Annotated in this window: 47 protein-coding genes and 1 pseudogene (1 of these 48 cut by a window edge); 24 read left to right on the forward strand and 24 right to left on the reverse strand. The window is 60.1% G+C overall.

Annotation, left to right across the window (positions count from 1 at the left end):
• From ACESTR_RS05745 to ACESTR_RS05765, 5 genes and pseudogenes are all read right to left on the reverse strand, one after another.
• Positions 1-258: pseudogene (locus ACESTR_RS05745) on the reverse strand (hypothetical protein); the annotation flags it as partial.
• Positions 259-271: 13 nt separating this feature from the next.
• Positions 272-895 carry a lactate utilization protein gene (locus tag ACESTR_RS05750; RefSeq protein WP_009596599.1) on the reverse strand — a complete coding sequence of 208 codons (624 nt, stop codon included), beginning with the start codon at positions 893-895 and terminating at the stop codon, positions 272-274.
• A 1-nt stretch (position 896) separates the two neighbouring features.
• Positions 897-2,213 (reverse strand): RIP metalloprotease RseP, encoded by a 1,317-nt coding sequence (gene rseP / locus ACESTR_RS05755; protein WP_009596564.1) that lies wholly within the window; start codon positions 2,211-2,213, stop codon positions 897-899.
• A gap of 13 nt (positions 2,214-2,226) precedes the next feature.
• Entirely contained in the window at positions 2,227-3,378 is a 1,152-nt protein-coding gene (gene dxr / locus ACESTR_RS05760; RefSeq protein WP_014776287.1) for a 1-deoxy-D-xylulose-5-phosphate reductoisomerase, read from the reverse strand.
• 6 nt (positions 3,379-3,384) lie between these two features.
• Positions 3,385-4,257: a murein hydrolase activator EnvC family protein gene (locus tag ACESTR_RS05765; protein WP_279183380.1), complete on the reverse strand. Its 873-nt coding sequence runs from the start codon at positions 4,255-4,257 to the stop codon at positions 3,385-3,387.
• A gap of 119 nt (positions 4,258-4,376) precedes the next feature.
• On the opposite strand from ACESTR_RS05765, the gene ACESTR_RS05770 reads away from it, so the two are divergent.
• Positions 4,377-5,288, forward strand: coding sequence for an NDP-sugar synthase (locus ACESTR_RS05770; RefSeq protein ID WP_009596562.1), 912 nt, complete (start codon positions 4,377-4,379; stop codon positions 5,286-5,288).
• A gap of 350 nt (positions 5,289-5,638) precedes the next feature.
• Here ACESTR_RS05770 and ACESTR_RS05775 read toward each other — a convergent pair whose 3' ends face one another.
• From ACESTR_RS05775 to ACESTR_RS05785, 3 genes are read right to left on the reverse strand one after another with little or no spacing between them, the layout of a single operon-like run.
• Positions 5,639-6,028, reverse strand: a complete 390-nt coding sequence (locus ACESTR_RS05775) for a hypothetical protein (protein ID WP_009596573.1) — start codon at positions 6,026-6,028, stop codon at positions 5,639-5,641.
• Between the two features lies 1 nt (position 6,029).
• Positions 6,030-8,489, reverse strand: coding sequence for a GumC family protein (locus ACESTR_RS05780; RefSeq protein WP_009596550.1), 2,460 nt, complete (start codon positions 8,487-8,489; stop codon positions 6,030-6,032).
• Between the two features lie 8 nt (positions 8,490-8,497).
• Positions 8,498-9,295, reverse strand: a complete 798-nt coding sequence (locus tag ACESTR_RS05785) for a polysaccharide biosynthesis/export family protein (protein WP_039939626.1) — start codon at positions 9,293-9,295, stop codon at positions 8,498-8,500.
• Between the two features lie 170 nt (positions 9,296-9,465).
• Between ACESTR_RS05785 and ACESTR_RS05790 the strand changes: the two genes are divergently transcribed.
• The 4 genes from ACESTR_RS05790 (at position 9,466) to ACESTR_RS05805 (ending at position 13,679) form a co-directional block, all read left to right on the forward strand.
• Positions 9,466-10,749 (forward strand): alpha-amylase family glycosyl hydrolase, encoded by a 1,284-nt coding sequence (locus tag ACESTR_RS05790; protein WP_009596567.1) that lies wholly within the window; start codon positions 9,466-9,468, stop codon positions 10,747-10,749.
• A gap of 124 nt (positions 10,750-10,873) precedes the next feature.
• Positions 10,874-11,788: a TPM domain-containing protein gene (locus tag ACESTR_RS05795; RefSeq protein ID WP_039939648.1), complete on the forward strand. Its 915-nt coding sequence runs from the start codon at positions 10,874-10,876 to the stop codon at positions 11,786-11,788.
• A gap of 398 nt (positions 11,789-12,186) precedes the next feature.
• Positions 12,187-12,762 carry a LemA family protein gene (locus ACESTR_RS05800; protein ID WP_009596617.1) on the forward strand — a complete coding sequence of 192 codons (576 nt, stop codon included), beginning with the start codon at positions 12,187-12,189 and terminating at the stop codon, positions 12,760-12,762.
• Positions 12,763-12,767: 5 nt separating this feature from the next.
• Complete coding sequence (locus ACESTR_RS05805; protein ID WP_009596571.1) at positions 12,768-13,679, forward strand: DMT family transporter; 912 nt, start codon at positions 12,768-12,770, stop codon at positions 13,677-13,679.
• A gap of 39 nt (positions 13,680-13,718) precedes the next feature.
• On the opposite strand, the gene ACESTR_RS05810 is transcribed toward ACESTR_RS05805, so the two are convergent.
• From ACESTR_RS05810 to ACESTR_RS05820, 3 genes are all read right to left on the reverse strand, one after another.
• On the reverse strand, positions 13,719-14,588 hold the full coding sequence (locus tag ACESTR_RS05810; RefSeq protein WP_009596586.1) for a DUF4396 domain-containing protein: 870 nt from the start codon (positions 14,586-14,588) through the stop codon (positions 13,719-13,721).
• 117 nt (positions 14,589-14,705) lie between these two features.
• Positions 14,706-17,078: an outer membrane beta-barrel protein gene (locus tag ACESTR_RS05815; protein ID WP_278713787.1), complete on the reverse strand. Its 2,373-nt coding sequence runs from the start codon at positions 17,076-17,078 to the stop codon at positions 14,706-14,708.
• Positions 17,079-17,256: 178 nt separating this feature from the next.
• The gene (locus tag ACESTR_RS05820) at positions 17,257-18,144 is read right to left on the reverse strand and encodes a MerR family transcriptional regulator (protein ID WP_278713786.1); all 888 of its coding nucleotides are present in this window, start codon (positions 18,142-18,144) and stop codon (positions 17,257-17,259) included.
• Positions 18,145-18,399: 255 nt separating this feature from the next.
• Between ACESTR_RS05820 and ACESTR_RS05825 the strand changes: the two genes are divergently transcribed.
• From ACESTR_RS05825 to ACESTR_RS05855, 7 genes are all read left to right on the forward strand, one after another.
• Complete coding sequence (locus ACESTR_RS05825; protein ID WP_195290684.1) at positions 18,400-19,128, forward strand: lysophospholipid acyltransferase family protein; 729 nt, start codon at positions 18,400-18,402, stop codon at positions 19,126-19,128.
• Between the two features lie 3 nt (positions 19,129-19,131).
• Complete coding sequence (locus tag ACESTR_RS05830) at positions 19,132-21,006, forward strand: DNA topoisomerase IV subunit B (protein WP_195290686.1); 1,875 nt, start codon at positions 19,132-19,134, stop codon at positions 21,004-21,006.
• A 6-nt stretch (positions 21,007-21,012) separates the two neighbouring features.
• Positions 21,013-24,114, forward strand: coding sequence for a DNA gyrase/topoisomerase IV subunit A (locus ACESTR_RS05835; RefSeq protein ID WP_278713785.1), 3,102 nt, complete (start codon positions 21,013-21,015; stop codon positions 24,112-24,114).
• Positions 24,115-24,123: 9 nt separating this feature from the next.
• Entirely contained in the window at positions 24,124-24,648 is a 525-nt protein-coding gene (locus tag ACESTR_RS05840; protein WP_022044582.1) for a shikimate kinase, read from the forward strand.
• 60 nt (positions 24,649-24,708) lie between these two features.
• Positions 24,709-25,482: a glutamate racemase gene (murI, locus tag ACESTR_RS05845; RefSeq protein ID WP_009596574.1), complete on the forward strand. Its 774-nt coding sequence runs from the start codon at positions 24,709-24,711 to the stop codon at positions 25,480-25,482.
• 91 nt (positions 25,483-25,573) lie between these two features.
• Positions 25,574-28,540, forward strand: coding sequence for an FtsK/SpoIIIE family DNA translocase (locus ACESTR_RS05850; protein ID WP_227042374.1), 2,967 nt, complete (start codon positions 25,574-25,576; stop codon positions 28,538-28,540).
• Positions 28,541-28,815: 275 nt separating this feature from the next.
• Positions 28,816-29,523 carry a hypothetical protein gene (locus tag ACESTR_RS05855; RefSeq protein WP_227042373.1) on the forward strand — a complete coding sequence of 236 codons (708 nt, stop codon included), beginning with the start codon at positions 28,816-28,818 and terminating at the stop codon, positions 29,521-29,523.
• 129 nt (positions 29,524-29,652) lie between these two features.
• Here ACESTR_RS05855 and ACESTR_RS05860 read toward each other — a convergent pair whose 3' ends face one another.
• The gene (locus ACESTR_RS05860; RefSeq protein ID WP_039939620.1) at positions 29,653-30,432 is read right to left on the reverse strand and encodes a formate/nitrite transporter family protein; all 780 of its coding nucleotides are present in this window, start codon (positions 30,430-30,432) and stop codon (positions 29,653-29,655) included.
• Positions 30,433-30,782: 350 nt separating this feature from the next.
• On the opposite strand from ACESTR_RS05860, the gene gyrA reads away from it, so the two are divergent.
• Positions 30,783-33,338, forward strand: a complete 2,556-nt coding sequence (gyrA, locus tag ACESTR_RS05865; protein ID WP_009596570.1) for a DNA gyrase subunit A — start codon at positions 30,783-30,785, stop codon at positions 33,336-33,338.
• Positions 33,339-33,376: 38 nt separating this feature from the next.
• The gene (locus ACESTR_RS05870; protein ID WP_373178984.1) at positions 33,377-34,723 is read left to right on the forward strand and encodes a tetratricopeptide repeat protein; all 1,347 of its coding nucleotides are present in this window, start codon (positions 33,377-33,379) and stop codon (positions 34,721-34,723) included.
• A 160-nt stretch (positions 34,724-34,883) separates the two neighbouring features.
• On the opposite strand, the gene ACESTR_RS05875 is transcribed toward ACESTR_RS05870, so the two are convergent.
• Genes ACESTR_RS05875 through ACESTR_RS05885 form a run of 3 tightly spaced genes read right to left on the reverse strand, consistent with a single transcriptional unit; the run spans position 34,884 to position 36,954 of the window.
• Positions 34,884-35,111, reverse strand: coding sequence for an AAA family ATPase (locus tag ACESTR_RS05875; protein ID WP_278713782.1), 228 nt, complete (start codon positions 35,109-35,111; stop codon positions 34,884-34,886).
• Positions 35,090-35,623: an AAA family ATPase gene (locus ACESTR_RS05880; RefSeq protein WP_278713781.1), complete on the reverse strand. Its 534-nt coding sequence runs from the start codon at positions 35,621-35,623 to the stop codon at positions 35,090-35,092. Before ACESTR_RS05880 ends, ACESTR_RS05875 begins: the two co-directional genes overlap by 22 nt.
• Positions 35,624-35,628: 5 nt before the next feature.
• The gene (locus ACESTR_RS05885; protein WP_278713779.1) at positions 35,629-36,954 is read right to left on the reverse strand and encodes an MATE family efflux transporter; all 1,326 of its coding nucleotides are present in this window, start codon (positions 36,952-36,954) and stop codon (positions 35,629-35,631) included.
• A 177-nt stretch (positions 36,955-37,131) separates the two neighbouring features.
• Between ACESTR_RS05885 and ACESTR_RS05890 the strand changes: the two genes are divergently transcribed.
• Positions 37,132-38,403, forward strand: a complete 1,272-nt coding sequence (locus tag ACESTR_RS05890) for a pseudouridine synthase (protein WP_009596563.1) — start codon at positions 37,132-37,134, stop codon at positions 38,401-38,403.
• Between the two features lie 37 nt (positions 38,404-38,440).
• On the opposite strand, the gene ACESTR_RS05895 is transcribed toward ACESTR_RS05890, so the two are convergent.
• The 4 genes from ACESTR_RS05895 to ligA form a co-directional block, all read right to left on the reverse strand.
• Positions 38,441-39,931 (reverse strand): clostripain-related cysteine peptidase, encoded by a 1,491-nt coding sequence (locus ACESTR_RS05895; protein ID WP_373178986.1) that lies wholly within the window; start codon positions 39,929-39,931, stop codon positions 38,441-38,443.
• A complete protein-coding gene (locus ACESTR_RS05900) occupies positions 39,892-40,629 on the reverse strand; it encodes a DUF4919 domain-containing protein (protein ID WP_009596581.1) in 738 nt (245 codons plus the stop codon). The genes ACESTR_RS05895 and ACESTR_RS05900 overlap by 40 nt, the downstream gene beginning before the upstream one ends.
• 39 nt (positions 40,630-40,668) lie before the next feature.
• Positions 40,669-41,559, reverse strand: coding sequence for a 4-hydroxy-tetrahydrodipicolinate synthase (dapA, locus tag ACESTR_RS05905; protein ID WP_022043680.1), 891 nt, complete (start codon positions 41,557-41,559; stop codon positions 40,669-40,671).
• A 463-nt stretch (positions 41,560-42,022) separates the two neighbouring features.
• Positions 42,023-44,050, reverse strand: a complete 2,028-nt coding sequence (gene ligA / locus ACESTR_RS05910; RefSeq protein WP_130062777.1) for an NAD-dependent DNA ligase LigA — start codon at positions 44,048-44,050, stop codon at positions 42,023-42,025.
• 139 nt (positions 44,051-44,189) lie between these two features.
• Here ligA and ACESTR_RS05915 point away from each other — a divergent pair, with 139 nt between their 5' ends.
• The 6 genes from ACESTR_RS05915 (at position 44,190) to ACESTR_RS05940 (ending at position 50,980) form a co-directional block, all read left to right on the forward strand.
• Complete coding sequence (locus ACESTR_RS05915; protein ID WP_014776306.1) at positions 44,190-44,522, forward strand: hypothetical protein; 333 nt, start codon at positions 44,190-44,192, stop codon at positions 44,520-44,522.
• 5 nt (positions 44,523-44,527) lie between these two features.
• The gene (locus tag ACESTR_RS05920) at positions 44,528-45,136 is read left to right on the forward strand and encodes a leucine-rich repeat domain-containing protein (protein ID WP_009596616.1); all 609 of its coding nucleotides are present in this window, start codon (positions 44,528-44,530) and stop codon (positions 45,134-45,136) included.
• Positions 45,137-45,911: 775 nt separating this feature from the next.
• Positions 45,912-47,177, forward strand: a complete 1,266-nt coding sequence (locus tag ACESTR_RS05925) for an adenylosuccinate synthase (RefSeq protein ID WP_130062778.1) — start codon at positions 45,912-45,914, stop codon at positions 47,175-47,177.
• A gap of 160 nt (positions 47,178-47,337) precedes the next feature.
• A complete protein-coding gene (locus tag ACESTR_RS05930; RefSeq protein ID WP_130062779.1) occupies positions 47,338-48,216 on the forward strand; it encodes an electron transfer flavoprotein subunit beta/FixA family protein in 879 nt (292 codons plus the stop codon).
• Between the two features lie 17 nt (positions 48,217-48,233).
• Positions 48,234-49,253 carry an electron transfer flavoprotein subunit alpha/FixB family protein gene (locus ACESTR_RS05935; RefSeq protein WP_009596603.1) on the forward strand — a complete coding sequence of 340 codons (1,020 nt, stop codon included), beginning with the start codon at positions 48,234-48,236 and terminating at the stop codon, positions 49,251-49,253.
• The gene (locus ACESTR_RS05940) at positions 49,253-50,980 is read left to right on the forward strand and encodes an acyl-CoA dehydrogenase family protein (protein WP_237958612.1); all 1,728 of its coding nucleotides are present in this window, start codon (positions 49,253-49,255) and stop codon (positions 50,978-50,980) included. The genes ACESTR_RS05935 and ACESTR_RS05940 overlap by 1 nt, the downstream gene beginning before the upstream one ends.
• Positions 50,981-51,106: 126 nt before the next feature.
• On the opposite strand, the gene ACESTR_RS05945 is transcribed toward ACESTR_RS05940, so the two are convergent.
• The 3 genes from ACESTR_RS05945 to gadC form a co-directional block, all read right to left on the reverse strand.
• Complete coding sequence (locus ACESTR_RS05945; RefSeq protein WP_370867707.1) at positions 51,107-51,361, reverse strand: helix-turn-helix domain-containing protein; 255 nt, start codon at positions 51,359-51,361, stop codon at positions 51,107-51,109.
• Positions 51,362-51,983: 622 nt separating this feature from the next.
• On the reverse strand, positions 51,984-52,967 hold the full coding sequence (gene glsA, locus ACESTR_RS05950; protein WP_014776313.1) for a glutaminase A: 984 nt from the start codon (positions 52,965-52,967) through the stop codon (positions 51,984-51,986).
• Between the two features lie 20 nt (positions 52,968-52,987).
• Entirely contained in the window at positions 52,988-54,535 is a 1,548-nt protein-coding gene (gene gadC / locus ACESTR_RS05955) for a putative glutamine/gamma-aminobutyrate antiporter GadC (RefSeq protein ID WP_014776314.1), read from the reverse strand.
• Between the two features lie 143 nt (positions 54,536-54,678).
• Between gadC and ACESTR_RS05960 the strand changes: the two genes are divergently transcribed.
• Entirely contained in the window at positions 54,679-55,602 is a 924-nt protein-coding gene (locus tag ACESTR_RS05960) for a DUF5106 domain-containing protein (RefSeq protein WP_009596533.1), read from the forward strand.
• 120 nt (positions 55,603-55,722) lie between these two features.
• Complete coding sequence (locus ACESTR_RS05965; protein ID WP_009596576.1) at positions 55,723-56,277, forward strand: NADH peroxidase; 555 nt, start codon at positions 55,723-55,725, stop codon at positions 56,275-56,277.
• 282 nt (positions 56,278-56,559) lie between these two features.
• On the opposite strand, the gene ACESTR_RS05970 is transcribed toward ACESTR_RS05965, so the two are convergent.
• Both ACESTR_RS05970 and ACESTR_RS05975 read right to left on the reverse strand, forming a co-directional pair.
• Positions 56,560-56,889, reverse strand: a complete 330-nt coding sequence (locus ACESTR_RS05970; RefSeq protein ID WP_195559256.1) for a hypothetical protein — start codon at positions 56,887-56,889, stop codon at positions 56,560-56,562.
• A 13-nt stretch (positions 56,890-56,902) separates the two neighbouring features.
• Positions 56,903-57,115: a YtxH domain-containing protein gene (locus tag ACESTR_RS05975; RefSeq protein WP_014776316.1), complete on the reverse strand. Its 213-nt coding sequence runs from the start codon at positions 57,113-57,115 to the stop codon at positions 56,903-56,905.
• A gap of 69 nt (positions 57,116-57,184) precedes the next feature.
• Between ACESTR_RS05975 and ACESTR_RS05980 the strand changes: the two genes are divergently transcribed.
• Positions 57,185-57,671, forward strand: the 5' portion of a protein-coding gene (locus ACESTR_RS05980; RefSeq protein ID WP_373178991.1) for an SLOG family protein. 173 nt of this gene lie beyond the right edge of the window; the window shows 487 of its 660 coding nt (coding positions 1-487); it begins with the start codon at positions 57,185-57,187; its stop codon lies off the right edge, out of view.

Below are 57,671 nucleotides of genomic sequence, written 5' to 3' on the forward strand. Positions count from 1 at the left end.
TTCCGGATCGGGATTTTCCGGATCGGGATTTTCCGGATCGGGATTTTCCGGATCGGGATTTTCCGGATCGGGATTTTCGGGGTCGGGATTCTCCGGATCAGGGTTTTCAGGATCCGGCTTTTCCGGTTCGCTCAGGCTTACGGATATCTCGATCCGGGCGACGGGGTAGGAGGTCGTGTAGAAGACGTCCGAATCGTCGCCGCAGGCCGTGAGTGCGGCTGCGAGAAGCAGCGCTGTCAGTATTTTCAGTTTTCCCATAGTCCGTATATCGCTAAAGTCCCAAATCTTGGTCGATCAGCACCACCAGCACGCGCTTGTCCGGCCAGCAGCGCAGCATCTCCATGCGGGTGTTGCATACCCGGTCGGGCGAATTGCAGTCCGAACATACGCCGGTCTTGGCGCAGGGCGTGCGGAATCCGGGGTGGCGCGCTATGTTTTGCGGCGCCGCGATCGTGCGGATGCGCTCTTCGGCCTCGTCCCGGTTTGCGACGATCTTGTTGCGTCCCGCCACGATAATCACCTTGCGAGGCCCGAACGCCACGGGAGCGATGCGGTTTCCCACCTTGTCGAGCCAGTGGAGCGTGCCTTCTGCCGTCACGGCGTTCACGCCCGTGATGAAGAGGTCAGACATCAGCGCCTGCCTGCGTATTTCGAGCCGCTGCGGGTACGTCATCGCGGGGTCGAATCCGTCCAGCAGCCTGTACCTTCCGTCGCCGCGCAGCCATTCGATGACGCCCGTGGCGCGCATGCTCATCGAATCTCCGAACGATACCGTTTCCGGCCGTTCGGTCTCGACGGCGGCCTTTATTACGGCGAAAGCTTCGTCCGTGTCCCGGACCGTCTCAACCTCGAAATGGTGCCGCCGCAAGGCATCTGCGCAATTTGTTATTTTCATCTTATTTTATGAAAAACCGGTATATGTCGTTGCCGTTGGCGTACAGCAGCAGAAGCAGGATGATAAACAGCCCCACGTACTGCGCGCCCTCCAGTATCTTGTCGCTCACCTTGCGGCCCGTAATCATCTCCCAGAACGTGAAGATGGCGTGCCCGCCGTCGAGTCCCGGTATCGGCAGAATGTTCATCACGGCGAGGATGATCGACAGAAACGCCGTCTTCATCCAGAAATCCTCCCAGTTCCAGTCTCCGGGGAAGATGCTGCCGATGGCGATGAAGCCGCCCAACTCCTCGTACATCTTGGTCTTGGGCTGTACGATCATCTTCAGTTGTTCCCAGTAGGACGACATCACCTTGCCCGCCTTGCTGATTCCTGCCGGAATCGCCTGCCAGAAGGTGTATTTCTGCGTCCGGAGCTTGTAGGGATTGAGCGCCGTCACGCCCAGTCTTCCCTCGTCCGACACCGGAACGACCAGCTCCAGCAGCATGTCGCCTTCGCGTTTGACGGTCAGCGTCACATCCTCTCCCGCATGGGCCTTCAGGTACTCCCTGTAAGCGGGGTATTCCAGCCCCTGTGCATCGTTTATCGCCACGATCTCGTCGCCGCGCCTGAGCGCCGACGCCGTTTCGTACACCGCGCTGTCGATCAGGAACGGCATGCGGAGCGCCAGCAAGTCTTCGTAACCTTTGTTCTGGCGCATTTCGATCAGCTCGCCCAGCGGCAGTGTCAGCTCGACCTGCCGGCCCTCGCGTTCCACCACCACGCGGCGTTCGCCTTCGGTGATAATCAGCGCATTGACGATCTTGTTCACGTTGTCCACCGCCTCGCCGTCGATCGAAACGATCCTGTCGCCGTCTTGGAATCCGAGCTTGCGGCCCGCTTCGTTGAAGGTGTATCCCCAGCGCGCATCTTCGTTCGAGAAGTAGTTGTCACCCCACGTGTAGCAGATTCCGATGTAGATGAAGATGGCCAGCAGAACGTTCATCACCACGCCGGCTATCATCACCAGAAAACGCTGCCATGCGGGTTTGGTGCGGAATTCGTCGGGCTTGGGGGGCAGTTTCATCTGCTCCTTGTCCATCGACTCGTCGATCATGCCGGCGATCTTGCAGTATCCGCCCAGCGGCAGCCAGCCCAGCCCGTATTCGGTGTCGCCGCGCTTGAACTTGAAGAGCGAAAACCACGGGTCGAAGAAGATATAGAACTTGTCGACGCGGATTTTGAAGACCCGCGCCATGAGGAAGTGTCCCAGTTCGTGAATGCCCACCAGAATGGTGAAGCAGAGGAAAAATTGAATGATCTTGATGATAATATCCATGTCCGTGTTTTGGTTACAAGGCTAAAAATTCCGCGGCCAGCCGGCGTGCTTCGCCGTCCGCCGCCGCATAGTCCGCGAGGGTGGGGGCCGCAGCGAACGATGCGCGATTGAGCGCATGTTCGATGGCGCGCACGATGTCGAGCCATGCGCACCTGCCGCCGAGGAACGCCGCGACGGCCACTTCGTTGGCGCCGTTCATCGTGCAGGCCGCCGTGCCGCGCCGCCGCAGACAGTCGTAGGCGATGTCCAGCGCCGGGTATTTCACCCGGTCCACCTCGGCGAATGTCAGCTGCGGATGCTTCAGGAAGTCGAACCGCTCGCCGGGACGGTTCGCCCGTCGGGGGTACATCAGCGCGAGGCTGATCGGCATGCGCATGTCGGGCGTTCCGAGCTGGGCCTTGATCGCCCCGTCCTCGAATTCGACCATCGAATGGATGATCGACTGCGGATGCAGCACCACCGAGATTTTCTCGGCCGGCGTGCCGAACAGCCAGTGGGCTTCGATCACCTCGAAACCCTTGTTGACCAGCGTCGAGGAGTCGATCGTGATCTTCGCGCCCATCTCCCACTGGGGATGGCGCAGCGCCTGCTCGGCCGTCACTCCGGCCAGCTCTTCGCGCTTCAGGTCACGCAGCGCGCCGCCGCTGCAGGTGATTATCAGCCGCCGCACGGGGGACTGTTCGCCCGCCAGACACTGGAAAATCGCCGAGTGCTCCGAGTCGATCGGCAGGATCGGCGCACGCTTTTCGGCCGCCAGCCGCATCACGTATTCGCCGCCCACGACGAGCGATTCCTTGTTCGCCAGCGCGAGTTTCTTGCCCGCTCCGAGCGCGGCCACCGTGGGCGCCAGCCCCGCGTAGCCGACCAGCGCATTGACTGCTACGTCGGTGTCGCCGCCCGCCGCGACCTGCGCCACGGCCTCCTCTCCGGCGTAAACCTTGACGTCGGTGTCCTCCAGCGCGTCGCGCAGCCGGGTGTAATATCGTTTGTCGGCGATGACCGCCGTGTCTGCGTCGAATTCCCGCGCCTGCGCCGCCAGCCGCTGCCAGTTGCTGTTGGCCGTCAGCACGCGCACTTCGAAAAAATCGGGGTTCTCGCGTACGATGTCGAGCGTCTGCACGCCGATCGAACCGGTCGAACCCAGTATTGCCAATCGTTGTTTCATGCGGATCTATTGGAAGACGATATATCCTTCGGGATCGACGGGCTTGCCGTTGTTCCAGAGTTCGAATTCGAAGAGTCTCACCTCGCCCTGCTCGGCTTCGGCGTTGTAGCCGATCAGCTCGCCCGCGCGGATGGTCTGCCCTTTGGTCACCAGCGACTGCGAGAGTCCCTTGTAGACCGACAGCAGATTCCCGGCGTGCTGCAGTTCGACCATGTAGCCCGTTTCGGGGGTCCAGAGGCTCAGCACCACCGTGCCGTTGTCCACGGCCGCTATGCGGTCGCTGGCCGCCGCCGCAATACGTATGCCGAAGTTGCCGTTGCGGATGTCGAACCGGTCGGTGATGATGCCTTCGACGGGCGTCGCCAGCTCGATCGCTTCACGCACCGAGCGCCGCGAGCCGCCGCTGCGGCCCGTGACGGCGTACTCGCCGTCGCCCTCCATCTGCGCCCTGAGCACCGAATCTTCGGGCGAGGGCATCACCAGCACCTTCGTGGCCCGCGTGCTGTCCGAATTGGCGAGCACCCGCGCCACGGGCGTCTTGCCCTCCATGATCAGGACTATGTTCTGGTTGTAGGTGAGCATGTCGTTCATCATGCGCTCCATCGAGTCCAGCCGGATGATGTTCTGTACCAGACTTTCGCGCGAGCGGTCGGCTTCGGTGCGGTAGCCCGGCAGGAATTCCAGTACGGGGCTGTACGCCACCAGCGTGAGGATGAGGATAAAGAGCAGCAGTGCGAATGAAACGAATGCTGCGAAGATGCTGGCCGGCGAGAGGTGCATGTGCCACTCTTCGCTGTTGTCCGTAGCGTTGAGCATGTTGAAGCGGCGTTTGCGGAAAAAGCTGCGCTGCCATGCCCGTATGTTCTTTAAAAATTTCATCAAACCATTGCAATTATCCATGCAAAGATAACCAATTTCATAGAAAACCTTTGCGGAACGCGGTGAATTTTTTAACTTTGTAATCGTTTTGATTTTAACGCCAAAAACAGATAAAAAGTATGGTAAAACCTACATTACTGGTCCTCGCCGCAGGCATGGGTTCGCGCTACGGCTCGCTCAAGCAGATGGACGGGGTCGGCCCCAATAACGAGGCCATTATCGATTATTCGGTTTACGACGCGATCCGCGCCGGTTTCGGCAAGGTCGTATTCGTCATTCGCCACTCCTTCGAGAAGGAGTTCCGCGAGGTCTTTTCGGCCGAGCGTTTCGGCGGCCGCATCGCCGTCGAGTTCGTCTTTCAGGAGTTGGACTATCTGCCCGAAGGCGCTTCGGTTCCCGAAGGCCGCGTCAAGCCGTGGGGCACGAACCATGCCGTGATGATGGCTGCCGACGCCGTGCACGAGCCGTTCGCCGTCATCAACGCCGACGACTTCTACGGCGCCGAAGCCTACCAGACCATCGGCGACTACCTTTCGCAGCTCGGTGACAGCAAAAACCGCTACTGCATGGTCGCTTACGATCTGAACCGGACCCTTTCGGACAACGGCACCGTATCGCGCGGCGTCTGCGGCGTGGATGCCGACGGCAACCTGACGTCGATGGTCGAGCGTACGCAGATCGAGCGCATGCCCGACGGCCGAATCCTCTTCCACGACGGCGGCGCCGACGAAGAGCTTGCCGAGGATACCCCCGTTTCGATGAACCTCTTCGGCTTCACGCCCGACTTCTTCGCCTATTCGAAGGAGTATTTCAAGACGTGGCTCGCCGAGAACCGCGAGAACCTCAAATCGGAGTTCTACATCCCGACGATGGTCAACAAACTCATCGGCGAGGGCGCGGCGTCCCTGCGCGTGCTCCGTTCGGCGGCCCAGTGGCACGGCGTCACCTACAAGGAGGACAAACCCGCGCTGATGGCCTCGATCGAGAAGATGATCGCCGAGGGCAAATACCCCCGCAATCTCTGGGCTTAGTTCCCGGCGTTATAATAAGGGGCGGCCCGAAAGCCGCCCCTTATCTTTTGTCCCGCATTGTCCTATTGTTTTCCGACGTCTTTTCGGCTGCCTGTCCCTGTTGTCTTTGTCTGCGGTTGTCTTGCCGTTTTTTCTGCCGCTTTCCGTCTGCCGCTTCTCGTCTGCTGTTTCTTTCGCAGCTGTTATCCCGCCGCCTTTTCCGGCGCCATTCCGTCCGGGCAGGACCTTCCGTACCTTTCATCCGTTCCGCAAAATAAAAAAACAGGACTCCGAAAAGTCCTGTTTTTATCTTTGGTTAACAACTGTTGGGAACCTGTTGCGCAGCCGTCGAACAACCTGCGGCCGGCCGGTCAGTCCAGAAATCCCTCCCGTACCAGCTGCTCCCGGATCTTGGTCCAGTCCGCCACCGGCCGTTTCACGCCGTCCACGAACCGGATCGGACAGCCCAAGTTGCTGTCGTCGATATAGAGGTCCGCATGAATCTTCGGCGACGAAGTCCAGCGCTGCTGCGACGGGTTTTCGTTGATGGCGTAGAGCGGGATTTCCCGGTCCCTGAACCACTTGACTGCCTTGTCGAGCAGTGCGCCCGAACGCATCGTGTAGAGTATCAGCCGGCATCCGTTGTCGGTGAGTTCTTTGAGTACGGCAACCGCGCCTGCATCGTCCCCGATTTCGGGGTAGGCGTGCGTTACCACCGTGCCGTCGAAATCCACGGCGATCAATGCATTGTGTATAGCCATATTATTTCTTTACTTTACGTGCGAGTTTGCTGAAGAAAAGTTTGATCCGCTTGCGGTAGCTTACCTCCTGATGGTCGTCGCCATAGCCGTATCCGTAACCGTATCCATACCCGTAACCATAGCCGTATCCGTACCCGTAGCCATGGCGGCGTGTGCGTGTGCCGTTGAGCACGATGCACATGTTATGGAACTTCTTCTCGCGGTAGAGCCGTTCGATGTCGGGCAGCTGACGGCGGTCGAGCACGCCTTCGCGCACGATATAGATACAGAGGTCGGCCAGACGGTCCGTAATCACCGCATCGGCTACCGACATGGCCGGTGTGCTGTCAATGAATACGAAGTCGTAACGCTCCTTCAGCTGCTCTACCAGCTTGTCGAGCCGGTTCGAGAGCAGCATCTCGGTGGGGTTGGGCGGCTGTATGCCGGCGCAGATCACGTCGAGGTTCTCGTGGAAGCCCATGTTCGTCACCAGCTGGTCGATGTCGGTGATCGTTCCGGCCAGATAACCGGACATGCCGTTCTTGCTGTTGCTGCGTCCCAAGTGCGTCGTGAGCGCGTGACGGCGCAGGTCGAGGTCTATCAGCACGACCCGTTTGCCCGCCATGGCCAGCGTCATTGCCAGATTCATCGCCACGAACGTCTTGCCCGCATGGGGGTCCGACGAGGTGAAGAGCACGCACTTGATCTCCTTGCCCGACGAGACGTTCATGAACGTCATGTTCGAGCGCAGGATGCGGAACGCCTCCGACAGCGCGTCGCGTCCGGTTTCCCGGACCACCACGCCGCCCTTGTTGTCCCCTTCGAGGAAGGGTATGTCGCCGAGGAACGGTGCGCTGAGGTTCTCCTCCACGTCCTTGCGGCCGCGGATGGTCGTGTCGAGCATGCCGATCAGGTAGAGTATGCCGAACGGAATGGCCAGACCTGCCAGCAGGCTGATGCCGAGGATGATCGTCGAGCGGGGCGATACGGGGCGCGCGCTTCCGTACGCCATGTCGATCGTGCGCGAGTTGCTCTCGGCCACGGCGTAGTTGAGCTGCGTCTCCTCCTGCTTGTTGAGCAGGTAGAGGAACAGCTCCTCCTTGATTTTCTGCTGACGCATGATGTCGAGCATGACCTTCTCCTGCGAAGGCATGGTCGAGATGCGGCGGTTGACCTGCGCCTCCTCCTTGCGCATGGTTTCGAGCTGTATCTCCAGCGTCGAAATGTGCGAGTTGAGCGAGGCGATGATCGAGCGGCGCACGGCGGCCAGCCCGTTGTCTAGGTCCTGAATGACCGGACTGCGCTCCGAGCTGTTTTCCAGCAGCTTCTCGCGGCGCAGGATGGCCTCGTTGTATTCCGATATCTGCGCGACGATGCCGTTGTTGGTCATCGAGGCCACCATCGGGATCAGGTCGCCCGCATGCGACGGGTCGTTGAGGTATTCGCGGATGAAGTCGGCGACGCTTATCTGATTCTCGATCGTCAGGCTTTCGGCCTTGTAGCGCGTGCTCTCGGTGATGGTGCGGGTCGCCTCCGAGGTGATGTCGATCATCTTGTTGCTCTTCTTGATGTCCTCGATGTCGCGGTCCACGTCTCCCAGCTCGCGGCCGATTACCTGCATGCGCTCCTTGATGAAGTCGGCCGTCACCACCGACAGCTGGCGCTTGTCGGCGATGGCGTCTTCCTCATAGACGGCGATCAGCGTGTTGATCACGTCCTCGGCGCGGCGCGGCACCGAATTGTTCATCGAGATCGTCACGATCGAGGCCTGCTTGTTGGCCACGTCGCTCTTCACGGCGGCGCGGTAGGCGTTGGTCGTCGCCGCGAGCGAATTCTTGATTACGGTGATGGGTTTTTTCAGATAGGTCGAGTCCATGAACAGGGTCTTGTGCACGACCACCTGCCCGACGGGCGTGGCGACCGTATCGCCGTATTCGGCCAGAATGACCCGCTTGGTCTCCTGCCGCGTCACGAACTTGTCCTCGAAGTCCGTCAGCTCGATCTTGCCGTTTCTGAGCGGGGTGACCTCCAGCGAAAGCTTCTGCTTGGAGTTGTCGTTGATGAAATCGACTTCGATCGGCGAACGGCCGTACAGGTCCGCCGTGCGCAGCCCTTCCCGCACCGAGTAGTTGACCGTCAGGTGGAGGCGCTTGACCACCTCCGACATCAGCCGGTGCGACTGGAGGATATAGACCTCGTTGTCTACGTTGCGGCGGTTCTGGAATCCCACCAGATCGCTGAACGCGCCCAGATCCGTGTCGCCGCCCTTGCGGCTGTCCTTCACGAGGATGGTCGCCGTCCGGCTGTATATTTTCGGGGTGCTTGCCAGATAGTAATAGGCCGTTCCCAGACAGATGATCGCCGAGAGCGCGAACCAGTACCAGTTGGCCAGAACCATCTGAATCAGGTCGTGGAGCGTGATGCCGTTCGTGTTTTCGGACTCTTCGTTCAGCAGATGCGGATTGATGTTCTGTTCTGTCATGGCCGGTCTTATTTGGTCAGGGTTATGATGAGCGTCGCCACGGAAATTGCCGTACCCACGAGCGAAAGGTAGAAGTTTCGGTTCTGGCTGATTTCACCGGTCTGCGCCTTGTATTTGTTGGGTTTGACGTAGATCACGTCGTTCTGCTGGATGTAGAACGCGGGGGAGTTGAACAGCTCCTTCGACGTGAGGTCGAGGTACTCGATGGTGCGCACGCCGTCCACTTCGCGGGCCACAGCCACGTCGGTGCGGATACCGTAGATCGTCAGGTCGCCGGCCATGGCCAGCGCGTCGAAGATCGAGAGTTTGTCGCGCGTGACGTCGTAGTGTCCCGGACGTGCCACCTCGCCGATTACCGAAATCTTCATGTCCGCGAACTGCACGTTTACCGTCGGGTCGTTGATATACCCGCCCTCGACGATCTTGTCGGCTATGGCCTGCGCCAGTTCGCTCCGGGTTTTGCCCTTGCACTCGATCTTTCCGATCACGGGCATTTCGAGCTGTCCGTTTTCATCCACCGTGCGGATTTGCAGCGACTGGTTGGTGGCGCTTCCGTAATTGGTCGCTCCGGTCAGGGAGCTCAGCGACGACGACGAGTTGAACGGCACGGCCAGTTCGGGGTCCTTGCTGTTGACGACGATCGTCAGCCTGTCGAGGGGCTTGATGCGTATCTGGCCGTTTTCTGCGATCTGTTCGGGCGTGAACGGCTGGGCATCCTGCAGGTACCATGCACGCTTTTGCGAGGCGCATGACGTGACGAGTAGAGCCGTCAGTATGACCGGCATAAGGAGACGTAAATGTTTCATATTTGATTAAGGCGTTTTTATAATCGTGCGCAAAGGTAAGAATTTTCCATGAAATAAATGCGCCCTGCGTCAGCTATTTCCGTCGAATTATGGCTGTTTTTGGTCCGGGCGGAGCGTTTGTCCGGAAAAAAACGTACATTTGACACCCCGAAAACCGATTTATTCAAGCTATGGAAATGTTACATCCCGAATGGAGTTATCAGGCCGTGCTCTATGAAATGAACGTGCGCCAGCTGACGGCCGAAGGCACGCTGCGCGCCGCGGCCGCGAAACTGGGCTTCCTGCGCGACATGGGCATCGACGCCGTGTGGCTGATGCCCGTCTATCCGATCGGCGTCGAGGGGCGCAAAGGCTCGCTCGGCTCCTATTATTCGGTCCGCGACTATTGTGCGGTCGATCCCTGTCTGGGGACGATGGAAGATTTCGACGCCTTCGTCGCCGAGGCGCACCGGCTGGGTATGAAGGTGCTGCTGGACTGGATCGCCAACCATACGGCGCGCGACGCCCGCTGGGTGACCGAAAAGCCCGCTTCGTGGTACGAGCGCGACGCTTCGGGAGCGCCCGCCGTGCCTTGGGACTGGACCGACACGGCCAAACTCAACTATGCCGAACGCGAAGTGTGGCGCGCGCAGGGCGACGCCATGGAGTTCTGGGTCCGCGAACACGGCGTGGACGGCTTCCGCTGCGACATGGCGATGCTGGTTCCGATCGAATTCTGGAACGAGACGGCGCAACGCCTGCGGCGGGTGAAGCCCGATCTGTTCATGCTGGCCGAAGCCGAGGAGACCTACCTTTTCGACGGGGGAGCCTTCGACGCCTGCTATGCGTGGGAGATGCACCACCTGATGAACGACGTGGCGCAGCAAAGGGTCCGCGTCACGTCGCTGCGCGACTACATCTATGCCGACCGCCGGCGCTATCCCCGTTCGGCCATGCGGCTGGCCTTCACCTCCAACCACGACGAGAATTCGTGGAACGGCTCGGAGTTCGCCCGCATGGGCGCCGCCCGCGAGATCATGGCCGTCTTCACCTTCGTCGTGCCGCGCGGCCTGCCGCTGATCTACACCGGTCAGGAGATCGGCTACGACCATTCGTTCGCCTTCTTCGACCGCGACCCGCTTCCCGCCTACGGATCCAATCCCTTTTCGGAGTTCTACCGCCGTCTGACGGCGCTGCGGCACGCCAATCCGGCGCTCGCATCGGGCGAACGGGGCGGCGAGATGATCGAGATACGCAACAACGCCGAGGACTGCCTGATGATTGCGGTCCGCGAGGCGGAGGGCAACTGCGTCGTCGCGGTCATGAACCTCTCGCCCTATGCGATCCATGCCGATTACTATACGGGCATCTACGCCGGCATGTATACCGACGCCATGACGGGCCGTCCCGGCGAACTCCGCGGCCACGTCGAGGAGGATATGGCGCCGTGGAGCTACCGCATCCTGACCCGCTGACGCTTCTGCGCCGCCGAAAAAAGACCGCCGCACGACAGGGCGGCCTTTTTTTTGCATTTTGTCCGGTAACTTCCTGCCGGAATCCGTTCCGGTTCCGGAATATTTGCTATTTTTGCCGATGAATATGAGATGCTTTATCATTCTTTGCCTGCTGCTCTTTGCGAGCCTTGCGGCGCAGGCCCGGAGCTACCGCGCCGAGGATATCCCCAATGTCCAGCGCGCCGACCGTACGCGCTACGTGTCGAATCCCGACGGTATCCTTTCGCCCGGCGCCGTAGCGCGTATCGACTCGGTCTGCGGGGCGCTCCGCGACCGGGCGATTGCTCAGGTGGCCGTGGTGGCCGTGGACGACATTGCGGGCGGCGACGTCTTCGATTTCGCCGTCGATCTCTTTACGCAGTGGGGCGTGGGGCGCGCCGAGAACGACAACGGGCTGGGCATCCTGCTGGTCAGGGACCGGCGTGAAATCCGCTTCGTCACGGGCGGAGGGCTCGAAGGCGTGCTTCCCGACGCCGTCTGCAAGCGGATTCAGCTGAAATACATGCTGCCCGCCTTCCGCGAGGGCGACTACAGCCGCGGCATGGTCGCGGGCGTCGAAGCCGCGGCGCAGCTGCTCGAAGGCAGCGAACTGGATCTGGGCGGTACGGATACCGCGGACGGGGAGCTTCCGTCGTGGGCCGTCTTCCTGATCGTCGTCGGATTCGTCGTCCTGCCGCTGGGCGTCGTCATGCTCGGCTATTATGCCCGCAAACGCTGCCCGAAGTGCCACAAACCGACGCTTCGGCAGCAGTCGAACCGTATTTTGCAGGTGACTCCCAGCTACCGGCTGGTCGAGTACACCTACGTCTGCTCCAACTGCGGGGCCGTGGTGAAGCGGCGGGCCAAAAATCTGCGCGACGACAATTTCGGCGGTGGCGGCGGGACGATCATCGGCGGCTTCGGCGGTTTCGGCGGTTTCGGCGGCGGATCGCGCGGCGGCTTCGGCGGCGGTTTCGGCGGCGGGTCGTTCGGGGGCGGAGGCGCCGGATCGCGCTGGTAGGGGCGGATGTCCGTTCGCCGGTCCGGAGACCGCCGGTTCGGCCGTCCGGTCGTCCGTCGGTCCGGGAAACCGCCGGTTCGTTGGTTCTCCGGTCCGGCAGCTCGCTTGCTCGGTTGGCCGCCGGTTCGTTGGTTCTCCGGTCCGGCAGCTCGCTTGCTCGGTTGGCCGCCGGTTGGTTTGTTCTGCAGACCGGTAGTTCCGCCGTCCGGTCGTCCGGCTGTCCGATAGTCCGTCGGCTGTCTTCACCCGTAATTCCGGCCGCGTGCGGCGATTCTTTTCGCCGGGGGCTCAGGGAGGACCGATTTGAGATTCGTGAGTGACGCCGAAGGCGGCTGCAGCGGCCGAAGGCGGAAAGATATGACTGAAAATTGTGTATTAAAAATAAAAAATTGTCGATTATGAAAAAATGGATTTGGATTGGAGTCGCCGCCCTCGTGGTGATCTTCTTCTATGCAACGTACAACGGATTCGTCAACAAGGAAGAGGGCGTTAAGACCGCATGGGCCAACGTCGAGACGCAGTATCAGCGCCGTGCCGACCTGATTCCCAATTTGGTGAATACGGTCAAGGGCTATGCGGCCCACGAGACGCAGACCTTTACCGAGGTGACCGAAGCCCGCGCCAAAGCCACCTCGATCAACTTGTCGGCCGACGACCTGACGCCCGAAAAGCTGGCCGAGTTCCAGCAGGCGCAGGCGCAGGTGCGCTCGGCGCTGGGCCGCCTGATTGCCGTGTCGGAGAGCTATCCCGACCTGAAGGCCAATCAGAACTTCCTCGAACTGCAGGCGCAGCTCGAAGGCACCGAAAACCGTATTTCGGTGGCCCGCAAGCAGTTCAACGAAGTGGCCCGGACCTATAACGTCTCCGTGCGCCGCTTCCCGGCCAACCTCGTCGCCAAAATGTTCGGTTTCGAGCAGAAGCCCTACTTCGAGTCGGCCGAAGGCTCCGAAGCCGCGCCGCAGGTACAGTTCTAAAGGAAATGGCGAACGCTAAGTCGCGCGGCTGCGTGCTGGGTGCCGTGGCCGCCGCCAGTTACGGATTGAATCCGCTCTTCACGTTGCCCCTCTACGAGGCGGGCATGGGAGTGGATTCGGTGCTTTTCTACCGTTATCTGCTGGCTGCGGCGATGCTGGGCGCGTTGATGCTCGTCCGGCGGCAGTCGTTCGCCGTGCGCCGCCGCGACCTTGTGCCGCTGGCGGTCATGGGACTGCTCTTTTCTTTCTCGTCGCTCTTCCTGTTCGAGAGCTACAACCACATGGACGCGGGCATCGCTTCGACCATCCTGTTCCTCTATCCCGTGCTGGTCGCGGTCATCATGGCCGTCGGTTTCCACGAGAAAGTGAGCCGGATCACCATGCTCTCGATCCTGCTGGCCTTCACCGGCATCGCCATGCTCTACAAAGGCGGCGGTGAGCCGCTCTCCTTTCTCGGCGTCGCGCTGGTTTTTCTCTCGTCGCTCTGCTATGCGGTCTACATCGTGGGCGTCAACCGCTCGTCGCTGCGCGGCCTGCCGACCGAGAAACTCACCTTTTACGCTCTGCTGTTCGGCCTGAGCGTCTATGTCGTGCGCCTGCGCTTCTGCGCCGACCTGCAGGCGATCCCCACGCCCGGACTCTGGATCAACGCCGTCTCGCTGGCGCTCTTCCCGACGATCGTGTCGCTGGTGACGATGGCCGCCGCCATCCGCGCCATCGGCTCTACGCCCACGGCGATTCTCGGTGCGCTGGAACCCCTTACGGCCCTCTTTTTCGGCGTCGTGGTCTTCGGCGAACGGCTCACGCCGCGCATCGTGCTGGGCGTGGTGTTGATTTTGGTCGCCGTGACGCTCATCATCGCCGGTCGGTCGCTGCACATTCCTTTCCCGCACCTGCGGTTCCGCCGGGCGCGGTAGGGTGGTATCGTGTTGGATATAAGGGGATGCGGCGGGAAGCTACATCCCTTTTTTTATGCCCGCTTTAATCAGCAGGACGTTTACCGGCAGTGCTGCCAGGAACCCGCATGCCATGGCGATTTGCATCATAAACCAGAATACGAACGAAGTGCGGGGAAGCGGCATGCCCCCGTTGAGTCCGAAAATTGCGACCGCCATCCAGCCGTACATGCCCGCCTGCCATGCCGTGAGCGACAGTATGTCGGCTTTAGCCGCCCGCCGCAGGGCCGTGCCGCGTCCGAGTGTCCGTTCCATGCCCCGGATCGCCGCATACTGGAACCCGATGCCGAAAACCAGCGCCAGTATGTAGTCCGCGATCCACGCCCCGGCCAGCAGGCTCCCGCCGACGGCGATCGGAACGAAATACATAAACCATTCCCCGACCAGATCGGCCAGCGTACATCCCGCTCCGCAATGAAGCGTGGACAACACCGCCGACTCCCATTTCGGCCGCCCCGGCATCTCCGCTTCCGCCATGTTCCTCATGCCGGGCATAGCCATACCCGGCATACCTGCCGTTTCACCCATATTTTCCATGCCTGCCGTACTGCTCATTTTCCGCATGCCGTCAGCCCCGGCTTCTGCCGCTCTTGCTCCCGTTTCCGCTTCGGCTCGTGTTTCTGCTCCTGTTTCCGGCTTCGTCCCCGTTTTCCGGCCGCCGTTATGCTCTTCGAGGTCGCAGTGCCGCGGCCGGCCGAAGGTGAAATAGGCCCATAGCCCGATGACGCTGGCCCACAGGCCGGTGAGAATCCACACGCTGTTCATAATACGCATCGGCTGTCTGCACGAGTGCAGGTCGGCCGCGATAATCAGCGCCGAGACGATGCCGCCCACGACGAATATCTCGGCCAGATAACTGAAATGCTGCATAGCAGGAAGTTTTTCCCGCCATGCAGCAATTTATGTACCGTATCCGCTTGTATTCAGCGGTTTTTGATCCGCTCCCGGCAGCAGCCGTTTTACTCCGTCGGGGCCGGCCCCGACGATCTACAATCGGCTCTTCTCGTCGGCTGAACCCGCCTCGACGGCCCTGCGCTTGAAGGCCTTGCCCGACTTGAAGTTGTAGCTCAGCGAAATGCGGAATTCTCGGCAGTTCCATTGCTGGGACACATCCACCCTGCGGACGAATCCTTCGCCGCGTGCGCCGACGTGCTGCGGGCGGTCGATCAGGTTGCGCACCGAGCATGCGGCGGTGAACTTGTCGCCGAACCGTTTTTTGATCCCCGCATTGAGGAAGTGCATCGGCTCCACCCAGCAGTTGCCGAAGTCCATGCGGCCCTGAAGGCGGTACGACAGGTCGATGTAGAACTTCGCGGGGAGCGTGAAGGTGGTCGAAGCGTTCGCGAAATATAAATTGTAGTGCTTTTCGGGCGTGTGCTGGTCGACGCGCTGGCCCTGACGGATGTAGGTGGCGTTGAGGTTCATGGTCCACCATTTGGCGAACTGGCACGGCGCATTGGCCGAGACGTAATAACTCTTCGTCGTGTCGTAATTGACCCACGCTATGCACAGCCGCTTCGGGTCGTCGGCGTCGGGACGCATCGTCTGCTGTATTTCGCCGGTCTGGACGACAATGCCGCCCGTGAGCGTGTATTTGTGTTTCAGCACCAGCGTCAGGCTCGCGTCGTGCTTGTAGGCCGGGTCGAGCTTCGGATTTCCTGTCTGATAGGTGTAGTCCGAAATCTGGTACCGCTGCGGGTTGAGGGTCCAGAACCGCGGCCGCTCGATCGTACGGGCGTACTGTGCGATCAGCGAATAGGCGCCGTCCTTGGTGAGTGTATAGGAGACGTTGGCGTTGGGGAACAGACTGAAATAATTCTGCGCGATGCCGTGCCCTTTGCCTTCGGTGCGGGTGTACTCGCCGCGCACTCCCGCCACCAAGCTCCAGCGTCCGAGATTGGCCGACGCGATGCCGTACGCCGCGGCGATGTTCTCCGTGTAGTTGATCGTGAAGCTCTGGTTGTCGTTGCGCGCCCATGCGTCGTCTTTCAGGTATTCGTACAGCGCGTCGTTGTGCATGTCGTTGTAGGTGTATTTGGCTCCGGCCTGCAGCGACCAGCGGGGCGAGAACTTCTTGTCGAAGGCCAGCGTGGCGGTGGTCACGTTGTAGACCGAGACCGAATTGTCGCGGTAGGCCGAGTCTGCGGCGGGCGCGGGGGCCGGAGCGGCTATGCGGCTGAAGTTGTCGTTCTCGGCGTCCGTGGTGCGGCGGTTGTAGTCGGCCAGCACCTTGAGCGTCGAACCCAGCGAGTCGATCTTCCGGATGTAGTTGAACGTCAGCGAGTAGTTGTTGCGCGCCGTGAAATTGTCATAGCGGCTGTCGGTGCGGGTCATACCCTCTGCGGCCGTGAAGTCCGTGTAGGAGTCGTTGGGACCTTTTTCGCGGTTGCGCCAGTATTCGAACTCCGCGCCGACGCTTTGGCGGGAATTGATCTCGTACACCGAACCGAAGCTCGCGCCGAAATTCCGGTCGCGTTCGAATTTTTCGGAGTGGGCTTCGAGACTGTTGCTGCCCGACGTGTAGCGGGTGTTTTCGTCCGATTCGAATTCGTCGGTTTCGAGGTTGAACCACGCCAGCCCGTAGAGGTCGAGCCGTCCCGAATGGTAGTTGACGCGCGCACGGGGATTGACCGACCGCACCCAGCGGCCCAGCCGCGAATCGACCGACAGCGACCCCTCCATGCCGTTTTCGCGGCGTTTGCGGAGCGTTATCCGGATGATGCCGCCCAACGAATCCGCATCGTAGTCTGCGCCGGTCGTGGGCACGACCTCGATTTTCTGGATGTCGTCGGCACGCAGCGAACGCAGGTAGGTCAGCAGCTGCGCCGGTTCCATGCGCAGCTCGCGGTCGTTGACGTACACCTTCGAACCGCTCTTGCCGTTGATCGAGATCTTCTCGTCGTCCACCCATACGCCCGGAGCGCGCTCCAGCAGTTCGATGCCGTCCTTGCCGATCGCCGCCGGGGCGTTGGCCACATCGACGACAAAGCGGTCGGCCTCGCGGCGGATCAGCTGCGCCTTGACCACCACGCCCTCGATCTGCGTCGAGGAGCTTTTCAGCACGATGTCGCCCAGATCGTTGTCCGCTTCGACGCGCACCTGCCGCAGGACGGGAGCGAAACCCAGATACTGGATCGAGAGGGTGTATTCGCCCGTCGGGACCTTCAGCTCGAAACGTCCGGCGTCGTCGGTCGCCATGCCGGCCACCTGCTCGCCGCCCCTGAGCAGTACCACCGTCGCATACTCCACGGCCTGTCCCTGCTCGTCCACGACGCGGCCTCCGGCCGGATACATGCGGGCCGCTATTGCGTTCGCCGCAGCCATTGCGAGCAGCAGGATAAGGAGGATAAGTTTTTTCATAATATTCTGTTTTTAATTGTAGTCTGCGTTGCATTTTAGTTGGCGAGGCAAAGATATGTAAAAATATTTATACTTTGCAATGCATAGTACTGTGTTTTTGCAGAAAATTTTGATACATATATAAATAAGACCTCCGTACCGGCAGGGTACGGAGGTCCGAAAGGGTAGGACGGCGGGCTTACCTGCCTGCCGGAATCTGAATTTCGGTCAGCCGCTCTTCCTCGCTGTCCTTGTTCCAGATGCCGTCGATATAGCTGAACCGGGGGCTTCCCGCGAGCTTGTATCCCTCTTTTTCGACGTATGCGTAAAGCTCGGCGAAGGTCTGCGGCAGGGTGTCGTAGTTTCCGCGGTGATACATGCACACGGCCGTCGGCACGGCCTCCAGCTCCTTGAATTCAATCAGCTCCGACTCCTCTTTCCGTTCGGTCACTGCTTCGCAGTATTCGATGTCGATGTCCCGTTCCCTGAATTCGCAGGTGTGGTCGATCGTGAAGCAGTAGCCCGGTTCGGAACATTCGCAACCCAGCCGCGCCATCTCCGGTCCGATGACATTGGGGCAGAGGTCGAACAGTTCGTCGTAGCCCCTGACGACCCGGCGGTGGCTGGCGACGACGACCGCCGGCAGCTCTTTGATAAATGCTTTTTCCATTTTCTTCGGTTTTGCGAGTTCTTTTCCCAGCCTTTCCAGCTCCGTCATGCGCCGCTCCAGCCGAAGCAGCGTCTCCCGGCACTCCGCGGTTTTGGCCGCGATAAGCTCCGGCGACGGGCGCGTCCGCCCCTCGTCGAACAGCTCTCCGATCTCTTCGAGCGTGAATCCCAGCTCCTTGAGGTCGCGGATCGTGTTCATCCTTCCCAGCTGGCATACGTCGTAATAACGGTATCCGGTCCACTTGTCCACTTGGCTCGGTACGAGCAGCCCGATCTCTTCGTAGTGCCGCAATGTCTTGACGGTAACCCGGTTGAGCTTGGAAAATTCTCCGATTTTGAATTTGATTTTCGTTGTCTTCGTAAACTCTGCGCAGTGTTCATGCGGCAAAGATACACCCTGACCTTGGGGACGGGTCAACTGTTTCGCATTATTTTTTTTCGGCGGCCTGCGAAAAAAAGGTCCGGCCCGACGGTCATCGTGAATATTTTGTTGAAAAATCGTTGCTCCCCGATTTAGGATTCCTGCGAATAATTCCTAAATTTGCAGATTGAATTATTATGGCTCATTGTCCCCTGACGTTATTCCGAACGCTCCGCTATGCTGTTTTCCGCCCGATACGGCGTCCGGACGGGTGCGGCGGGGTGTGGCGGCCGGGCCTTAAAGACTGATTTTATGATAAGCGCAGTTTACTATATCTTTCTGGTCTTCCTCTGCACCTTTTTCATGGTGCTGTCGGCCGTCGCTCTGGTCGTATGCTATCCTTTCGACAAGGGCCGCCGCGTGGTGCACGAACTGTCGCGCATTCTGGTCCGCATCTTCTTCGCCGTGCCTCCCCGGTGGCGGCAGCGGGTGATCGGCCGGGAGTACGTGGACCGGAAGAAGAGTTACGTCATCGTGCTGAACCACAATACGGTGATCGACATCCCGACGCTTTACTACATTCCGCTCAATTTCCGCTGGGTCTCCAAGCGCGAGGTCTTCAAGACCCCCTTCTTCGGGCAGTACCTCGTCCTGCACGGCGACATCTGCATCAACCGCGGTCGCGCTTCCGAAGCGCTGGAGCAGATGGTCCGCGACGGCAAACTATGGATTTCGCGCGGCGCTTCGGTGGCCGTATTCCCTGAGGGTACGCGCTCCAAGGACGGCGAGATTCACCGTTTCAAGGCGGGGGCCTTCACGCTGGCCAAGGAGGCGGGCGTGGAGATTCTTCCCGTGGTGCTCGACGGTACGAAGACGCTCATCAAAAAGAACGCGCTGTTCAACTGGGGCAACCGGATCACGATCCGGGTGCTGCCCCCCGTCTCCGCCGGGCGGGTCGCCGCGGCCGAGACGCACGAACTGATGCAGGAGGTGCACGACGCCATGTGCGCGGCCCTCGCCGAGATCCGAAACAAAAAATAGACTATGGCAGATTTACTCAATACGAATCCGAACGACAATTACGGCGACGACGCCATCGTCACCCTCTCGCCGCGGGAGCACATCCGCCTGCGGCCCGGTATGTATATCGGCAAGCTGGGCGACGGCGCGCAGGCCGACGACGGCATTTACGTCCTCATCAAGGAGGTCGTGGACAACTCGGTGGACGAGTTCATCATGGGTGCCGGCCGTCAGATCGACATTTCGATCGCCGACAACGTGGTTTCGGTGCGCGACTACGGCCGCGGCATTCCCCTCAAGTCGCTCGCGGCGGCCGTCAGCGAGATGAACACCGGCGGCAAGTACGGCGGCTCGGCCTTCAAGAAGACCGTCGGCCTGAACGGCGTCGGCGTCAAGGCCGTCAACATGCTTTCGAGCGAATTCACGGCCCGTTCGGTCCGCGACGGCGAAGCCCGCACGGTGACTTTCGCGCAGGGACTCGAACAGAGCGATACGTGGGAGAGCGGCGTGAGGGAGAAGAACGGCACTTTCATCTCGTTCCGCGTCGACGAGGAGGTTTTCGGGCAGTACGCCTACAACCTCGAATACGTCGAGCAGATGATCCGCAACTACACCTACCTGAATCTGGGGCTGACGTTCAATTTCAACGGCAGCAGCTACGTCTCGAAAAACGGCCTGCTGGACCTGCTGAACGAAAACATGACCGAGGAGCCGCTCTATCCGCCGATCCACCTTTCGGGCGACGACATCGAAGTGGCGATCGCCCACGGCACGGGTTACGGCGAGAGCTACTTCTCGTTCGTCAACGGCCAGTACACCTCGCAGGGCGGCACGCATCAGGCGGCGTTCCGCGAGGCCATCGCCAAGACCGTCAAGGAGTTCTACCACAAGGATTACGACCCTTCGGACATCCGCACGTCGATCATCGCCGCCATTTCGGTCAAGGTCACCGACCCGGTCTTCGAGTCGCAGACCAAGATCAAGCTCGGTTCGAAGGAGATCGAGCCGGGCGTGTCGATGCGCAACTTCGTCGTGGACTTTCTGGGCAAGCACCTCGACGACTACCTGCACAAGCACTCCGAGACGGCGCAGATTCTCCAGAAGAAGATCGTCGAGAACGAAAAGGAGCGCAAGGCGATTTCGGGCATCCAGAAGAAGGCCCGCGAGACGGCCAAGAAGGTGTCGCTCAACAACAAGAAACTGCGCGACTGCAAGATACACCGCACCGACAAGCATGAGCTGGCCGAACAGTCGATGATCTTCATCACCGAGGGTAATTCGGCTTCGGGTTCGATCACCAAGAGCCGCGACGTGCGTACGCAGGCGGTCTTCTCGTTGCGCGGCAAGCCGCTCAACTGCTACGGACTCACCAAAAAGGTCGTCTACGAGAACGAGGAGTTCAACCTCCTGCAGGCGGCACTCAACATCGAGGAGGATATGGATAACCTCCGCTACAACAAGGTGATCATCGCCACCGATGCCGATGTCGACGGCATGCACATCCGCCTGCTGATGATGACCTTCTTCCTGCAGTTCTTCCCCGACGTGATCCGTCAGGGCCATCTGTTCGTGCTGCAAACGCCGCTTTTCCGCGTGCGCAACAAGAAGGAGACGCACTACTGCTATTCGGAGGACGAACGCCTGAAAGCCGTCTCCCGCTGCGGCGCCAACGCCGAAATCACGCGATTCAAAGGTCTGGGCGAGATTTCGCCCGACGAGTTCCGCGAATTCATCGGCGAGGGGATGCGGCTGGACAAGGTCCGCATCACCAAGGACGACCCGATCCACGACCTGCTGGAGTTCTACATGGGCAAGAACACCTACGAGCGGCAGGGCTTCATCATCGACAACCTGCGCATCGAGGAGGATATCGTCGAGCAGGACCTTGCAATCAGTTAAAGGAATATGGCAGAAGAAAAAGATATCATCGGGCGGGAAGAGCCGCTCAACGAGGACGCATCGACCCCGGAAACGGCCGACGAGGCAGCCGACGAAACCCCGGCCGCCGGGCCTCAGGGCAAGGCGGGCAAGTTCGACCGGCTGACGCAGGACGAGGGGGGCGTGCGCAAACTGACGGGCATGTATAAGAACTGGTTCTTGGATTACGCTTCGTACGTGATCCTCGAACGCGCCGTGCCCCATGTCGAAGACGGTCTGAAACCCGTTCAGCGGCGCATCCTCCACGCCATGAAGGTCGTGGACGACGGCCGCTACAACAAGGTGGCCAACATCGTGGGCCAGACCATGCAGTACCACCCGCACGGCGACGCGTCGATCAAGGATGCGCTGGTCCAGCTGGGCCAGAAGGACCTGCTGATCGACTGTCAGGGCAACTGGGGCAACATCCTCACGGGCGACGAAGCCGCCGCGGGCCGTTATATCGAAGCCCGCCTTTCGAAATTCGCCAACGAAGTGGTCTTCAACAAGAAGACCACCGAGTGGATGCTTACCTACGACGGCCGCAAGGAGGAGCCGGTCACGCTGCCGATCAAGTTCCCGCTGCTGCTGGCGCAGGGCTCGGACGGCATCGCCGTAGGTCTGGCGTCGAAAATCCTGCCCCACAACTTCGTGGAGCTTATCAACGCCTGCATCGCCCATCTTCAGGGCCGCGAATTCCAGCTTTACCCCGACTTTCCGACGGGCGGCATGGCCGACGTGAGCCGTTACAACGACGGTCTTCGCGGCGGTGCTGTGAAGGTCCGCGCCAAGATTTCGAAGATCGACAAACGTACGCTGGCCATCACCGAAATTCCCTATACCACGACCACCGAGTCGATCAAGGATTCGATCATCAAGGCCAACGACAAGGGCAAGATCAAGATCAAGAAGGTCGATGACAATACGGCCGACCGGGTCGAGATCGTCATTCAGGTCTCGCCCGACGAGTCGAGCGACAAGACCATCGACGCGCTCTACGCCTTCACGGACTGCGAAGTCTCGATCGCCCCGAACGCCTGCCTGATCTGGGAGGACAAGCCCCATTTTCTGGGCGTGAGCGAAATCCTGCGCCGCTCGGCCGAGCATACCAAATGGCTGCTGGGCCGCGAGCTGGAGATCCGGCTCGGCGAGCTGAACGAAGCGTGGCACGCCGCGTCGCTCGAACGCATCTTCATCGAGAACAAGCTCTACCAGCTCATCGAGGGCAGCAAGAGCCGCGAGGAGGCCTACGCCGCCGTGGACAAGGGACTGGAGCCGTTCAAGAAACTGCTCCGCCGCGAGGTGACGCTCTCCGACGTGCAGCGGCTTACGGAGCTGAAGTTCATCCGTATTTCGCGTTACGACAGCGACAAGGCCGACAACGAAATCCGCCAGATCGAGGAGGACATCAAGTCCACGCAGTACGATCTGAACCATCTTACCGAATATGCCGTGGCCTATTACGAGCGTATCCGCGACAAGTACGGCAAGGGCCGGGAGCGCAGGACCGAACTGCGCGAATTCGACAATATCGAAGCCACGAAGGTCGCCGTGACCAACGCCAAGCTCTACGTGGACCGCGCCGAAGGCTTCTTCGGCATCGGCAAGTCGATGAAGGACGCCGAGCTGGTCTGCGACTGCTCGGACATCGACGACGTGATCGTCTTCACCAAGGACGGCCGCTACGTCATCACCAAGGTCAGCGACAAGGCCTTCTTCGAGAAGGGCATCTATTATATCGGCGTCTTCAAGCGCAACGACGAGCGCACGATCTACAACGTGCTGTACCGCGACGGCAAGAACGGTCCGATCATGATGAAGCGCTGCGCCATCAAGGCCATCACGCGCGACAAGGAGTACGACATCACCAAGGGCACGCCCAAGAGCGAGATCCTCTATATGTCTGTCAATCCGAACGGTGAGGCCGAGGTGCTCAAGATTTACTTCAAGCCCCGTCCGCGTCTCAAGAAGGTGATCGTGGACCTCGACTTCTCGACCCTCGCCATCAAGGGCCGCCAGAGTCAGGGCAATCTCTTCTCGCGCTACGGCATCCACAAGATCGTCCTCAAGGAGCGCGGCACTTCGACGCTCGGCGGCCAGAACGTCTGGTTCGACGAGGATGTCCGCCGCCTGAACGCCGACGGCCGCGGCACGCTGCTGGGCGAGTTCAAGGGCGACGACAAGATCATCGTCTGGACCTCCAAGAACCAGTACTACATCACGGGTTACGACCTCGGCCAGCACTTCCCCGACGAAACCGTGCGCGTGAGCCGTTACGAAGCCGACCGCATCTACAGCGTCTGCTATTACGACCGCTCGCAGCAGTACTACTATATGAAGCGTTTCACGGCCGAGATGAGCGACAAGATGCAGTTCTTCCTCGACGAGGAGGGACAGGCCGATCTGGTCGCCGTGACGGAACGTACGGGCGCCAAGCTCGAAATCACCTACAAGGGCGCGCATGCATCGCGCCCTGCGGACGAGATCGACGTGGACGAATTCGTGGGCGTCAAGAGCCACCGCGCCAAGGGCAAGCGCCTGACGACCTACGACGTCGTCGCGCTGCGCTTCATCGAACCCGAACTGCCGCCCGAACCCGAACCTTCGGACGACGACGCTCCCGACGATACGCCCTCCGGCGGCGGTGCTTCGGCCGGAGCGCAAGGCGGTTCCGGCAACGGTGCGGCCGACCGTGCGGCCGACCGTGCGGTGGGCGGTTCGAACGGTGATGCGGCTGATCGCGGCGCAGCTCTTTCCGGTGGAGTTGGTTCTGCCGTCTCTTCCGGTGCGAATTCCGCCACGGAAGGCCCGGACTTTGCGCCGGCCTCTTCCGCCGCGGACAACCCCGGTGCGCCGGGCAGACCGGGCGGCGATACGGCCGCGCCCGCGCATGAAAAACCTGCGGCCGCCGACAAACCGGCTGCGAAAGACAAACCTGCGGCAAAGACCTCTGATCCGAAGAAAACGCCCGCGTCGTCCGCCGGCCTGCCCCGTACGGGCACGACTTCGGGCGGCGTGGAGTTCGAAATCGAACGCGCCAAAGGCGATGCCGACGAGGTGATCGACCCCGAACAGCTGAATCTGTTTTAACCTCCGGCGATGAAACCTCTTTTTCTGATCGGTTACATGGGGTGCGGCAAGAGCACCCTCGGACGCAGGCTCGCACGCCGTCTGGGTGCGGAGTTCGCCGACACCGACGCGCTGATCGAACGGCGCGAGGGGGCTTCAGTGGCCGATGTTTTCCGTTACGAAGGGGAGGAGCGTTTCCGCGAGGTGGAGCGCGAAGTGCTGGAACAGACGCTCGCCGGAACCGCCGCCGTGGTCTCCACGGGCGGAGGACTTCCCGTCTGGCGCGACAACATGGCCCGCATGAACGCTGCGGGATTTACGGTCTACCTGCGCCGCGAGGCGGAGCAGATTGCCCGGCGGCTGAGCCCTTACGGACGGCAGAAGCGTCCCCGCCTGCGAGGGCTGGACGACGCCGAACTGGTCGAGTTCATGAGCCGTGACATGGCTGCGCGCGAACCGTTTTACGCGCAGGCGCAGCTGATCGTCGATTGCGGCGAGCTGTCCGACGACGAGGTGGTCGAAACGATCCTTCGACACACGATGCAGAACGAATAACCTTCCTCCGCGGCGGTTGCTTTCCCCGAAGCGGACGGAGTGACAAATACACAGAAACGAATGAACGATGCTCCCATAGGTGTTTACGATTCGGGGCTGGGCGGACTGACCGTCTGGCGCGAGGTGCGGCGCATGCTGCCCTCCGAATCGCTCGTCTATCTGGGCGACGGCAAAAACTGCCCCTACGGATCGCGCCCCCGCGAAGAGGTGCGGCGGCTCGCCGACGAAGCCGTTGCCAGCCTTGTTGCGCAGGGGTGCAAGATGGTCGTCGTGGCCTGCAATACCGCCACGGCCGCCGCAATCGACTTCCTGAGGGAGAAATACGCCCCGATGCCGATCGTGGGCATGGAGCCGGCCGTGAAACCCGCCTGCCTGAATACCCGCAGCGGGGTGGTCGGGGTGCTGGCCACCGAGCGGAGTCTCGACGGCGAACTTTTCCGCCGCACGGCGGCCAAATACGGCAGCGGCGTCGAACTCATCACCGCCCCCGGCCGCGGTTTCGTCGAACTGGTCGAGAGCGACCGCGAATCGACGCCCGAAGCCGAGCAGGCCGTCCGCGACGCCGTCGCGGTGATGCTGGAACACGGCGCCGACCAGATCGTGCTGGGATGCACGCACTATCCCTTCCTGCTTCCCGTGCTGGAACGCGTCGTCGCGGGCCGCGGCGTCGAAATCGTCGATCCGTCGCCCGCCGTCGCCCGCCGCGTCGTCCAGCTGCTCGACCAGTACGGCCTGCACGCCGCCCCGGACCATGTCCCGTCCTATACGTTCCGCACCTTCGCCGGCGAAAGCTACCGCCTGCGTCTGGAACATAAGGCCGCGGAGTCGCTCTGAGCGGGCGCGGGATTCAATAAAATTCCCCCTGATACCCCGAATGTCGAAAAAAATGCGTAACTTCGCTTGATAAAATCAAGCGTAACACGAAATGGCATCTAAAAATACGACAAATACAACTGCTTCTAAAAACGGACGTCAGCGCATCGAACGCTCCAACAGCGACAGCGCCCGCTGGATCGCGGGCCTTTTGCTGCTGTTCGTCGGCGTGTTCGCCGCGTCGTCCGTGCTGTTTTCGTTCTTCAGCTGGGCCGCCGACCAGAGCGGCCTGCAACTCTCGCCTGAGGAGCGGCTGACGCTGGGCGTCGAGCCGGAGAACCTCTGCGGCTGGGCGGGCGCGAAGCTGGGACGCCTGCTGGTCGATAATTCGTTCGGCGTCTTCGGCATCCTGATTCCGACGATGATCATTCTCGTCGGCGTGCGGATCATCCGCCAGCGTCCGCTGCTGTTCAACCATTCGATTCTCTCGCTCTTCCTGATCATGATCCTCGGTTCGCTGACGCTGGGCTTCGCCTTCGGCGACAAGTGGAGCCTTTGCAGCTCGACGGGGTGGGGCGGCGCTTTCGGCATCGAGACCGGCGCCCTGCTGCACACGCATATCGGCGTCTTCGGCACGCTTATCCTGCTCGTGGGCTGCTGGATACTGACGGGCGTCTTCATCAACCGCAATTTCATCAACAAGGTCAATCGTGCGGGCAACGTCATGGTGGACAAGAGCGGCCGGATCGTCGAGATCGTCAAGCATAAGGTCGTTCCGGGACACCTCCACGCCGAAGAAGCCGACGGGGCCGTTTCTGCTGCCGCGACGCCGGCCGCGCCGGATGCCGCCGAGGCAGCCGGAACGGAGCGTGCCGCCGAACCCGAAATGCCGCGCGCCGTGCGCGTACCGGAGCCTGAAACGCCGCGCGCCGCACGTACGCCGGACCCCGAAATCGTACGTCCCGCCCGTGAGCCGGAAGCAGCCGCGACGCAGATCGTCCGCGGCGAAGAGGACGATCCCTTCGTCGAAACCTCGTCCGACGGCACCCCCGTCGGCTCGGAACCCGCCCGCGAAGCGGAATCCGCGGTAAAGACCGACGAGGACGGCGAATTTATCGAAGTGGACCTCTCGCGTCCCGAAGGGCGGCTGGTGCTCGGCCCCGGCGGACTCGTCGAGCTGGAGCGTCCCTCGACACCCTCGGCCGCACCCTCCGCCGGAACTCCGGTCCGCAATATGCCCGTTTCCGACGGCCCGTTCACCGAACTTACCGTAGGCGGAGATGCCGGCGCATCTTCCCCGGAGACTTTCGCCGGAGCCGCTGCTGAATCCCTTTCCGGCTCCGAATCCCTTTCCGGCTCCGAATCCCTTTCCGGTTCTGCTTCCCACTCTGCTTCCGCATCCGGAGATGCGCCTGCGCATGGAGCTGGCTCCGCGCCCGAATATGAATCCGCACCCGCCGACGCATCTGTTTCCGCGGGTTCGGCCGGTGCCGAAGGCGTCGTCGTTACGGTCGAAGCCAACGAGGCCCGCATGGTCGACGAACGGGCGATCACGACCGAGAGCTACGATCCGCTGAAGGACCTCGTGAACTACAGCAAGCCGCCCGTGACGCTTCTGGAGGACTACCAGTCCGATTCGGAAGTTAGCGACGAGGAGATTTTCGACAACAAGACCCGCATCGAGGAGACGCTCAAGAATTTCGGCATTCCGATCCAGCGCATCAAGGCCACCGTCGGTCCCACGGTCACGCTCTATGAGATCGTGCAGGCGCAGGGCGTCAAGATTTCGAAGATCCAGAGTCTCGAAAACGACATAGCCCAGAGCCTTAAGGCGCTGGGTATCCGCATCATCGCGCCCATTCCCGGCAAGGGAACCATCGGCATCGAGGTCCCCAACCGCGACAAGCAGGTGGTGTCGATGTACTCCGCCGTGCGTTCGCTGCGTTTTCAGGAGTCGAAGGCCGAGCTTCCGGTGGTGATCGGCCGCACGATCCAGAACGAAAACTACGTCTTCGATCTGGCCAAGATGCCGCACCTGCTGGTCGCGGGTGCCACGGGGCAGGGTAAGTCGGTGGGACTCAATGCGATCATCACCTCGCTGCTCTACCGCAAACACCCCGCGCAGCTGAAGTTCGTGATGATCGACCCCAAGATGGTCGAATTCTCGCTCTACGCCAAGATCGAACGGCATTTCCTCGCCAAGATGGAGTCGGAGGACGATGCGATCGTCACCGATCCCCGTAAGGCGGTCTATGCGCTCAACTCGCTCTGTACGGAGATGGACAACCGTCTGGAACTCTGTAAGAAGGCCGGGGCGCGCAATATTGCCGAATACAACGAGAAATTCACTTCCCGGCGGCTCAATCCGCATAACGGCCACCGTTACCTGCCTTATATCGTCGTCGTCGTCGATGAGTTCGCCGACCTGATCATGACCGCCCGCGAGGTCGAGGGACCCGTGATGCGTCTGGCGCAGAAAGCCCGCGCCATCGGCATCCACCTGATCATCGCCACGCAGCGCCCCGACGTGAAGGTCATCACGGGCGGTATCAAGGCCAACTTCCCGGCCCGTATCGCCTTCCGCGTGATGCAGATGATCGACTCGCGCACGATCATCGACCAGCCGGGCGCCAACCAGCTGATCGGGCGCGGCGACATGCTCTTCTCGAAGGACGGCGAGCTGACCCGTATCCAGTGTGCGCTGGTCGAGACCAAGGAGGTGGAGCGCGTCGTCGATTACATCTCCCGCCAGCAGGGCTATACCGAAGCCTACCCGCTGCCCGACTATACTCCCGATGCGGACGGCGGCGGCAGCAGTCAGGGCAGCGAGGAGTCCGCTCCGGTGAAATACGACTCGCTCTTCGCCGAGATCGCCCGCGACGCAGTTTCGGGCGGCAATATCTCGACCTCGATGATCCAGCGCAACTACGAAGTCGGCTTCAACCGCGCCGGTCGCATCATGACGCAGCTCGAACGCGCCGGCATCGTCGGCCGCCAGCAGGGGGCCAAGCCGCGCGACATTCTGTTCCACGACCTGCCGTCGCTCGAAGCCAAACTGCAGGACCTCGGTTTATTCTGATGCTTACGCCCATGAAACGACTTTTATTCGCAATAGTGCTGCTGTCAGCGGCCCGGACGGCCGCCGCCCGCGGGATGCTTTCCGAAACCCTCGCCGTAACCGAAACCGCCGCCGCGTCGGCTGTTTCTTCAGCGTCAGCCGAAACCGCCGTGTCCGCTGTTTCCTCAGCGTCAGCCGAAGCTGTTGCGTCTGCTGTTTCCTCGGTGTCAGCCGAAACCGCCGCATCCGCTGCTTTCTCTGCGTCAGCCGAAACTTCCATGTCCGCTGTTTCCTCAGTGTCTGCCGAAACTGCCGTGTCGGGTCTTCGTGCGGTTTTCCCGGAAACCACCGTATCCGCTGTTCCTGCGGCCGCAGGTGATTTCTTCCGTTCCGGCGTTCCGGCTGCTGCTGCATCTCCCGCAGCCTCCGCGGCGGTTGCCGCCCTTGCGCCTTCTGCCGACGGACGGGCCGCTGAGATTCTCGAAAAACTGGCTGCGGGATTCCGTGCGCTGGGTGCTTACGGAGTGGCGTTCGAGGTCAGCTCGGACGAATACACCACCCGCGGCCGTTATGCCGTCGAGGGTGAAAACTACTATATCGCGGTGGGGGAGGCGGAGGTCTACTGCGACGGCAAAATCCGCTACGAGATCGACAACCGCCGCCGCGAAGTGACCATCGACGACGTGGATACTTCAAGCCGTAATCTGCTCAGCAACCCCGCCCATGCCTTCGACTTCATCGGCACCCAGTATGCCCCCTCGCTGGTGAGCGATGCGGAGGGCCGGGCCGTCGTGCGGCTGACCCCGACTTCGGCGGACGCCTCGCCCGCCGGGGAGATTCTCGTTACGGTCGATACCGCCGCGATGCGCCCCGAATCGCTCCGCTACGATTACGACGGCGAGCAGGTCGGCATCGCCGTTCTCGGCGTCGCGCCGCTCGACACACCGCTCAAAGCTTTCTCCAAAGGGGACTACAAAGGTTACGAATTTATCGACTTCCGCTGATACGCCTGCGCGGATATACTCCGGCGGATACTTTCCGTGGATACGGACGGTGTGCGTTATGTGACGGCTCATGCCCCGGATTGCGCGCCGGACTGCCGCGTCCCTGCTGCCGCGTGAATTTCCTGCCGCTTATTTCCGGTTGAGATACCAGTACAGACCGCCCACGAAGAGCCCGCCGCCCACGATGTTGCCGAGCGTGGCCGGAACCAGATTGCCGGCGAACAGCTCCGCCGCCGATACCGGTGCGCCGAGCAGCATGCCCAGCGGGATGAAGAACATGTTGGCGATGCAGTGTTCGTAGCCGATCACCACGAAGCACATGATCGGGAAAAACAGCCCCAGCATACGTCCCGGCACGTCGTTGGCGCTCATTCCGAGCCATACGGCCAGACATACCAGCCAGTTGGCGCCCACGCCGCGCAGGAAAACCGTGCTCCACGGCAGCGATACCTTCGCCTGCGCAATATTGCAGGCCGCTTCCCGCCACATTTCCGACGACAGCACGCCGGGCAGAACCACCATAAAATAGGTGAAGAAGAGCGCCCCTGCGAAATTCCCCATCCACACGAGCGTCCAGTTGCGCGCTACTTTGCCCCAGCCGTACCGGCGGGCGAGCGCCCCCGGCATCAGTACGGCGTTGTTGCCCGTGAACAGCTCGGCTCCGGTGAATACCACCAGTATAAGCCCCAGCGGGAATACCGCGCCCGACAGCAGGCGCTGGAATCCGGGCGCTTCGGCCGCTCCGGGGAACCCGAATCCCGCCATCAGCGAGAACAGGCCGCCTATGGCGATGTATGCGCCGGCCAGAAATGCGAGTATGAGGGTCTTGCCGGCCGTATTTTGCAGTTTGTCCGCCGCGGAGCTTCCGGCCAGCGCGAGGACCTCTTTGGGGGTATTGATTCGGGTCATAAAATTCGGGTCGAAGCCGCAAAGGTAAAAAATCCTCCCGAAACGGCAAAAAAGCGGGGCGTGCTTCCCGGAAATCGTTTTTTCCGACTTTTTCTCCGGCGTCTGAAAACGCATGCGCCCCCACCCGGCCGCGGCCGCCGGCTCTCGCCCGGCTGCAAACAGGCTCGTTTTCTCCCGACACCTCGTCGGGAGATTTTTTTCAGGCCGTCAGATCGGCGGAAAAGGGGCAAAAACGGGGTGCCGGTCCGGAAATCTTGTGCGCCGGCGTCAGATTTATCGCCCTAAAGTTGCTCAGATCGGAAATAAATCGTATTTTTGTTCGTTAAAAGACCGTAATTTCAAGAGACAAGATGCTAACTGAAGAAGAAAAGAATGCCGGTTTGGTAGGACGTATCATTCCTATCAATATCGAAGAGCAGATGAAGTCGGCGTACATCGACTATTCGATGTCGGTCATCGTGTCGCGCGCGCTTCCCGATGTGCGCGACGGCATGAAGCCCGTACACCGCCGCATCCTCTACGATATGAGTGCGGAGCTCAACCTCTACTCCGATAAGCCCACCCGTAAGTCGGCCCGTATCGTCGGCGACGTGCTCGGTAAGTTCCACCCCCACGGCGATACGTCGGTCTACGACGCCATGGTGCGTCTGGCTCAGGACTGGTCGATGCGTTATCCGCTGGTCGACGGTCAGGGTAACTTCGGTTCTATGGACGGCGACTCGCCTGCGGCCATGCGTTACACCGAGGCCCGCATGAAGAAGATCACCGACGAGGTGATGGCCGACATCGACAAGGAGACCGTGGACTGGACGCTCAACTTCGACGATACGATTCCCGAACCCACGGTGCTTCCCACCAAGATTCCGCTGCTGATCGTCAACGGCGCGAGCGGTATCGCCGTCGGCATGGCCACCAACATGGCCCCGCACAACCTGAGCGAGGTCGTAGACGCCTGCTGCGCCTATATCGACAATCCCGAAATCACGGGCGAGGAGATGCTGCAGTATATCAAGGGCCCCGACTTCCCGACGGGAGGTATCATCTACGGCTACGAGGGTGTCCGCGAGGCGATGCTTACGGGCCGCGGCCGCGTTATGATGCGCGCCAAGACCGATATCGAACATACCCCCAGCGGCCGCGAGTGCATCGTCATCACCGAGATTCCCTACATGATCAACAAGGCCGAGATGATCAAGAAGATCGCCGACATGATCAACGAGAAGAAGATCGAGGGCATCTCCTACATCAACGACGAATCGGACCGCAACGGCCTTCGCATCATCATCATTCTCAAACACGACGCCGTCGCCAGCGTCGTGCTGAACACGCTCTTCAAGAATACGCCGCTGCAGACTTCGTTTGCAGTGAACAATATCGCGCTGGTGAACGGCCGTCCCCAGATGCTGCCGATGCGCGATCTGGTCAAGCATTTCGTCGATCACCGCCACGACGTGGTGGTGCGCCGTGCGCGCTTCGACCTGAAGAAGGCCGAGGAACGCCTGCATATCGTGCAGGGTCTGCTGATCGCGCAGGACAACATCGACGAGATCGTGCACATCATCCGTTCGTCGCAGACGCCCGACGCCGCCAAGCAGACGATGATCGAGCGCTTCAACCTGAGCGACATTCAGGCTTCCGCCATTATCGAGATGCGCCTGCGCGCCCTGACCGGACTCGAATACGGCAAGCTGATCGCCGAGCGCGACGAACTTACCAAGCAGATCGCCTACCTCAAGGAGGTGCTCGAAAACGTCGGCATGCAGATGCAGATCATCAAGGACGAGCTGCTCGAAATCAAGGAGAAATACGGCGACGAACGCCGCTCGGAGATCGTTTACTCTTCCGAGGAGTTCAACCCCGAAGACTTTTACGCCGACGACGACATGGTCATCACCATTTCGCACATGGGCTATATCAAGCGTACGCCGCTTGCCGAGTACCGCACGCAGAACCGCGGCGGCGTCGGCGCCAAGGGCAGCGCCACGCGCGACGAAGACTTCATCGAACATATCTACGTGGCCTCAATGCACAATACGATGCTCTTCTTCACGGAGAAGGGCCGCTGCTTCTGGCTCAAGGTGTACGAGATTCCGGAAGGCGCCCGCTCTTCGAAGGGCCGTGCCATCCAGAACGTCATCCAGATCGAACCCGACGACAAGGTCCGCGCCTACATCAACGTCAAGCGTCTGAACGACGAGGAGTACGTCAACAACAACTTCATCATCATGTGTACCAAGGACGGTACGATCAAGAAGACCAAACTCGAAGCCTACTCGCGTCCGCGTCAGAACGGCGTGAACGCCATCGTCATCCGCGAAGGCGACCAGCTGATCGAGGCCAAGCTCACCAGCGGTCAGGCCGAGGTGATGATCGCGGCCCGCGACGGCAAGGCCATCCGCTTCAACGAGAGCACGGTGCGTCCTATCGGACGTGTCGGTGCGGGTGTCCGCGGCATCTCGATCGAGGAGAGCGACGAAGTGGTCGGCATGATATGTGTCGAACCCGATTCGAAGCAGGACGTACTGGTGCTGAGCGAGAACGGTTACGGCAAGCGTACCGATCTGGACGAATACCGCATCACCAACCGCGGCGGCAAGGGTGTGAAGACGATCAATGTAACGGAGAAAACCGGCAAACTTATCTCCATTCAGGCCGTTACGGACGACAACGACCTGATGATTATCAACCGTTCGGGACTTACCATACGTACGGCAGTGTCGCAGATCCGCCTTGCGGGCCGCGCGACGCAGGGCGTGCGTATCATCAACCTGCGCGAGGGCGACGCCATTGCTTCGGTGATGGCCGTACCGGCAGCGGGCGATGAAGACGAAGAAGTACAATCCGCAGAGGTCGCTGCAACCGGGAATGACGCCACTCCCGAAGCGGACCGTCCGGCGGAGGAGTAACGAAGAAATGACTTTAAAACATTAAAATTCAATCTGTTATGAAAAAAGTATTTTTGACGGTCCTTGCGGTGGCTCTCGTAGCAGTTACTGCCGTTCAGGCCCAGAAAGTAAACAAGTCGGCGCTTGTATCCAAGATCGAGAAGAGCGACGCCGACATCGCCGATGCGAAGAAGGGCGCCAAGGCTGCGACGTGGATCAACCGCGGCAAAGCCTTCTACGAAGCGGCTATCGAACCGACGAAGAACCTTTTCGTCAATATGGACGCCGCGATGCTCAAGCTGGCCGTCGGCGAACCCGCCTCGACCGAATCGGTGACGCTCGTCAACGTTCCCTACGAGGCTTGGGTCTATCCTTGGTTCACGGCATATATCAAGGACGGCAAGATCGCGACTTGGAGCCAGACGCAGTGGGTGATTGAAGACGCTCCCGCCAAGGCTATCGAAGCCTACAACAAGGCTTATGAAATGGACCCCAAGACGGCCGATAAGGTCAAGGAGGGTCTCAAGCAGATCAGCGACTTCTGCTCGCAGGTGGGCAACACGGGTATCGACACCGGCAATTACGCCGATGCCGCCGACGCCTATGCACTGGCTTTCGAAGCCCAGTCCAGCCCCGCTCACGGCAATCCCGAACCCGCGCTGCTCTACTATGCGGGTTATCTGCGCACGGTGGACGGCGCTGCGAACCCTGCATCGTACGTCATCGGTGCCGATTACCTGAACAAGGCGCTCGATCTGGGTTATAACGACGAGGAAGGCAATATCTACTACTACCTTTTCCACTGCTACTACGGCCAGAAGGACGCCGACAAGGCCAATGTCCTGAAAGCCAAGGATGCGCTGGTCGCCGGTATCAAGAAGTTCCCGAAGAACGAGCGTATTCTCGACGGTCTGGTGCAGCTCTATACCAATCCTGAGGATTCGGTGGGCGACCCCGCCGACTTGGTGGCGCTGATCGACGCGGCTATCGAGAGCAATCCGGAGAATGTGGATCTTTGGTTCGGCCGCGGCCGTATCTTCTTCGCGCTGAAGCAGTACGACGAAAGCATCGCATCGTTCCAAAAGGTCGTCGAACTGAAACCCGAACTCTTCGAAGGCAACTACTATCTGGGCGTGTTCTACACGATCAAGGCCGACGAGATGAACAAGGTGATGAACGAGAAGCAGTACAGCAGTCAGGCCGCTTACGATGCCGACCTGAAAGCCGCCAATGCGGTCTATATGGAGGCTATTCCGTGGTTCGAGAAGGCCCACGAGCTGAAAGCCGACGACTTCAATACGCTCGACATGCTCAAACAGCTCTGCTTCCGTCTGCGCGACGAACCCGGCATTCAGGAGAAGTACGACAAATACTTCCCGCTCTGGAAAGCCGCCAAGGGCGAATAACCGCCGCATAACGGGCGGGACAGCCCTCCGGCAATATAGAACCACCCGGCTCGCAGGAGCCGGGTGGTTTTTGTTTGCGCTCTTTTGTCCGGCGCTTTATCCGATGCTATGTCCGGTGCGCACTCCGAATAAGGAATAGCCCTCGAACTCAGTTCGAGGGCTATTCCTTCTCCAGCTCCATCTGCCGCAGTATTCCCCGGCGGTCGAGGATAAAACGCTTCATCAGCTGGAAGTGGGAGGTCGCCTCCAGCTCGGTCGGTTCCAGCCCGCGGTCCGTGATTTCGTATATCTCGGCGCCGGGGTAGGACATGACGATCGGCGAGTGGGTGCTGATGATGAACTGCGACCCCTGCTCGGCCAGCTGCTTCATCCGGCACAGCATGTACATCTGGCGCGAGGGCGACAGTGCGGCTTCCGGCTCGTCGAAATATAAAGTCCGTGTCCGAAGAGCCGGTGTCCGAGCAGCGCCAGAAAACTTTCGCCGTGCGACTGCTGGTGCAGCGACTTGTCGCCGTAATATTTCAGTACGCCGTCGGCGACGTTTTCGATTTCCGTCGCCACGTTGTAGAAACTCTCCGCCCGCAGGAAATAGCCGTCGCGCGGCTGGAGTCCGCGTCCCAGAACGATATGTTCGTAAAGGCCCGAATGGCTGGCGCGCGTCGTGAACCGGAAGTTCTTGGACCCTCCTTCGGGATTGAATCCCGCCTTGACGGCTATGGCTTCGAGCAGCGTCGATTTCCCCATACCGTTCTCGCCCATGATGAAGGTCACGGGCCTGCGGAATTCCAGCCGCCGGAAGTTGGCCAGCGCCGGAACGGTGTACGGATAGGTCTGCGGCGTTTCGTCCTCCTCTTTCAGGCGGACGTATTTGATGTAGAGCGAATCAGGGGTCAGTTCCATGGCGGTCAGGCTGTCGCTTTCACATAGATCGACCGCAGGCGGTGCGTCATGAAGTATTGGAGCACCCCGCGCAGGAACATGTAGAGCGTGAATGCCAGCCAGAGCGCGTTGTTGCCGATTATCGCGTAGCCGACGTAGAAGATGCCGAAATAGGCCGCCGTGGCCCAGAACATCGAGTTGCGCATGACGCGCGTCTCGGTCGCTCCGACCATGATGCCGTCCATGATGAAGGGCATGGCGCTGGCGACCGGAATCAGGATGATCCATACGATATACTCTCCCGCCAGCTCCACGATCGTCGCGGCATTGGGCGCCGTGCTGTCCACGAACAGCCCCACCAGTTCGCGCCACCAGCCGATATAGATGCCGACGAACAGCACCGACACGGCCGTGCCCCACGCGATGCAGCGGCGCAGGCAGTCGCGCAGCGCCCCTTCGTCGCGCGCGCCGATGAATCGGCCCGTCAGGGCTTCGGCGGCGTATGCGAATCCGTCGTTCATGTACGAGAAGAGCGTAAACAACTGCAGCAGCAGCGTGTTGACGGCCAGCAGCGCCGGTTCGTCCATGCGGGCCGACGCCCCTGTGAAGAAGGTGTAGACGGCCACGATGCAGAACGTGCGCAGCATGATGTCGCGGTTTACGATGAAGAAGGTCCTGAGCGGTTTCAGGTTCACCACCTCCGCCCAGTCGATTCCGGTCAGTATCCTGCGGTAGCATGCGAAGAGCAGCAGGGCGGAGAGGGCCACGCCCGTCCACTGCGCGATTACCGAGGCGTAGGCGATGCCGACGATCCCCATGTCCAGTCCGAATGCGAACCAGAGGCTGCACAGCACATGGACCACGTTGACCGTGATGGCCGTGAACATCGGTATCAGCGCGTTCTGCATTCCCGTAAACCAGCCGTTGAAGCCGAACAGCAGAATCCCCGCCGGCACGGCCCAGATGCGGGCGTAGAAGTACTCGCGCGTCATGTCGTTGCCGTTGAGTCCCCACAGGGCCAGCTCGCCCAGCGGGTATTGCAGCAGCAACATCAGCAGGCCCATTCCTCCGGCCACGAGCAGCGCCCGGACCAGCATGTTGGTGCATTCGCGGAAGTTGCCCGCGCCGAATGCCTGCGCCGTCAGTCCGCTGGTCCCCATGCGCACGAACGAGCAGTTCCAGTAGATGAAGTTGAAGATCGACACGCCGATGGCCAGCGCGCCGATCGTTGCGGCCGTATCCGAACCCCAGTGCCCGGCGATCGCCGTCGAGACGATGCCCATGAGCGGCACGGTGATGTTCGAGACGATATTGGGGAGCGCAATGCGCAGTATTTCACGGTTCATGTTCATGGAAAGCGACGGGGGAAATACCCGGCAAACGACGCCGGGCATTGTTTATGGACGCAAAGATAACGCAAAAGCGGCGAATTTGTAACGGCCTGCGGCTTTTATCTCCGAATCGGGCACGCAATATGCTTTTATCCGGAAAATTCGATTAACTTTGCCGCGTAAACATTCAAACTGATTATGAAAGACTTTAAAAACGACTCGACCTCGGTGCTTACGCGTTTCGGACGCGACAAGCGTCAGCGTACCGTGACCGCTACGGCGGAGCGTGTCGAGCGTCGCCCGCGTTTGCAGCGTGATGCTGCCGATTCGGAGCAGCCGTCCGATGACCGCAAGCCCGTCAAGCGGGCGTCGTACAATCCCCACTTTACGGAGGACAACCGTCCTGCATTCGACAAACCGCGCCGCAGTTTCGGCGACGAACGGCAGGGCGACCGCGCCCGTTCGGACGAACGTTACCGCGACGGCGACAAACCGCGCCGCTCGTTCGGCGATAAGCCCCGCGGCGAAAAACCCGCCTACGGCGACAACCGGGGACCCAAGAAATTCGGCGACCGCAAGTTCGGCGACAAACCCTACGGCGAACGTAAATCCGGCGACAAGCCCGCCGGCGACCGTCGGTTCGCAGACAAAAAGTCCGGTGACCGCAGGTTCGGCGACAAACCCTATAAGCCCGGATTCCGGAAGCACGACGACAAGCCGGCTTCCTATCCGAAGTTCACGCCCGAAAAGCAGATCGGCGAAATGCGCCTGAACCGCTTTCTGGCCCAGTCGGGACTCTGCTCGCGCCGCGAGGCCGACGATTTCATCACGGCGGGTCTGGTGACCGTCAACGGTCAGATCGTCACCCAGCTGGGCACCAAGGTGCTGCCCACCGACGAGGTGAAATTCAACGACAGCCGTGTGCAGGGCGAAAAGAAGGTCTATCTTGTGCTCAACAAGCCCAAGGGCTATGTGACTTCGCTCGACGATCCGCATGCGGGCAAAACCGTCATGGAGCTGGTGCAGGGCGCCTGCACGGAACGCATCTACCCGGTGGGGCGTCTCGACAAGAACAGTCTCGGACTGCTGCTGTTCACCAACGACGGCGATTTGACCAAGCAGCTCACGCATCCGGCCTTCCGGAAGAAGAAAATCTATCAGGTGTCGCTCGACAAACCCCTGACGCGCGCCGACATGGACCGCATCGCTGAGGGCATTACGCTCGAAGACGGCGAGATTTTCGCCGATGAGATCTCCTATGTCAAGGACAACAAGCAGGAGGTCGGCATCGAGATCCATTCGGGCCGCAACCGCATCGTGCGCCGTATTTTCGAGTTCCTCGGCTATACCGTCACCAAGCTCGACCGCGTCTATTATGCGGGTCTGACGAAAAAGAACCTCAAGCGCGGTGCATGGCGTTTCCTCTCCCGCGAGGAGGTCGAACGGCTCAAGTCCGGCCAGTACGAATAACGGAAAAGGGTGATTCGCAAGAATCACCCTTTTTCATTCAATGCGTGTCCCGGTACCAGCTCGTCTGCTTGTTCTCCTCGACGTATTTGTCCGACGGTTCGCTGAACGACACTCCCGAATAGTAGGCGACGGGGTTCATCCGGCCGTTGTACGCCGAGTAGAATCCCGGTGTGCTGAGCCGTGCGGCTTTGGGAAACGCCTTGTCCAGCTGCGCTTTGAAATCCTCTTTCAGCCCCGCGTCGCCGCAGGCCAGTTCGACCCAGTGGCCCAGATCGTAGAATATGTGCGAAGACATTCCCTCGTAGCTTTGCAGTTCCTCGGCATAAGACTTTTTCGGCGCTGCGTTGATGCGCCACATGACCTCCTTCATACCCTCCATTTCCGACATCACGGCCAGCGAAATGCAGCCCGATTGGGTCGTCGCGTCGTTCATGTAGAAGTTCCAGAACGCTTCGCACACCTTTGTCAGATCGCGGGTTTTGCCGCCGTCGGTGAAGAACCACGGCATCGCCCGCTCGTAGGGGAATCCCTCTCCCATGATTTCGCAGGGCGCGGCAATCACGTAGTCCGTGCATTCGCGCAGGTCGTAAAGCGTCTCGATATTGGCCATGAAGCAGGCGTCGAAAAGCAGGTAGTCGGTCCTGTAATTCTGGGCCTTGACCGCCGCCGCGAAGTCCGTAATGTCGATCGACCGCCCCGTGTCGCCGAACGAACGGGTCGTCAGCGCCCCCGGCGCCGGGGTCCATAAATCCTCCAGCTCCTTCGACATCCGGGCCGAGTAGCTGAGCGCTCCCTGATTCGCGGGCACCCACGCCTTGCCGTGACAGCCGACGATGATCCCGTAATGCTGCGCCGGGGCGAGCGCCTCCACGTCGGCCAGCATGCGCTGTACGCATGCGGGATCGGCCGCCGCGAAATCGTCGTAGCTTTTCAGCAGCGCGAATGCGGCCGCCTGCTTTTCGGCGTTGAAATACGCCTCGTACATTTCGGCCTGCGAGTGCGCGTTGGGCTGATAGCAGACCAATACGCGGCCGTCGCCCGGAACGTTCGCATCGACGGCTTTCAGGACGCCGTCGATATTCTGCTTGTAGAATTTCAGCAGATCCCGTCCCGGCATGTAGAGCAGCATGGTCTGCGTCGCCGTCGCCGGACTTTGCGACACGGTGACGCTGCACTGCGCGCCTCCTGCGTTCAGAGTCAGCGCGACCGTTCCCAGCTTGACGCGGCTGCGGCCCGGATTCCCGTCCGACGCCGTCACCGTTACCGTCGTCTCGCCCCGGCCGCCTGCGGTGGGGGAGATGCCGAATCCGCTGCCCGTGGTGGTCAGCGTCCACGGTCCGGTCGCCGTCACGGTGAACGCCGCTGCCGATCCGGCCGTGCTGCGCAGCACCGCTTCTTCCTGCGAACTCGTTATTTCCGCCGGCTCCCGCTCCTTTTCGCAGCCGGTGAAAACCGCCAGCGCCAGCAGCAGGCACAATGCGCGCCGGATTATTTGTACGTACGGGGTTTGAGATTGTTGAACTGCCATGTGCGGTCGCGTTTATAGGTATAACCTTCGGGTTTGTTCCAGTATATGCGTCCGAAGTCATAGTAGAGTCCCTTGCGCTTCTTGCCCTCCACCGTGTAGGGTACGGTCAGCGGGATGAACTCCACCGTTCGGCTGATGATGCGGCTCTTGTCGTACGAAAGCCCTTCGGTGGCCATCACGTCGAGCGCGTGGTCGAACATCAGGATATGGCGCGGCGTTTTCTGCGTCAGCGCGTCTCCCGACTCCCGGATCGCCCGGATGACGCCCTGCATCCGGTTGTAGTACATCTTTTCCTGCAGTTTGTTGCCCAGCGCGCCGTGGGCGTAGGCCATCAGGTTGAGGATCTTGGGGCTGAACGGATCGCGGGCCAGCGCATCCTCGCCCGTGTAGAGCATTGCTTCGAGCGTCTCGACGGCCGGTTTGTCGGGATCGAGTCCCGAAGCCATCAACAGCAGCTTGTCCAGATCGGGATTCGAGTCCAGCGGTTTGTAGCTCTCCTGATAGGCGTAGCCGTAATAGAGGTAGTGGTAATCCTCGTCGGTCAGCGTTTCGTCGCCGGCGTTGTAGCGCATCATCAGCGACGGATAGTAGAACGGCGACTCGGCGTCCATCGTCTTGTTCTGAATATCCTCCTCGTCGGGAACCTTCGCCGCGGCCAGCGCCGGAAGCAGAAGCAGTAACAGCAGTAAATTTTTCATATCCGTGTTTTAGTCCGTATTTTAGACACTAACGCGGAATCAGCGCAAATCGTATTCCGCAATCAGCCGGCTGAACTTTTCGCGCAGCGCCTGCGAACCCTCGACCAGCGGCAGCCGCATCGTGGGGCCGATTTTGCCCATCATCGAGAGCGCGCATTTCGCACCCACGGGATTCCCCTCCTCGAAGAGCGCGTGCACCGCTTCGTCGAGCGCCCTGTACTCCTCTTCGGCGCGGTCGAAATCGCCCTGCTTGGCATGACCGACGCACTGCATGAAACGTTTGGGAAATACGTTCGCCGCCACCGAAATCACGCCTTCGCCGCCGCGGCGCATCAGGTCGAGCGTCATGCCGTCGTCGCCCGACAGCACCAGAAACCCTTCGGGGCGGTTGTCGAGGATGCGCTGCATCTGCTCGATGTCGCCCGACGCCTCCTTGATGCCGATGACGTTCTTCATGTCGCGCGCCAGCCGCAGCGTGGTCTCGGCGGTCATGTTCACGCCCGACCGGCCCGGTATGTTGTAGAGTATCACGGGCAGGGGCGAATGCTCCGATACGGTGCGGAAATGCTGGTAAAGTCCCTCCTGTGAGGGTTTGTTGTAATAGGGCGTCACGCTCAGGATGGCGTCCGCGCCCCGCAGGTCGAATTCGCGGAGCTGGTCCAGCACCTCCGACGTCGAGTTGCCGCCGCAGCCCATCACCAGCGGCACGCGGCCTGCGATATGGTTGGTGATGAACATGGCGATCACCGCGCGTTCGGGCATGTAGAGCGTCGGGGTTTCGGCCGTGGTGCCGAGCGCCACGATGTAATCCACGCCGCCCTCTATTACGTAGTCTATCATGCGCGCCAATGCCTGATAATCGACGCGTCCGTCCGATGTGAAGGGGGTTATCATCGCGACCCCCACGCCTGTCAGTTTCTCTCTTATCATCGTATTCCGGTTTTGTTCGTAGTTTCTTTTCCTGCGGCTGTCTTCCGCGATCCGGCGCTTACGCCGTTCCCGCCGCCGCGTTTCCTGCTTCCGCCGCCGCATCTTTGTTTGCCGCCCTGCGTTTTAGCCTTCTTTCGGCATTGCGTCTTCTGCCTTCACTGCTGTGTTTTCAACTTCCGCCGCCGCATTTCCTGCTTCCGCTGTTGTATTTCCTGCTTCTGCCGCCGCGTCTTTGTTTGCCGCCCTGCGTTTTAGCCTTCTTTCGGCATTGCGTCTTCTGCCTTCTTTGCCGTGTTTCCAACTTCCGCCGCCGTGGCATCTTCCGTTCCCGCCGCTGTCGTCTCTTCTGTTCCCGCCTCCGTTTCTTCGTACCGGCGGGGACGGCCTATCCGGTTGCGTCTGCCGGCTAAAACAGCTTCGGCTCGGCCGCATCCTTGTGCGCCGCGCTCCCTTCCGCGCCCCCTTACGTCCGCTTTTCCGCCGCATTTGCGGCGGGTATTTCGTCGCTGCCGATCATGGCGATAAAATCCTCTTCGGAGATGATCTTCACGCCCAGCTTCTCGGCTTTCTTGAGCTTCGCCGGACCCATATTCTCGCCCGCCACGATGTAATCGACGTTCGCCGATACGGCCGCGAGGTTCCTGCCGCCGTGTATTTCGATCAGCTCTTTCAGCTCGTCGCGGCTGTGGTTCGAGAACTTGCCCGATATCACGAAACTCTTTCCCGCGAGCGACTCCGACGCCAGCTCGCGCGCTTCGGCTTCGAACTTCACGCCCGCGTCGCGCAGGCGGCGGATGATGGCGAGGTTCTTCTCGTCGGCGAAGTATTCGATGATCGCGTCGGCGATGCGTCCGCCCACTTCGTCGGCTTCGGTCAACTCCTCGCGCGTGGCTTTCATCACCGCGTCGAGCGACCGGAAGTGTTCCGCGAGGTATTTGGCCGTGGTTTCGCCCACGAAGCGGATTCCCAGCCCGAACAGCACGCGCCTGAAAGGCACTTCGACCGATCCCCGGATGCTCCGGATGATGTTGTCTGCCGACTTCTCGCCCAGCCGCGGCAGACACGCCAGCTGCGGAGCCTGCAGGTCGTACAGGTCGGCCACGTCGCGCACCAGCCCGTTTTCGTAAAGCAGCTCGACGGTCTCTTCGCCCAGTCCCTCGATGTCCATCGCCTTGCGGCGGATGAAGTGGATGATGCGTCCGATGATCTGCGGACGGCATCCGCCCTGATTGGGACAGTAGTGCTTCGCCTCGCCTTCGTATTTGACCAGCGGCGTGCCGCATTCGGGACATACCGTGATGTACTCGAACGGCCTGCTGTCTGCCGGCCGCTGCGAAAGCTCCACGCCCGTGATCTTGGGAATGATTTCGCCGCCTTTCTCGACGTATACCATGTCGCCCGGACGTATGTCCAGCAGGGCCATCTGTTCGGCGTTGTGCAGCGTCGCCCGGCGTACCGTCGTGCCGGCCAGCAGCACCGGTTCGAGGTTGGCCACGGGCGTTATGGCTCCCGTGCGTCCCACCTGAAAGGCCACGCTGTCCAACCGCGTCAAAGCCTGCTCGGCCTTGAACTTGTAGGCCACGGCCCATTTCGGGGCCTTGGCCGTGAATCCCAGCTGCCGCCGCACGCCGAAGTCGTTTACCTTGATTACCACGCCGTCGGTGGGGAAGGGGAGTTCCCTGCGCGCTTCGTCCCAATGGGCGATGTAGGCGTCTATCTCCTCCGCACTGCGGCATATGCGCATCTGGTCCGAAATCTTGAATCCCCATTCGCGTGCCTTCTGCAAACTCTCCCAATGGTTCGTGAAGGGCAGGTCGTCGCCCGCCAGCTGGTAGAGCGTGCAGTCCAGACCGCGCCGCGCGACCACCGCCGAAGCCTGCTGCTTGAGCGTTCCGGCCGCGGCGTTGCGCGGATTGGCGAAAAGCGTCTCCCCGGCCGCCTCGCGTTCGGCGTTGATCTTGTCGAACGAGGCGTAGGGCATCAGTATCTCGCCGCGTATTTCGAAATAGTCGGGCCAGTCGTCGCCCCTGAGCCTGAGGGGCACTGTCCGCACCGTGCGGACGTTGGCCGTCACGTCGTCGCCCTGCGTGCCGTCGCCGCGCGTCACGGCGCGCAGCAGCCGGCCATGCTCGTAGGTGAGCGATATGGCCGTGCCGTCGAACTTCAGCTCGCAGACGAATTCCGTGGGACCCGTCTCCTTCTCGATCCGCTCGATGAACTCGTGCAGCTCGTCCGGCGAATAGGTGTTGCCGAGCGAAAGCATCGGAAACCGGTGCTTCACGCTTCGGAACTCCGCGGTGATGTCGCTTCCGACGCGTACCGAAGGTGAGTTGGGATCGGCCATTTCGGGATGCGCGCGCTCCAGATCCTGCAGTTCGCGCATCATGGCGTCGAATTCGAAGTCGGAGATTTCGGGGGCGTTTTCGACGTAATATCTGAAGTTATGGTACTCAAGCTGCCGCCGCAGCTCTTCGATTCTCTCGCGTATCATAATATAAGTATAACGTGCGTAAAGGTACGTATTTTGTTCGTAACTACCTGCAAATTCAAAAAAAATGCAAAAAAAAATTGAGTATGTGGCGCGATATGTAAATTTTGCTTATAATTGCAGAAAATTTCCAAACATTATTATGGCTAAACAGAATACGACGAAGAAACATATCGTAACGAGCTTCCATAATCTGGCCCCCGAACTGCAGGAGGCCGTCAAGCAGAAATACCCGCTGGGGTTCACCGAAGCGATGATGCGCGTGGACAAGCCCAACGGAGATTTTTTCTATGCCGTACCTTTCGATACGGACGAAATCGCCTACATGGTTAAGATCGACGTCAAGATCGACGACAATGCGCAGGAGGACGACGACAAGGACTACTACGACGACGAGATCAAGGGTGCCGACGAGATTCAGGACGACGGCAATTCCGACGGCGGCGACGACTCCGACGACGACGTAAACATCTGAGGCCTATGACCCGCTTCGTTCCTCTCCTCGCGTTTGCGCTTCTTGCGGCCTGCGGCCTTGTGGACGACGAACGCGACGACAAGAACAAGCGCGTATACATCACTTTTGCAGATCCCGCATTCGAGGCTTACTGCCTTGAGCATTTCGACATCGACCACGACGGACGCATTTCGCGCTACGAAGCGCAGCGCGTCCTGAAAATGGACTGCCCTGACCGCGGCATCGCGCATATGTGGGAGATCGGCGAATTCTCGCGGCTCGAACGGCTCGACTGCAGCGGCAACGACCTCACGCAGCTTGATTTGCGCAAGTGTACGCTGTTGCAGACGCTCGATTGCAGCCGTAACCGCATCGCTTCGCTCGATCTGGACGGGCTGCGCGCTCTTCTGGAGTTGAACTGCGCGGACAATGCGCTCACGCTGCTGGACCTCAAATCCGCCGGAGCGCTCCGTCTGCTCGACTGCAGCGGCAACCGGCTCGTGACGCTCGACCTGCGACCCTGCTCGGAGCGGCTTAAGGCCGATGCGGGCGGCAATCCTCCGCTCACGACCGTCTACTGCCGCGCATCGCAGAGCGTCAGTGCCGACGGACATACCGAAATAATCGTCCGCTGATTCCGCATCGTCTTTTGGGCCGATCCGCTCCCGTCCGATCTGCTCCCGGTTTCCGCTCCCGGCCTCCACTTCCGTCCCGTCCGGTTTCTCCGGGGCGGGATTGTCGTTTTTTTCTTCGCCTGCGGCATGATTCAGTCCGGCGTTTTGCGAATCTTCCGAATGGCGATGCGGGGTCTCTGCAGTCCGTCCGCTCTGCTTGCCTTTCCGTCCGCTCCGTCCGCCCATCCGTCCGCCCATCCGTCCGCCCATCCGTCCGCCCATCCGTCCCGCCCATCTGCCCGCCTATCCGGCCGCTTCGCCCGTTTTGGCCGTTTCGTCTTTCCGTCTGTTTGGTTCGTCTCTCCGCCTGTCCGCCCATTCGTCTTGTCCCGTCTGCTTCGTCTCTCCGTCTGTCAGCTTTGTCTGATTCCCGCCTATTCCTTTATCCGCTCCGTTCGTCCCGTCCTCCTGCTCTGACCTTTCTGTCTGCTCCGCCTGCCCACCTGCCTGTCCGCGCTTCGTCTCTCCGCTCATTCGTGTCCGTCCGCTCCGTCCGCTCTGTCCGCTTTACCCGCCTGCCCCGTCCGCCTATCCGCCCGTCCCGCTCCGGAGCCGCCGAATTTTATTCCGCCGATTTCACACAGTGCTTTGTTTTTTCGTCGCAGGATGTTTTTTTCGCATCCGATTTCTGATACATTGTTGAAAAGTCGCCGCGGCGAATTGGGTATTTCGGATAATAATTAGTACCTTTGGATGCAAAAAATGTCTTTTGCACACAAAAATACAACCGGATACAATGAAAAAAGTTGACGTTATCCTCGGCCTGCAATGGGGTGACGAGGGCAAGGGAAAAGTCGTGGATGTGCTGACGCCTGCCTACGAGGTCGTCGCCCGTTTTCAGGGCGGTCCCAATGCCGGTCACACGTTGGAGTTCAACGGCGAGAAATACGTACTCCGCTCGATTCCTTCGGGCATATTTCAGGGCGGAAAAACCAACATCATCGGCAACGGCGTTGTCATTGACGCCGTCCTCTTCCGCGAGGAGGCCGAGGCGCTCGCAGCCAGCGGCCACGACCTGACCAAACAACTCTGCATTTCGAAGAAAGCCCACCTGATCCTGCCGACCCACCGCATTCTCGATGCGGCTTACGAAGCGGCCAAGGGCAGCGCCAAGATCGGCACCACGGGCAAAGGCATCGGTCCGACCTATACCGACAAGGTGAGCCGCAACGGCATGCGCGTCGGCGACGTGCTGAGCGCCGATTTCCGGCAGATTTATGCACGGGCCAAGGCGCGCCACGAGAGCATTCTGCGCGGTCTGGGTTATGAATATGATATTGCGGAGCTGGAACGGAAGTGGTTCGAGGCCGTCGAATACCTCAAGCGTTTCAACATCATCGACAGCGAATATTTCGTCAACGGGTGTCTGGCTCAGGACAAGAGCATTCTGGCCGAAGGCGCTCAGGGCACGCTGCTCGACGTGGACTTCGGATCGTATCCGTTCGTCACCTCCTCGAATACCGTCTGCGCCGGCGCCTGCGTCGGTCTGGGCATCGCCCCGAACCGTATCGGCGAGGTCTACGGCATCTTCAAGGCCTACTGTACGCGCGTGGGCGGCGGCCCGTTCCCTACGGAGCTGTTCGACGAAACGGGCGCCCGGATGCGCAGTATCGGCCATGAATACGGCGCCGTTACGGGCCGTGAACGCCGCTGCGGCTGGCTCGACCTTGTCGCGCTGAAATATTCGATCATGATCAACGGCGTGACGCAGCTCATCATGATGAAGTCCGACGTCATGAACGACTTCGAGACCGTCAAGGTCGCCACCGAATACGAGGTCGGCGGCGAGCGCACCGCGCATTTTCCCTACGAGATCGGCGACGACCTGAAACCCGTCTACCGCGAGTTCGAAGGCTGGAAGTGCGACCTGCGCGACTGCAAGAGCTACGACGACTTCCCGGCCGCATTCAAGACGTACGTCGAATTCATCGAGCGCGAGACGGGCGTTCCCGTGAAGATCATCTCCGTCGGTCCCGACCGCGGCGAAACGATCGTCCGGTAGGGGAGCCTTTGGGCCGCCGCATGTCGCATGCCGCGTATGCCGCGCCGAATGTATCCCGCATGCCGTATTGCGGCCGGAGATGCGGCCCCGTGCGTGGAGTTTTCCGCCTGCCGCGGCGTCCGAAACAATGATACCGATTTAATTTTGTAACTATAACCTTATGAAAAAAGCACTTAAAATTGTCGTATTGGCCAAGCAGGTGCCCGATACCCGCAATGTGGGTAAGGATGCGATGACCCCCGAAGGGACGGTCAACCGCGCGGCGCTGCCGGCCATCTTCAATCCGGAGGACCTCAATGCGCTCGAAATGGCGCTCGCGCTGAAAGACCGCACCGAAGGCTCCACGGTTCATATCCTTACGATGGGTCCGCAGCGCGCCGCCGACATTATCCGCGACGCCATGTTCCGCGGGGCCGACGGCGGCTATCTGCTTACGGGCCGCGAGTTCGCCGGTTCGGACACCCTCGCCACGTCGTACGCGCTCTCTTGCGCGCTGAAAATGATCGCTCCCGACATCATCTTCGCGGGCCGTCAGGCCATCGACGGCGATACGGCGCAGGTCGGACCTCAGGTGGCCGAGAAGCTGGGCCTGCCGCAGGTGACCTATGCCGAGGAGATTACCGAAATCAAAGCGGATTCGCTGGTCATCAAACGCCGCCTGAACTGCGGCATGGAGACGGTCGAGACGCCCGTTCCGGTGGTCGTTACGGTCAACGCGTCGGCTCCCGAATGCCGTCCGCGCAACGCCAAGCGCGTGATGACCTGCAAATTCGCCCTCGCCAAATCGGAGATCGCCGCAGCTCCCGACTCGCCGGCCGCCAAGCGCGCCGCCGCCAAGGAGTACCTGCAGATCGTCGAGTGGGCCGCCGCCGACGTCAATCCCGATCCGCAGCAGCTGGGCCTTGCGGGTTCGCCCACCAAGGTCAAGAAGATCGAGAACGTGGTGTTTCAGGCCAAGGAGGCCAAGAAACTCACGGCTTCCGACGAGGATATCAATTCACTGATGGTCGAACTTATCGCGAGCCACACGCTCGGTTAAATCCGCAGAAGTAATCCATGAACAATATATTCGTATATATCGAGAACGAGGGCGGCAAGGTCGCCGACGTGTGTCTCGAACTGCTGACCAAAGGCCGCGAACTGGCCACGACGCTGGGTGTGAAGCTCGAAGCCGTAGTGCTGGGCGAGCATCTTGCAGGTATCGAGACCGAACTGGCCAAATACGGCGCCGACACCGTCTGGGTCGCCGACGACAAGATCTTCGCACCTTTCCGCACGCTGCCCCATACGGCCGTCATGTGCGGCCTGATCGAACAGGAGAAACCCCAGATCGCGCTGTTCGGCGCGACCTGCAACGGCCGCGACTTCGCCCCGCGCGTATCGTCGGCCCTCTACAGCGGTCTTACGGCCGACTGCACGCAGCTGGTGATCGGCGACCACAAGGACGCCAAGACCGGCAAGGAGTATAAGGACCTGCTTTACCAGATCCGTCCCGCTTTCGGCGGCAACATCATCGCCACGATCGTCAATCCCGACAACCGTCCCCAGATGGCTACCGTCCGCGAAGGCGTCATGCGCCGCGAGTACGCCGCCGTGCCGGGCGCCGGCGAGGTGAAGAAGATCGACTGGCAGAAGTTCGTGAAGGACACCGATCTGGCAGTGCGGATCCTCGACCGCGAGATTTCGGAGAGCAAGATCGACATCAAGGGCGCGAGCGTCATCGTCGCCGGCGGTTACGGCATGGGTTCGAAGGAGAACTTCGATCTGGTGTTCGAGCTTGCCGACGTGCTGGGCGCCGAGGTGGGCGCCAGCCGCGCCGCCGTGGACGCCGGCTTTGCCGACCATGCCCGTCAGGTGGGCCAGACCGGCGTTACGGTCCGTCCCAAACTCTACATCGCCTGCGGTATTTCGGGTCAGATCCAGCATACGGCGGGTATGGACGGTTCGGCCATGATCATCTCGATCAACACCGATCCCGAAGCCCCGATCAACAAGATCGCCGACTACGCCATCACGGGCGACGTCAATGAGATAATCCCCAAGATGATTAAGTACTACAAACAAAATTCGAAGTAATGGCAAATTTCTTTTCAGATAACAAAGATTTGCAGTTCCACCTTGGGCATCCGATGATGCGCAAGATCGTGGAGCTGAAAGAGCGCGGTTTCGCCGAAAAGGACCTCTACGATTTCGCGCCGCAGGATTTCGAAGACGCTATGGACTCCTACCGCCGCGTGCTGGAGATCGCGGGCGAGGTCTGCGGCGAGGTCATTGCTCCGAATGCCGAGGGCGTGGACCACGAAGGCCCCCGCGTGGTGAACGACCATGTGGAGTACGCTTCGGGTACGGTCCGGAACATGAAGGCGATCGTCGATGCGGGCCTGAGCGGCATGACGCTTCCGCGCAAGTACGACGGTCTTAACTTCCCGCTGGTCTGCTTCGTGATGGCCAACGAAATGGTGTCGCGCGCCGACGCCGGCTTCGAGAACATCTGGGGCCTTCAGGACTGCGCCGAGACGCTCAACGAGTTCGCTTCGGAGGAGATCAAGGCCAAATTCCTGCCGTGGGTTTCCGCGGGCGCTACCTGCGCCATGGACCTCACCGAGCCGGACGCCGGATCGGATCTGGGCGCTGTGATGCTCAAGGCCACGTGGTCCGAGGAGAAGCAGACGTGGCTGCTCAACGGCGTGAAGCGTTTCATCACCAACGGCGACGGCGACGTTTCGCTGGTGCTGGCCCGCACCGAAGAGGGCACGACCGACGCCCGCGGTCTGTCGATGCTGGTCTACGACAAGCGCGACGGCGGCGTCAAGGTGCGCCGTATCGAGAACAAGATGGGTATCAAGGGATCGCCGACGTGCGAGCTGGTCTTCACCAATGCTCCGGCGCAACTGGTCGGCGACCGCAAGATGGGCCTTATCAAATACGTGATGTCGCTGATGAACGCCGCCCGTCTGGGCATCGGCGCCCAGTCGGTGGGTCTCTGCGAGGCCGCCTACCGCGAAGCCCTCAAATACGCCCACGAGCGCGAGCAGTTCGGCAAGCCGATCATCCGCTTCGCCGCTGTTTCGGAGATGCTCTCCAACATGAAAGCCAAATTGCAGGGCGTCCGCGCGCTGTTGTACGAAACCACGCGCTTCGTCGAGGTTTACAAGCAGTACGGCCATATCGCGCACGAACGTTCGCTCGAAGGCGAGGAGCGTCAGGAGATGAAGTTCTACAACCGCCTTGCCGACGGCTTCACGCCGCTTGTCAAGCTCTTCTCGTCGGAGTACGCCAATCAGCAGGCCTACGACGCTATCCAGATCCACGGCGGTTCGGGCTTCATGAAGGATTACCCCTGCGAGCGTCTCTACCGCGACGCGCGCATCATGAATATCTATGAAGGCACTTCGCAGCTGCAGGTCGTCGCGGCTATCAACTCCGTGACCAAAGGCACCTTCATGGAGCAGATCGAGCGTTACGCCGCCGCCGAATACAGCCAGCCCATGCAGCCCGTCGTTGCGAAGCTGAAGGAGCTGACCGCGAAATTCGCGGAGATGATCGCCCGCGTCGAAGCGGGGGACAAGGAGCTTTGCGGCTTCAAGGATTTCCACGCCCGTCGTCTGGTCGAGACCGCCGGACATATCATCATCACCTACCTGCTGGCGCGTCAGGCCGGCGAGTCGGAGGAGTATGTCAATTCGGCGAAGGTCTTCTGCAAGCTGGCCGAAGGCAAGATTTCGGAGGCATACACCTACGTCATGAACTCCACCTTGGAGGACGTCGAGCTGTTCAAGGCCGTTATCGAAGAGACGAAGTAGTCTGTCCTATACGCATTGTAAAAAAGGTTCCGCCTTATTGGCGGAACCCTTTTTTATTTGTGGTATTCTGTTATTCGATCGGATAAGATGATCTTGCAGTCGGAAAGCAAGACCTATTTTGAAAGGTTATTCCCACGGATTTGCGGTCAGTTTGATTCCCCGGAAAAATTCTTCCATTGAAACGCCGTAATAGCTGCATAAAATGGCTACTGAGTAGACCGACAGCATTCGTTTGCCCGATTCCACCCGGCCTATATTGATTCCGGTATCCATCGTAACACGCATTTGAGATAATTTTCTCTTCTTGCGTAATGCTTTCAATCGCTCGGCAAGGTCGTTTAAGAACTGATTATCTTTTCTCGGCAAACTCATTTCATACAAAAAAATTGCTTTTCTCGAAAAATATCGACTACCGATCGGTATTTATTGGGGAATTGTTTATATATTTGTATCGGTAAACAGAAACTCCGAATACAGAAATTATGCTAACTTTGCGAAACGATACGGCACCGCCGTAACGACATATTATAAGGTTAAGACAACCTTTACGCCGTTGACGAACTTCCGACTGTTTATATAACAGGTTTATGCATGGTGTAAACATTGTCTGAAACCCTTGTCATGTCCCGGCCTTGCGCCGGGACGGGCTTGGGCGTAAGGACAACTGCCATGCAAGGCTCGGAAGGCCGGTCAACGGGAGTTGCACCTGCGCCCTTGCTTTTTTTTGCGCAGGCCGATATTACCGGGTACGGTTCGGGCAAAGAATTCTTCTAGTCTGTGAAATGCGTCACTTGTCAGCCCTGCCGTACCCGTTTTGCGCTTTTGGGGAATCCGGTAGCCGCCGCATTGCCGGACGGATGATGCGCCGAAGGCGGCTTGGGCGTTTCAGGTTCGTTTGTCGCCGGGGTGCGTTATCAATTCTGACGGACGGCGTATTCCCGTCCGATAGAAAAGGGGCTGCACTTCGGAGTGCAGCCCCTTTCGCCGTACATTACCGCTCGGCCTATGCCTTTGCGGGTTCCTTTTCGGCCATCACGCAGCGCGTCGTGCCGAAGATATTGAGGTTGAGGTGCCCGGCGACATAGGCCAGCGCCTTCTGCGCCTTGACCGAGTTGCCGGCTTCGTCCAGCGGGGGAGCGAACGCCGCAACGCCCATCACGCCCGGAACTACGCCCATGATGCCGCCGCCGACGCCCGTCTTGGCCGGCAGGCCCGTCGTGAAGAGCCAGTCGCCCGTGTGCTCGTAGAAGCCTACCGTCGCCATCAGCGATGCGATCTTCGGCGCCAGTTCCGGTTTGAATACCGGCTGCTTGGTCACGGGATTCACGCCGCCGTTGGCGATCGTCGCGGCCATCGTTGCGAGCTGCTTGGCCGTCACGCCGATCGAACACTGGCGCGTGTAGATGTCCAGCGACATGTCGGGATCGTCGTAAATCCGGTTGTAATTCTTCAGCAGCCATGCGATCGACTTGTTGTTGAAGTTGGTCGCCGTCTCCGATTTGTACAACTCGTCGATCACTTCGACCTGCGATCCGGCCAGCCCTTCGATAAAACCGACGATCGACTTCCATTTGCCGTCGCTGTCGCCGACGGGTTTCACCATCGAGCAGGCGCTGATCGCACCGGCGTTCACCAGCGGCGTCGAGGGGTGGTCGTTCTCCAGCAGGATCGCCATGATCGAGTTGAAAGGCAGTCCCGTCGCGTCGGCGCCGATCTTGTCGAGCATCTCCTGCGCGCTGTACTGGTTCATGGCGAGTATCGCCGTCGGCACCTTCGATACCGACTCGATGCCGAATTTGTAATCGGTGTCTCCCACGGCGATCACTTCGCCGTCGGGCAGGCAGGCCGCGATGCCGAAGAGGTTCGACGGCACGTTGGCCAGATAGGGGATATAGTCGGCGTTCTTGCCGCCCGTTTCGTTCTTGCAGCGCTCGTATGCCTGCTGTACGGCCTCGCGGACCGTAGCGTTGTCTATTTTTTGAATCATTGTCCGATCTGTTTATCGATTTATTTGTTGTGAAGTTCCGTCTCCGAAGGTTTCGCCGTCGGTTCGGGAGTGTTCGTATGCACCGGAGCCGCTGCGACGGGCTGCGTTTCCCAATGGAACGGCGCGAACTCTGCAGCAGCCTGCGGGTCCTTCCACGAGGGTTTGCGCAGTGCATAGATGACGAACGGCGCGCCTACGACCACCACGCAGCCGATAATCAGCACCGAGAACCATACGGTATTGCTTCCGGTCGAGATCTGGCTGGGTGGCACGAAGCTCAGCACGAACGCCAGCAGGGCGCCGCAGAAACCCATACAGCCGAGGAACCACATCAGCCCGTTGCCCTTGCCCAGACGGAACGGACGGTCGGTGTTCTTCATCTTGTATCGCAGGACGATGGCGGCCGAGAACATGAGCATGTACATGATCAGGTACAGCAGCACGGTGAGCTGCGACAGAATCTGGTAGAACGACTGCACCGAAGGCATCACCACGAACAGCAGCGCCAGCAGCGTCACGACGCATCCCTGAATCAGCAGGATGTTTTTCTGCACGCCGTTTTTGTTGGTCTTCTGGAAGAACGGAGGCAGATAGCCCGCCTTGCCCACGGCGAAAATACCCTTCGAAGGACCTGCGACCCATGTCAGCACGCCCGCCAGCACGCCGAACATCAGGGCGATGGCGATAATCGGGCCTGCCCACGACATATGCAGGTAGTGGAAGTAGTTGTCGAAGCCCACCAGCAGCGACTGCGTCAGGCTGATGTCCTTTGCGGGAATGATGAAGCCCAGCGAGAAGGTGCCCAGCACGAAGATGCAGACCGTGACCAGCGAACCGATGATGATTGCCTTGGGGTAGTTCTTCGACGGGTTCTTTACGTCCATGACGTGTATGCCCATCATCTCCATACCCGCATAGAAGAGGAAGATGCTGCTTGCCAGCACGAGGTTGTCGAATTTCGAGAGGTCGGGGAAGAATCCCTGCGACATGTCCATGTGGTTGTGGCCGCCGGTCGAAATGTAGATGATGCCCAGCAGGATCAGCAGACCCGCGGGAATGATCGTGCCGATCATGCCGCCCCATTTGCTGATTTTACCTACCCATCCGAGTCCCTTGAGCGCGATGAACGTGGCGATCCAGTAGATTGCCAGCACCATGCAGAGCGTGAAGACCTTGTTCGAGGCCAGCGCCGCGTCGTGCACGTCGTTCATGCCGATAAAGGCGATCGACACGGCGCCGAACGTCAGTACGGTGGGGTACCAGATGGTCGATTCGATCCATTGCAGCCAGATGGCAAGGAATCCGGTGCGTGCGCCGTAAGCTTCGCCGACCCAACGGAAAACGCCGCCCTGTTTTGTCGAGAACATCGCGGCCAGCTCCGCGGCGACCATGGCCGTGGGGATGAGGAACACGATGGCGGCAAACAGATAGTAGAATGCCGACGAAAGTCCGTAGACGGCCTCTGCGGGCAGGCCGCGCAGACTCACTACGGCAGTCACGTTCATAATTGCGAGTGTCATGACACTCAGTTTGAACCCGGTACTTGTGGTAGTTTTCTTTACATCCATAATTCAATGAAATTGAGAATTGATTTTAACGGATGAAAACGTTGCAACTACCGTGCAAATCCGCCGGATGAACCTCTTTCGCCGGGAGGATGGTAGGATTGTAGCCGAAAAAAAACTATATTTGCACATAAAACACTCCTTTTATGTACCGTATTGTTGTTATTTTGCTTGCGGCCCTCTGCGCCGTTTCGTGCGGTCGCCGTTCGTCGCGGCAGCAGACCTCCGCCGCTCCCCAGATGCGGGTTTTCCTTCCGGCCATCGCGCCTTCGAGTCTCTCCGACGACGCGAAGCGCGACTACCTGCGCTGGCATTACTGGGACCGTTTCGACTTCGCCGACACCCTTTTTATTCGCGAGGTTGATACGGTACAGATGGTCGAGGCCTATGTCCGCTGGATCGCGCTTATCTCCGACCGTCCGACCGACGGCGTGCCGATGGATTCGCTCATGCGCCGCGCTTCGGCTTCGCGTCCCATGCTCGACTACTTCACGATGCTGGCCGAGCTGGTTATCCACGACCCCAATTCGCCGCTGCGCAACGACGAATTCTATATTCCCGTTCTTCGGGCCGTGCTGGCGAGTCCCTATTACGACGAGTACGAGCGTATCGGCCCCTCCTACGATCTCAATATGGCGATGCAGAACCGCATCGGCGAGCGCGCCAACGATTTCCGCTATACGCTCGCTTCGGGCGCCACCGGAACGCTCTACGGCGTGAAGGCCGAGTACGTCTTGCTGTTCATCAATAACCCCGGCTGCCCGATGTGCAAACAGCTGCGCGAGCAGATCGGCGGTTCGCCGATGCTCTCCGTGATGATCAAGCGGGGCCGGCTGAAGGTCGTCGCGCTTTATCCCGACGAGGACCTCGCCGAGTGGCGCGAATACCGCGGCCATATTCCGCCGAGCTGGATCAACGGCTACGATGCGGGCTGCGTCGTGCGCGAGAAGAGTCTCTACGACCTCCATGCGATTCCGACGCTCTACCTGCTCGACCGCGACAAGCGCGTGCTGGTGAAGGATTCCACCGACGTGCCTTATATCGAGGAGGTTATCGACCGCCGGGGCTGACTATAAGCAGGGCTTATCGTTCTATAAAAAAAGACAATCGTTTTTATATGCGAATTTCGCCCCTAATCGTTACCTTTGCACCACACAAACAGAATATAAACAATAAACATTACTGCGATTATGGCAAAGAAATGGCGTTGTACCGTATGCGGTTACATCCACGAAGGTCCTGAGGCACCTGAGCAGTGCCCGATGTGTAAGGTAGGCAAAGAGAAATTCGTCGAAGTCGTCGAAAAGGAGGGTGACCTCGAATTCGTGACCGAGCACGTTATCGGCGACGGCAAGGGCGCCAGCAAGGAACTCTGGGAGGGCTTGCAGAACCACTTCATGGGCGAATGCACCGAGGTGGGCATGTATCTGGCCATGAGCCGTCAGGCCGACCGCGAGGGTTATCCCGAAATCGCCGAGGCTTACAAGCGTTACGCATGGGAAGAGGCCGAGCACGCTTCGAAGTTCGCCGAGCTGATCGGCGAAGTGGTATGGGACACCAAGACTAACCTCGAAAAGCGCATGAACGCCGAGTGCGGCGCGTGCGAAGACAAGATGCGTCTGGCCCGCATGGCCAAGGAGCAGAACCTCGACGCCGTACACGATACCGTGCACGAAATGGCCAAGGACGAAGCGCGCCACGGCAAGGGCTTCGAAGGTCTCTACAAGCGTTACTTCGGTAAATAACGGCTGATTCAATCGGAGTTTCCACATATTTGCGAGGGTGAACGGTTTGCGTCTGAAACGCCGTTCACCCTTTTTTCATCTCCCTGCCGTGCGGTTTGCCGGGGTCCTCTTTTTCTTTGTTTTTCTGTTTCTCAGTTTCCCGGTGTCCTTTTTCGAATTTTACCTGCGTGTCTGAGGTAGCTGTACGAAAGTATATGTCCACGCGGACTTGCATCTGTAACGTTGTCGTCCTGTCACAAAAAAACGCCGGTGCAAGGAATTGCACCGGCGTTTTTTCCTACCTTATCTGGATCTTCTGAGGAACGAAAGGAACGAAAACTTGTCGGATAACCAGTCATACCCATCCTTGATCCGGGAAGCGACCTCGTAGACCGTTTCGATCCGGTCCCGGATGTAGTTCAGGGCTGAACGCACGGCCAGCAGATAGACCACGGCTGCGATTACGGCGAAGAACCCTCCGGTAATGAGTGCTGCGACTGCGACGGACCCGGTCAGCGACGCGAGCCACATGACGAATGCATCGATGAAGAGGATGATCGCAATGGCAGCCGTCACACCGAAAAAGATCAGCGATGTGACGATGTTTCCGGTTGGCGACGGGCTATCTTTCATGGGGCGGTCCCGTTTATTCGTCCTTGTCGCAATCGCAGTCAAGACCGTTGCAGTCGCAATGAATTTTGTCAATTTCATTTTTCAGCTTGCGGGTGCCTTTTTTAGCCATATCGCGGATGTCCTCACGGAATTCGGGTCCCGATTTGGGGGTTACGAGCATGGCGACGACGGCTCCTACCAGAGCGCCGCCCAAAAAGGAAGCGAGACAATTTGCAGAATGTTTCATATTCGTATAAAGTTTTAAATTCAGCAGGAAATCTTGCAAAGTCCGGGCCAAAACGCTACCTTTGGATGTATGACCGAAGACCGCCTTACCACCGTCGCTTTTACCGGCCACCGCACTTACGGGGGCCAAGCCGCTGCGGCTCTGCGCGCGACGGTGGGGGAGTTGTACGCCCGCGGCTTCCGGACCTTCCTCTGCGGCATGGCCATGGGCTTCGACCTCGCTGCCGCTGAAGCGGTCCTCGCGTGCCGCGATTCCCAAACCGCATCGGTCTTTTCTCCTGCCGCGGCTTCCGCTGCCGCCTTTCCCTCCGTTGCGGCTTCTGCTGCTGTCCCTCCCGCATCGGCCTTTTCTCCTGCTGTGGATTCCGTTTCGGCCTTTTTTCCGGAACCGCACTCTCTGCACATGCCGATGCCCGGTCTGCGGCTGGTCGCCGTAATTCCTTTCCGGGGACAGGAGAGCCGCTTCCCGGCTGCCGACCGCGAACGCTTCCGGCGTGTGCTGGCTGCCGCCGATCATAGCGTGACGCTCTCCCCGTCCTATCATGCAGGGTGTTATG

The organism is Alistipes sp. DJF_B185, from assembly GCF_964250025.1.
In the GTDB taxonomy this organism is placed as follows: domain Bacteria; phylum Bacteroidota; class Bacteroidia; order Bacteroidales; family Rikenellaceae; genus Alistipes; species Alistipes finegoldii.

What these genes read in the sequence shown, in the direction of transcription:
- ACESTR_RS05750 (WP_009596599.1), bottom strand. Translation starts at nt 895, where the DNA reads ATGAAAATAACAAATTGCGCAGATGCCTTGCGGCGGCACCATTTCGAG.
- rseP (WP_009596564.1), bottom strand. Translation starts at nt 2,213, where the DNA reads ATGGATATTATCATCAAGATCATTCAATTTTTCCTCTGCTTCACCATT.
- dxr (WP_014776287.1), bottom strand. Translation starts at nt 3,378, where the DNA reads ATGAAACAACGATTGGCAATACTGGGTTCGACCGGTTCGATCGGCGTG.
- ACESTR_RS05765 (WP_279183380.1), bottom strand. Translation starts at nt 4,257, where the DNA reads ATGAAATTTTTAAAGAACATACGGGCATGGCAGCGCAGCTTTTTCCGC.
- ACESTR_RS05770 (WP_009596562.1), top strand. Translation starts at nt 4,377, where the DNA reads ATGGTAAAACCTACATTACTGGTCCTCGCCGCAGGCATGGGTTCGCGC.
- ACESTR_RS05775 (WP_009596573.1), bottom strand. Translation starts at nt 6,028, where the DNA reads ATGGCTATACACAATGCATTGATCGCCGTGGATTTCGACGGCACGGTG.
- ACESTR_RS05780 (WP_009596550.1), bottom strand. Translation starts at nt 8,489, where the DNA reads ATGACAGAACAGAACATCAATCCGCATCTGCTGAACGAAGAGTCCGAA.
- ACESTR_RS05785 (WP_039939626.1), bottom strand. Translation starts at nt 9,295, where the DNA reads ATGAAACATTTACGTCTCCTTATGCCGGTCATACTGACGGCTCTACTC.
- ACESTR_RS05790 (WP_009596567.1), top strand. Translation starts at nt 9,466, where the DNA reads ATGGAAATGTTACATCCCGAATGGAGTTATCAGGCCGTGCTCTATGAA.
- ACESTR_RS05795 (WP_039939648.1), top strand. Translation starts at nt 10,874, where the DNA reads ATGAGATGCTTTATCATTCTTTGCCTGCTGCTCTTTGCGAGCCTTGCG.
- ACESTR_RS05800 (WP_009596617.1), top strand. Translation starts at nt 12,187, where the DNA reads ATGAAAAAATGGATTTGGATTGGAGTCGCCGCCCTCGTGGTGATCTTC.
- ACESTR_RS05805 (WP_009596571.1), top strand. Translation starts at nt 12,768, where the DNA reads ATGGCGAACGCTAAGTCGCGCGGCTGCGTGCTGGGTGCCGTGGCCGCC.
- ACESTR_RS05810 (WP_009596586.1), bottom strand. Translation starts at nt 14,588, where the DNA reads ATGCAGCATTTCAGTTATCTGGCCGAGATATTCGTCGTGGGCGGCATC.
- ACESTR_RS05815 (WP_278713787.1), bottom strand. Translation starts at nt 17,078, where the DNA reads ATGAAAAAACTTATCCTCCTTATCCTGCTGCTCGCAATGGCTGCGGCG.
- ACESTR_RS05825 (WP_195290684.1), top strand. Translation starts at nt 18,400, where the DNA reads ATGATAAGCGCAGTTTACTATATCTTTCTGGTCTTCCTCTGCACCTTT.
- ACESTR_RS05830 (WP_195290686.1), top strand. Translation starts at nt 19,132, where the DNA reads ATGGCAGATTTACTCAATACGAATCCGAACGACAATTACGGCGACGAC.
- ACESTR_RS05835 (WP_278713785.1), top strand. Translation starts at nt 21,013, where the DNA reads ATGGCAGAAGAAAAAGATATCATCGGGCGGGAAGAGCCGCTCAACGAG.
- ACESTR_RS05840 (WP_022044582.1), top strand. Translation starts at nt 24,124, where the DNA reads ATGAAACCTCTTTTTCTGATCGGTTACATGGGGTGCGGCAAGAGCACC.
- murI (WP_009596574.1), top strand. Translation starts at nt 24,709, where the DNA reads ATGAACGATGCTCCCATAGGTGTTTACGATTCGGGGCTGGGCGGACTG.
- ACESTR_RS05850 (WP_227042374.1), top strand. Translation starts at nt 25,574, where the DNA reads ATGGCATCTAAAAATACGACAAATACAACTGCTTCTAAAAACGGACGT.
- ACESTR_RS05860 (WP_039939620.1), bottom strand. Translation starts at nt 30,432, where the DNA reads ATGACCCGAATCAATACCCCCAAAGAGGTCCTCGCGCTGGCCGGAAGC.
- gyrA (WP_009596570.1), top strand. Translation starts at nt 30,783, where the DNA reads ATGCTAACTGAAGAAGAAAAGAATGCCGGTTTGGTAGGACGTATCATT.
- ACESTR_RS05870 (WP_373178984.1), top strand. Translation starts at nt 33,377, where the DNA reads ATGAAAAAAGTATTTTTGACGGTCCTTGCGGTGGCTCTCGTAGCAGTT.
- ACESTR_RS05875 (WP_278713782.1), bottom strand. Translation starts at nt 35,111, where the DNA reads ATGTACATGCTGTGCCGGATGAAGCAGCTGGCCGAGCAGGGGTCGCAG.
- ACESTR_RS05880 (WP_278713781.1), bottom strand. Translation starts at nt 35,623, where the DNA reads ATGGAACTGACCCCTGATTCGCTCTACATCAAATACGTCCGCCTGAAA.
- ACESTR_RS05885 (WP_278713779.1), bottom strand. Translation starts at nt 36,954, where the DNA reads ATGAACATGAACCGTGAAATACTGCGCATTGCGCTCCCCAATATCGTC.
- ACESTR_RS05890 (WP_009596563.1), top strand. Translation starts at nt 37,132, where the DNA reads ATGAAAGACTTTAAAAACGACTCGACCTCGGTGCTTACGCGTTTCGGA.
- ACESTR_RS05895 (WP_373178986.1), bottom strand. Translation starts at nt 39,931, where the DNA reads ATGGCAGTTCAACAATCTCAAACCCCGTACGTACAAATAATCCGGCGC.
- ACESTR_RS05900 (WP_009596581.1), bottom strand. Translation starts at nt 40,629, where the DNA reads ATGAAAAATTTACTGCTGTTACTGCTTCTGCTTCCGGCGCTGGCCGCG.
- dapA (WP_022043680.1), bottom strand. Translation starts at nt 41,559, where the DNA reads ATGATAAGAGAGAAACTGACAGGCGTGGGGGTCGCGATGATAACCCCC.
- ligA (WP_130062777.1), bottom strand. Translation starts at nt 44,050, where the DNA reads ATGATACGCGAGAGAATCGAAGAGCTGCGGCGGCAGCTTGAGTACCAT.
- ACESTR_RS05915 (WP_014776306.1), top strand. Translation starts at nt 44,190, where the DNA reads ATGGCTAAACAGAATACGACGAAGAAACATATCGTAACGAGCTTCCAT.
- ACESTR_RS05920 (WP_009596616.1), top strand. Translation starts at nt 44,528, where the DNA reads ATGACCCGCTTCGTTCCTCTCCTCGCGTTTGCGCTTCTTGCGGCCTGC.
- ACESTR_RS05925 (WP_130062778.1), top strand. Translation starts at nt 45,912, where the DNA reads ATGAAAAAAGTTGACGTTATCCTCGGCCTGCAATGGGGTGACGAGGGC.
- ACESTR_RS05930 (WP_130062779.1), top strand. Translation starts at nt 47,338, where the DNA reads ATGAAAAAAGCACTTAAAATTGTCGTATTGGCCAAGCAGGTGCCCGAT.
- ACESTR_RS05935 (WP_009596603.1), top strand. Translation starts at nt 48,234, where the DNA reads ATGAACAATATATTCGTATATATCGAGAACGAGGGCGGCAAGGTCGCC.
- ACESTR_RS05940 (WP_237958612.1), top strand. Translation starts at nt 49,253, where the DNA reads ATGGCAAATTTCTTTTCAGATAACAAAGATTTGCAGTTCCACCTTGGG.
- glsA (WP_014776313.1), bottom strand. Translation starts at nt 52,967, where the DNA reads ATGATTCAAAAAATAGACAACGCTACGGTCCGCGAGGCCGTACAGCAG.
- gadC (WP_014776314.1), bottom strand. Translation starts at nt 54,535, where the DNA reads ATGGATGTAAAGAAAACTACCACAAGTACCGGGTTCAAACTGAGTGTC.
- ACESTR_RS05960 (WP_009596533.1), top strand. Translation starts at nt 54,679, where the DNA reads ATGTACCGTATTGTTGTTATTTTGCTTGCGGCCCTCTGCGCCGTTTCG.
- ACESTR_RS05965 (WP_009596576.1), top strand. Translation starts at nt 55,723, where the DNA reads ATGGCAAAGAAATGGCGTTGTACCGTATGCGGTTACATCCACGAAGGT.
- ACESTR_RS05970 (WP_195559256.1), bottom strand. Translation starts at nt 56,889, where the DNA reads ATGAAAGATAGCCCGTCGCCAACCGGAAACATCGTCACATCGCTGATC.
- ACESTR_RS05975 (WP_014776316.1), bottom strand. Translation starts at nt 57,115, where the DNA reads ATGAAACATTCTGCAAATTGTCTCGCTTCCTTTTTGGGCGGCGCTCTG.